This window comes from Rhizobium sp. BK289, assembly GCF_014193575.1.
Lineage (GTDB): Bacteria > Pseudomonadota > Alphaproteobacteria > Rhizobiales > Rhizobiaceae > Rhizobium > Rhizobium tropici_C.
In genome coordinates this window covers 57672-115342 of sequence record NZ_JACHZO010000004.1, presented here as the reverse complement: position 1 = coordinate 115342, position 57671 = coordinate 57672, and the positions used below count along the sequence as shown (strand labels likewise).

At 60.0% G+C, this 57671-nt stretch carries 50 protein-coding genes and 1 pseudogene (2 of these 51 cut by a window edge); 24 read left to right on the top strand and 27 right to left on the bottom strand.

The features are described from left to right. The 6 genes and pseudogenes from FHT84_RS09020 to FHT84_RS31365 all read left to right on the top strand — a co-directional run. Window positions 1-427 carry the 3' portion of an ATP-binding protein gene (locus FHT84_RS09020; RefSeq protein WP_113248810.1) on the top strand. It extends 1151 nt beyond the left edge of the window, so 427 of the gene's 1578 nt are visible here — the last part of the coding sequence; the start codon falls outside the window, past its left edge; its stop codon occupies window positions 425-427. Then, window positions 420-1076: a response regulator transcription factor gene (locus FHT84_RS09015; RefSeq protein WP_113248809.1), complete on the top strand. Its 657-nt coding sequence runs from the start codon at window positions 420-422 to the stop codon at window positions 1074-1076. Before FHT84_RS09020 ends, FHT84_RS09015 begins: the two co-directional genes overlap by 8 nt. Window positions 1077-1140: 64 nt before the next feature. Beyond that, complete coding sequence (locus FHT84_RS09010; RefSeq protein ID WP_112345816.1) at window positions 1141-1515, top strand: response regulator; 375 nt, start codon at window positions 1141-1143, stop codon at window positions 1513-1515. Window positions 1516-1823: 308 nt separating this feature from the next. After that, entirely contained in the window at window positions 1824-2291 is a 468-nt protein-coding gene (locus FHT84_RS09005) for a hypothetical protein (RefSeq protein WP_183761843.1), read from the top strand. Window position 2292: 1 nt separating this feature from the next. Next, window positions 2293-3540 carry an oxalate decarboxylase family bicupin gene (locus FHT84_RS09000; protein ID WP_183761840.1) on the top strand — a complete coding sequence of 416 codons (1248 nt, stop codon included), beginning with the start codon at window positions 2293-2295 and terminating at the stop codon, window positions 3538-3540. Between the two features lie 8 nt (window positions 3541-3548). Continuing rightward, window positions 3549-3761: pseudogene (locus tag FHT84_RS31365) on the top strand (hypothetical protein); the annotation flags it as partial. Window positions 3762-4473: 712 nt separating this feature from the next. Here FHT84_RS31365 and poxB read toward each other — a convergent pair. The 5 genes from poxB to FHT84_RS08975 all read right to left on the bottom strand — a co-directional run bounded on the left by poxB (window position 4474) and on the right by FHT84_RS08975 (window position 10463). Next, the gene (poxB, locus tag FHT84_RS08995; protein ID WP_183761837.1) at window positions 4474-6201 is read right to left on the bottom strand and encodes a ubiquinone-dependent pyruvate dehydrogenase; all 1728 of its coding nucleotides are present in this window, start codon (window positions 6199-6201) and stop codon (window positions 4474-4476) included. Window positions 6202-6312: 111 nt separating this feature from the next. Next, window positions 6313-6453, bottom strand: coding sequence for a DUF2474 domain-containing protein (locus FHT84_RS08990; RefSeq protein ID WP_113248805.1), 141 nt, complete (start codon window positions 6451-6453; stop codon window positions 6313-6315). Next, on the bottom strand, window positions 6453-7463 hold the full coding sequence (gene cydB / locus FHT84_RS08985; RefSeq protein ID WP_113248804.1) for a cytochrome d ubiquinol oxidase subunit II: 1011 nt from the start codon (window positions 7461-7463) through the stop codon (window positions 6453-6455). The genes FHT84_RS08990 and cydB overlap by 1 nt, the downstream gene beginning before the upstream one ends. Window position 7464: 1 nt before the next feature. After that, window positions 7465-8901: a cytochrome ubiquinol oxidase subunit I gene (locus FHT84_RS08980; RefSeq protein ID WP_113248803.1), complete on the bottom strand. Its 1437-nt coding sequence runs from the start codon at window positions 8899-8901 to the stop codon at window positions 7465-7467. Between the two features lie 620 nt (window positions 8902-9521). After that, window positions 9522-10463 carry a hypothetical protein gene (locus FHT84_RS08975; protein WP_162736917.1) on the bottom strand — a complete coding sequence of 314 codons (942 nt, stop codon included), beginning with the start codon at window positions 10461-10463 and terminating at the stop codon, window positions 9522-9524. A gap of 174 nt (window positions 10464-10637) precedes the next feature. Here FHT84_RS08975 and FHT84_RS08970 point away from each other — a divergent pair, with 174 nt between their 5' ends. The 6 genes from FHT84_RS08970 (at window position 10638) to FHT84_RS08945 (ending at window position 22920) form a co-directional block, all read left to right on the top strand. Next, a complete protein-coding gene (locus FHT84_RS08970; protein WP_162736916.1) occupies window positions 10638-13451 on the top strand; it encodes a winged helix-turn-helix domain-containing protein in 2814 nt (937 codons plus the stop codon). Window positions 13452-13466: 15 nt separating this feature from the next. Continuing rightward, window positions 13467-14705 carry an MFS transporter gene (locus tag FHT84_RS08965; RefSeq protein ID WP_113248800.1) on the top strand — a complete coding sequence of 413 codons (1239 nt, stop codon included), beginning with the start codon at window positions 13467-13469 and terminating at the stop codon, window positions 14703-14705. A 424-nt stretch (window positions 14706-15129) separates the two neighbouring features. Then, window positions 15130-16242 (top strand): HlyD family secretion protein, encoded by a 1113-nt coding sequence (locus tag FHT84_RS08960; RefSeq protein ID WP_113248799.1) that lies wholly within the window; start codon window positions 15130-15132, stop codon window positions 16240-16242. Further along, window positions 16239-17852 carry an MFS transporter gene (locus FHT84_RS08955; protein WP_113248798.1) on the top strand — a complete coding sequence of 538 codons (1614 nt, stop codon included), beginning with the start codon at window positions 16239-16241 and terminating at the stop codon, window positions 17850-17852. Before FHT84_RS08960 ends, FHT84_RS08955 begins: the two co-directional genes overlap by 4 nt. Window positions 17853-18075: 223 nt before the next feature. Next, a complete protein-coding gene (locus FHT84_RS08950) occupies window positions 18076-20367 on the top strand; it encodes an FdhF/YdeP family oxidoreductase (RefSeq protein WP_183761835.1) in 2292 nt (763 codons plus the stop codon). A gap of 777 nt (window positions 20368-21144) precedes the next feature. Then, window positions 21145-22920, top strand: a complete 1776-nt coding sequence (locus FHT84_RS08945) for a phospholipase D-like domain-containing protein (RefSeq protein ID WP_348647343.1) — start codon at window positions 21145-21147, stop codon at window positions 22918-22920. A 651-nt stretch (window positions 22921-23571) separates the two neighbouring features. Here the strand turns inward: FHT84_RS08945 and FHT84_RS08940 are convergent. From FHT84_RS08940 to FHT84_RS08875, 14 genes are all read right to left on the bottom strand, one after another. Beyond that, the gene (locus tag FHT84_RS08940) at window positions 23572-23910 is read right to left on the bottom strand and encodes a hypothetical protein (protein ID WP_112345830.1); all 339 of its coding nucleotides are present in this window, start codon (window positions 23908-23910) and stop codon (window positions 23572-23574) included. Window positions 23911-24181: 271 nt separating this feature from the next. Then, complete coding sequence (locus tag FHT84_RS08935; protein ID WP_112345831.1) at window positions 24182-24736, bottom strand: flavin reductase family protein; 555 nt, start codon at window positions 24734-24736, stop codon at window positions 24182-24184. A gap of 306 nt (window positions 24737-25042) precedes the next feature. Continuing rightward, window positions 25043-26428 (bottom strand): amidase, encoded by a 1386-nt coding sequence (locus FHT84_RS08930; RefSeq protein WP_113248795.1) that lies wholly within the window; start codon window positions 26426-26428, stop codon window positions 25043-25045. A 17-nt stretch (window positions 26429-26445) separates the two neighbouring features. Next, a complete protein-coding gene (locus FHT84_RS08925; protein WP_113248794.1) occupies window positions 26446-27663 on the bottom strand; it encodes an extracellular solute-binding protein in 1218 nt (405 codons plus the stop codon). Window positions 27664-27679: 16 nt separating this feature from the next. After that, complete coding sequence (locus tag FHT84_RS08920; RefSeq protein WP_113248793.1) at window positions 27680-28729, bottom strand: GTP-binding protein; 1050 nt, start codon at window positions 28727-28729, stop codon at window positions 27680-27682. Continuing rightward, window positions 28719-29051: a hypothetical protein gene (locus tag FHT84_RS08915; RefSeq protein WP_113248792.1), complete on the bottom strand. Its 333-nt coding sequence runs from the start codon at window positions 29049-29051 to the stop codon at window positions 28719-28721. The genes FHT84_RS08920 and FHT84_RS08915 overlap by 11 nt, the downstream gene beginning before the upstream one ends. A gap of 45 nt (window positions 29052-29096) precedes the next feature. After that, window positions 29097-29978: a polysaccharide deacetylase gene (locus FHT84_RS08910; RefSeq protein ID WP_113248791.1), complete on the bottom strand. Its 882-nt coding sequence runs from the start codon at window positions 29976-29978 to the stop codon at window positions 29097-29099. Between the two features lie 33 nt (window positions 29979-30011). Then, a complete protein-coding gene (locus FHT84_RS08905) occupies window positions 30012-31115 on the bottom strand; it encodes an ABC transporter ATP-binding protein (protein ID WP_113248790.1) in 1104 nt (367 codons plus the stop codon). Between the two features lie 78 nt (window positions 31116-31193). Next, a complete protein-coding gene (locus FHT84_RS08900; RefSeq protein WP_112345838.1) occupies window positions 31194-32426 on the bottom strand; it encodes an extracellular solute-binding protein in 1233 nt (410 codons plus the stop codon). A 97-nt stretch (window positions 32427-32523) separates the two neighbouring features. Continuing rightward, window positions 32524-33291 carry an SDR family NAD(P)-dependent oxidoreductase gene (locus FHT84_RS08895; protein WP_113248789.1) on the bottom strand — a complete coding sequence of 256 codons (768 nt, stop codon included), beginning with the start codon at window positions 33289-33291 and terminating at the stop codon, window positions 32524-32526. Between the two features lie 13 nt (window positions 33292-33304). Next, window positions 33305-34069: a glucose 1-dehydrogenase gene (locus FHT84_RS08890; protein WP_113248788.1), complete on the bottom strand. Its 765-nt coding sequence runs from the start codon at window positions 34067-34069 to the stop codon at window positions 33305-33307. Then, entirely contained in the window at window positions 34069-34914 is an 846-nt protein-coding gene (locus FHT84_RS08885) for an ABC transporter permease (RefSeq protein WP_113248787.1), read from the bottom strand. Before FHT84_RS08885 ends, FHT84_RS08890 begins: the two co-directional genes overlap by 1 nt. A 2-nt stretch (window positions 34915-34916) precedes the next feature. Next, the gene (locus FHT84_RS08880) at window positions 34917-35816 is read right to left on the bottom strand and encodes an ABC transporter permease (protein ID WP_113248786.1); all 900 of its coding nucleotides are present in this window, start codon (window positions 35814-35816) and stop codon (window positions 34917-34919) included. A 48-nt stretch (window positions 35817-35864) separates the two neighbouring features. Then, on the bottom strand, window positions 35865-36938 hold the full coding sequence (locus FHT84_RS08875; protein ID WP_113248785.1) for an ABC transporter ATP-binding protein: 1074 nt from the start codon (window positions 36936-36938) through the stop codon (window positions 35865-35867). 553 nt (window positions 36939-37491) lie between these two features. Between FHT84_RS08875 and FHT84_RS08870 the strand changes: the two genes are divergently transcribed. Then, the gene (locus tag FHT84_RS08870; RefSeq protein WP_113248784.1) at window positions 37492-38502 is read left to right on the top strand and encodes a GntR family transcriptional regulator; all 1011 of its coding nucleotides are present in this window, start codon (window positions 37492-37494) and stop codon (window positions 38500-38502) included. A 75-nt stretch (window positions 38503-38577) separates the two neighbouring features. On the opposite strand, the gene FHT84_RS08865 is transcribed toward FHT84_RS08870, so the two are convergent. Genes FHT84_RS08865 through FHT84_RS08845 form a run of 5 tightly spaced genes read right to left on the bottom strand, consistent with a single transcriptional unit; the run spans window position 38578 to window position 42831 of the window. Beyond that, window positions 38578-39549, bottom strand: a complete 972-nt coding sequence (locus FHT84_RS08865) for a biotin-dependent carboxyltransferase family protein (protein WP_113248783.1) — start codon at window positions 39547-39549, stop codon at window positions 38578-38580. Further along, window positions 39539-40414: a carboxyltransferase domain-containing protein gene (locus FHT84_RS08860; protein ID WP_113248782.1), complete on the bottom strand. Its 876-nt coding sequence runs from the start codon at window positions 40412-40414 to the stop codon at window positions 39539-39541. Before FHT84_RS08860 ends, FHT84_RS08865 begins: the two co-directional genes overlap by 11 nt. Then, window positions 40414-41799, bottom strand: coding sequence for an acetyl-CoA carboxylase biotin carboxylase subunit (locus FHT84_RS08855; RefSeq protein ID WP_183761832.1), 1386 nt, complete (start codon window positions 41797-41799; stop codon window positions 40414-40416). The genes FHT84_RS08860 and FHT84_RS08855 overlap by 1 nt, the downstream gene beginning before the upstream one ends. Next, a complete protein-coding gene (locus FHT84_RS08850; protein ID WP_113248780.1) occupies window positions 41796-42038 on the bottom strand; it encodes an acetyl-CoA carboxylase in 243 nt (80 codons plus the stop codon). The genes FHT84_RS08855 and FHT84_RS08850 overlap by 4 nt, the downstream gene beginning before the upstream one ends. Continuing rightward, entirely contained in the window at window positions 42025-42831 is an 807-nt protein-coding gene (locus FHT84_RS08845) for a 5-oxoprolinase subunit PxpA (protein ID WP_113248779.1), read from the bottom strand. Before FHT84_RS08845 ends, FHT84_RS08850 begins: the two co-directional genes overlap by 14 nt. A gap of 259 nt (window positions 42832-43090) precedes the next feature. Between FHT84_RS08845 and FHT84_RS08840 the strand changes: the two genes are divergently transcribed. Further along, window positions 43091-43999, top strand: coding sequence for a LysR family transcriptional regulator (locus FHT84_RS08840; RefSeq protein WP_113248778.1), 909 nt, complete (start codon window positions 43091-43093; stop codon window positions 43997-43999). 109 nt (window positions 44000-44108) lie between these two features. Here the strand turns inward: FHT84_RS08840 and FHT84_RS08835 are convergent, their stop codons facing one another. Beyond that, entirely contained in the window at window positions 44109-45008 is a 900-nt protein-coding gene (locus FHT84_RS08835) for a GNAT family N-acetyltransferase (protein WP_183761830.1), read from the bottom strand. 236 nt (window positions 45009-45244) lie between these two features. Between FHT84_RS08835 and argE the strand changes: the two genes are divergently transcribed. From argE to FHT84_RS08805, 6 genes are all read left to right on the top strand, one after another. Beyond that, window positions 45245-46369 (top strand): acetylornithine deacetylase, encoded by a 1125-nt coding sequence (gene argE / locus FHT84_RS08830; RefSeq protein WP_183761828.1) that lies wholly within the window; start codon window positions 45245-45247, stop codon window positions 46367-46369. 27 nt (window positions 46370-46396) lie between these two features. Beyond that, window positions 46397-47320 carry a glyoxylate/hydroxypyruvate reductase A gene (locus tag FHT84_RS08825; RefSeq protein ID WP_113248776.1) on the top strand — a complete coding sequence of 308 codons (924 nt, stop codon included), beginning with the start codon at window positions 46397-46399 and terminating at the stop codon, window positions 47318-47320. A gap of 22 nt (window positions 47321-47342) precedes the next feature. Continuing rightward, complete coding sequence (locus FHT84_RS08820) at window positions 47343-47699, top strand: cupin domain-containing protein (RefSeq protein WP_069613469.1); 357 nt, start codon at window positions 47343-47345, stop codon at window positions 47697-47699. A 165-nt stretch (window positions 47700-47864) separates the two neighbouring features. Beyond that, complete coding sequence (locus tag FHT84_RS08815; RefSeq protein ID WP_113248774.1) at window positions 47865-49328, top strand: aldehyde dehydrogenase family protein; 1464 nt, start codon at window positions 47865-47867, stop codon at window positions 49326-49328. A gap of 12 nt (window positions 49329-49340) precedes the next feature. Then, on the top strand, window positions 49341-50381 hold the full coding sequence (locus FHT84_RS08810) for a tartrate dehydrogenase (protein ID WP_113248773.1): 1041 nt from the start codon (window positions 49341-49343) through the stop codon (window positions 50379-50381). Window positions 50382-50402: 21 nt separating this feature from the next. After that, window positions 50403-51860, top strand: coding sequence for an NAD-dependent succinate-semialdehyde dehydrogenase (locus FHT84_RS08805; protein WP_113248772.1), 1458 nt, complete (start codon window positions 50403-50405; stop codon window positions 51858-51860). 89 nt (window positions 51861-51949) lie between these two features. On the opposite strand, the gene FHT84_RS08800 is transcribed toward FHT84_RS08805, so the two are convergent. Both FHT84_RS08800 and FHT84_RS08795 read right to left on the bottom strand, forming a co-directional pair. Beyond that, window positions 51950-53224, bottom strand: coding sequence for an FAD-binding oxidoreductase (locus FHT84_RS08800; RefSeq protein ID WP_113248771.1), 1275 nt, complete (start codon window positions 53222-53224; stop codon window positions 51950-51952). Between the two features lie 14 nt (window positions 53225-53238). Beyond that, window positions 53239-53907 carry a haloacid dehalogenase type II gene (locus tag FHT84_RS08795; RefSeq protein WP_113248770.1) on the bottom strand — a complete coding sequence of 223 codons (669 nt, stop codon included), beginning with the start codon at window positions 53905-53907 and terminating at the stop codon, window positions 53239-53241. Window positions 53908-54231: 324 nt separating this feature from the next. On the opposite strand from FHT84_RS08795, the gene FHT84_RS08790 reads away from it, so the two are divergent. The 4 genes from FHT84_RS08790 to FHT84_RS08775 form a co-directional block, all read left to right on the top strand. Next, on the top strand, window positions 54232-55071 hold the full coding sequence (locus tag FHT84_RS08790) for a GNAT family N-acetyltransferase (protein WP_113248769.1): 840 nt from the start codon (window positions 54232-54234) through the stop codon (window positions 55069-55071). A 13-nt stretch (window positions 55072-55084) separates the two neighbouring features. Beyond that, complete coding sequence (locus FHT84_RS08785; RefSeq protein WP_113248768.1) at window positions 55085-56461, top strand: aspartate aminotransferase family protein; 1377 nt, start codon at window positions 55085-55087, stop codon at window positions 56459-56461. A gap of 229 nt (window positions 56462-56690) precedes the next feature. Continuing rightward, window positions 56691-57407, top strand: coding sequence for an HAD-IA family hydrolase (locus FHT84_RS08780; protein ID WP_113248767.1), 717 nt, complete (start codon window positions 56691-56693; stop codon window positions 57405-57407). A gap of 65 nt (window positions 57408-57472) precedes the next feature. Then, a protein-coding gene (locus FHT84_RS08775; RefSeq protein ID WP_113248766.1) for an ABC transporter substrate-binding protein crosses the window boundary here: on the top strand, window positions 57473-57671 show its 5' end (the start). The gene runs 1412 nt beyond the window's last position; 199 of the gene's 1611 nt are visible here — the first part of the coding sequence; it begins with the start codon at window positions 57473-57475; its stop codon lies off the right edge, out of view.

The window sequence follows — 57671 nt, the reverse complement described above, 5'->3', positions numbered from 1 at the left end:
CCTTCTCGAACATGAGCTGGAGCGCAGCGGCGTTACAGTTCATGTGGAAAAAGAGGCCACGCCGCCGATAACGGCCGTCAGGATCGAATTGCAGCAGGTCCTCATCAACCTCCTTACCAATGCCATTCAGGCCATGGACGAGGCGGGTACCGGAAATCGCACCATCACGGTGCGGAAGGAACGCGAAGACAGGGAAAATATCTATATCACCGTTCAGGACAGTGGACCTGGTTTCCCCGTGCAGATGAAGGAAAAGCTGTTTTCGCCGTTCTTCACGACCAAGGCGACGGGAATGGGCATGGGGCTTTCCATCTGCCGCACGACATTGGAAACACGCGGCGGCAGGCTAACCGGTGACAATCATCCTCTCGGCGGGGCGGTCTTCACCATTTCAATGCCGATCAGCCAGGAGATGGAACATGCCTGAGCCACGCAAGACAACAAAGGAGCCGCCGTCGCCCATCGTGTTCATCGTCGACGACGATGTGTCGATGCGGGAGGCACTCACCGATCTTTTCCGCTCCATGAAATTCGATGCCGAAGCTTTCGACAGTGCCGCGGCCTTTCTCGAAAAAGCCAATCTGAACCGGCACGGCTGCCTTCTGCTCGATGTGCGGCTTCCAGGCGTAAGCGGCCTTGATTTTCAGACGCAGCTGGAACGCGTCGGCAACAGGATGCCGATCATTTTCATGACCGGCTTCGGTGATATTCCGATGAGCGTTCGGGCGATGAAAGCGGGCGCGGTGGATTTTCTGACCAAACCCTTCAAGGAACAGGACATTCTCGATGCCGTCGCGGCTGCGATGGAGCGGGATGCATCACGACGACGCGAAAACGCGCAGAACGAGGCCGTCGCCTCCCTTGCCGGGCAGCTGACGCCACGCGAGCGCGAGGTCATGGGCGCCGTTGTCCGCGGCCTGATGAACAAGCAGATCGCCTACGAGCTTGGCATCAGCGAAGTCACCGTGAAATTGCACCGGGGCAATGTCATGCGCAAAATGGAGGCGAGATCGGTCGCCGACCTCGTGCGGAAAGCGGAACTGATCGACGATAAGCTCCGGCCACCTGTATCTTAGTATGGTATCTTTCAAGCGGGCATGAGCGCATAGAGACATAAGAACAACAGAAAAGGTCACTTGATTGTCCTCCGTTCCCATCATTGCCGTCGTTGACGACGACCAGGCCATCCGTGAAGCCATGGATGACTTCATCATGTCCTTCGGTTACGAAAGCCGCCTGTTTGCTTCTGCGGAAGAGTTTCTGGACTCCCATACGCAGGCGCAGATCGACTGCATCGTCGTGGATGTGAAGATGCCCGGACTATCCGGTATCGAGCTGCAGAGCGAGCTCAATCGGCGCGGTCGACATCCTCCGATGATCTTCGTGACGTCCTATGCGGACGATCGTACCCGCAATGCCGCCCTGAGCGGCGGCGCCTTCGCCTTTCTCCGCAAGCCGGTCAATGTCGGCAATCTCATGGAATGCCTGGAATCCGCTCTCGCCGGGCAGACCTAACGCCGACAGCATTACCGTCGGAAGTGCTGTCAGCATCTTGCGACCATCTGCCGTTCGCATCGCGTCTCGGCGCCCCTCCTGTAACGTTTGCGCCATTCCCGATCTCTCAACACTCCCACCTTCCGGCGGGTGCCGATATCGGGCCGCCTGCTGCCGGCCTTAGTGGCTGCTAACACCTTCTGCAGAGACAAACTAGACCTCTGTATAGATGCCGAAACCTCCATCTCGCCATAGCCTTTTCCCCAGATCAGCCTCTCCCTGCAAGGGAGGTGCGCTGAAGACACCATCACCAGTTCACGAGGCACGGCATGACCTCCATCAGCAAAAATGTGCATCCGCGCAAACCGCGCAAGCTTAGAATCGCCGTCGTTTTGTCGTTGGGCGCGCTCGCCCTTGTCGGTGGCAGTGCCATTCTGATCCGGGCCACCGAGCCGGCGCTTGCCGCTCCTGAGCAAGTGGCCGCAGCCGATGCGTTTCGAATTCTGACGCCGAAGGCGGTCGACCAATCGAGCAATGTCGCCCTTCCCTTGCCTGCCGGCAGCGACGACACAGCCGCCACGGCACTTCCTCCCGCTTTTGACAAGGCCTCCTGCATCGCCACCCGCGCCAGCAGGAAAACGGATCGGCACGATCCATTCCAGCCCCAAGCCTTCTGCCAGCTTCAGCGCCGGCTTCTCTATGCTGAACTGATCTACCGCATGGAGGTGCTGCGGCTCGGTTCCCAAACCCGCTTTATCCACCCCTCATCCCAACTCGCCATGAACAAGGAGTTCTGAAATGGAAACGTTCACCAGACGCGCAGTCCTCGCAATCGGCGCGGTCGGCGGCACCGCCCTTGCCGCCAGCGCAGCAGGAGCAGCATCTTTCGGCAATCCCGACCAGCCTGCCGAAGGAGCAATCAATGCCAATGCCGCGGGACTGAGCGATCCCGGCCCGAAGAACCCGGCGATCAACGAGCAGTTTCCCTCTTTCCAGAGCCCGCCGGCGACCGACGTGGGCGACATGCAGCTCTTCTGGGGCTCGTTCAACAACGCCCCCAAACGTATCCAGAACGGCGGATGGGCACGTCAGGTGACCAAGTCGGACTTCGCGATTTCGGATGCCGTGTCCGGCGTCAACATGCGGCTGGGACCGGGCGGCATTCGTGAGATGCACTGGCACCGTGCCGCGGAATGGGCGATCATGACCAATGGCCGTTGCCGCATCACCGTGCTCGATACACAGGGTCGCGCCTATGTGCAGGACGTCGAGGCCGGTGATCTCTGGTATTTTCCGGCCGGCTACCCCCATTCGCTGCAGGGGCTTGGTCCCGACGGATGCGAGTTCGTCATCGTTTTCGACGAAGGCGACCAGTCCGAATATGGCACGTTGCTTTTGACGGACTGGCTGGCCCACACCTCACCCGAACTGCTCGCCAAGAATTTCGGCGTGCCACAAGATGTGTTTCGCAATATCCCCCTGCAGGATCTCTGGATTTTCCAGGGCAAGGAACCAGGCCCATTGTCGAAGGATCAGGAAGCCGTTGCCGGCGCCGGTCTTCCCCCTTTCCCCTTCACCTATAAACTTGCGGCATCAAAACCGCTGAAGGAAAATGCTGCTGGCGTTATTCGTCTTGCAGACAGTAGCGCCTTTACAGTGTCCAAAACCATCGCCGCTGCTATCGAAACCATCAAGCCGGGCGGCGTGCGCGAGATGCACTGGCACCCGAATGCGGACGAATGGCAATATTGGATCAAGGGTCAAGGCCGGATGACCGTGTTCGACGCGGGCCCACGCAGCCAGACCGGCGATTTCCGTGCAGGCGATATTGGTTACGTGAAAAGAAGCCAGGGCCACATCATCGAAAATACCGGTCATACCGATCTGCAATTCGTCGCGGTCTTCAAGACTGCCGAATACCAGGAGGTCAGCCTGTCTTCCTGGTTGACACACACGCCGCCGGCGCTGGTGGCCCAGCATCTCAACATCAGCATCGAGGACACGGCGAAATTCCCCGCAAACCAGCCAGGCATCATGCCGGGGTGAGCCTTCGCATGCCTTCATCATCGGCGTTGCCACAGTGTCCGACGCCAAACCTTTTCCATATTGCCGGCGGCTCGTTCGCCGGCCTTTTCACTGCTATCCTCTTGCAGGCAGACGGCCACGACGTGAGAACCTGCGAACGCTTGTCATCCGGACTGACCGGAAGGGGCGCTGGCCTCGTGCCACAGACCGAAGGGTTCCATGTTCCGCGCGAGATCGGCTGCTCGACGGTCCTGGCCGGTGAGGAAGTTCTAAGGGCGAGCTCAATACTCCGAGGCAAGAGCTGGACTGGATAGCGGACATACCGGTCTTCGCAACCGTCCTTGCCCAGCCGAGCACGCGCCATTATGGCGTTCATCCCCGTTTCTTTCCTTACCCAGAGCGCTCCGGCAAGTAACCGCCTTTGGCGCGGGCTCTGAGGATTGCCGATTATCGCGTCAGGGTGCGTGCCTTCACCACGCGCCCTTCGTCCATGACGATGACCTGATTTAGGTGCCGGTGGCGTGAGACCCACTTGGTGCATGACCACAACCATCCTCACGCCGCATCTCCGAGATCGACCATAAGATTGAGCACGCACTTGATCAGCGCGGGTTCAGCATATTCGTCACCTCGTTGAACAGGACAACCGCCGGCTCCACGGCGAGCGTGCGAGCGATAGCGACGCGGCCGTCCCTCGCACAGACGTTGTCGAACGTGGCTCGATCAGGTGGATGTCTGAATGAATATTCGTTCCAAATGCTTTGGACGATAAGAGGGGTGTTGCCAGCCAAATGCGAAAAGTGGCTGGCGCCTTTGGCTCAAGGAGTCTTCCCAACGCCGCTAGTTCCCATTGCCATTGTCCAAGGTCAGGCACCAGCAACGGAAAGACGCTCCGAGCGGAGCGTCCATCCTGTGATCGTGATCAGGTGCTCAAGCGCTCCTTCAAGGATCATGTCAACGCTTGAGAAAATTGGTGAGTGTGAGGTCGATCAGCTCATCGCCGCGGCCATTCATCACCGTCTTCAACGCCCAGAGGCTGAAGCCCTTGACCTGCTCCGCCTTGATCTGCGGCGGCATGGAAAGCTCGTGGGTGTTCGTCACGACATCAAGCAAGGCCGGCCCGTTATGGGCCAGCACATCCTTGATCGCGCCTTCCAGTTCCGACGGATCCTCAACCCGAAGCGCATGAACACCGACCGCCCGCGCGAGCTCGGCGAAGTTCGGGTTCTTCAGCGTCGTCCCTGTTTCAATGAAGCCTGACGCCTTCATTTCCATGGCGACGAAACCAAGCGTGGAGTTGTTGAAGATGACGACCTTCACGGGCAGGTCCTGCTGCACGAGTGTCAGGAAATCGCCCATCAGCATCGCGAAGCCGCCATCGCCCGAAAGGCTGATGACTTGCCGGCCGGGATAAGCCGACTGCGCACCGATCGCCTGCGGCATGGCATTGGCCATCGACCCGTGGGCGAGAGACCCGATCATCCGGCGCTTGCCATTCATCTTTAGATAACGCGCGGCCCAGATCGTGGGCGTCCCGACATCGAAGGTGAAGACGGCGTCTTCAGAGGCGTGATCGCTGACAAGCTTTGCCAGATATTGCGGGTGGATCGTTCGGCCGGCCTTGCCGGTCGCCAGATCATCCAGCCCGGCCCGCGCCTTGACGTACCGCTCCTTGCAATAGTCGAGATAGGCCTTGTTCGAGTTTGGCTCGACCAGCGGGAGGACCGCCTCGATCGTCGATTTGACGTCGCCAACAAGGGCAAGGTCGAGCGGCACGCGCCGCCCGAGATTTTCCGGACGTATATCGACCTGCACGACCTTGGCCTGCGAGGGGAAGAACTGGCGATAGGGGAAGTCGGTGCCCAGCATGACGAGCGTATCGCAATCTTCCATGGCGGCGTAGCCGGAAGAAAAGCCGATCAGGCCGGTCATGCCGACATCATAGGGGTTGTCCCATTCGACATGTTCCTTGCCGCCAAGCGCGTGGACGATCGGTGCATTGAGACGTTCGGCGAGCTTCAGCAGCTCGGCATGGGCTCCTTGGCAGCCACGGCCACAGAACAAGGTCGTCTTCGAGCTGCCATTGAGGATGTCGGCGAAACGGCTAATTTCGCTCGGCGGCGGTGTAACGGACGGCTGTGGCAGCGCGAATGCCGCCGGCTGGGAGATCTTGCCCGTGAATTCCGAAAGCGCGACGTCGCCCGGGATGACGATAACGGCTACGCCACGCTTGCCGACCGCCGCACGTATCGCCGATTCCAGCACACCGGGGAGCTGGTCCGGGTGGCTTACCATTTCACAGAAATGGCTGCATTCCCGGAAAAGCTGGTCCGGATGGGTTTCCTGAAAATAGCCGCGTCCGATTTCCGCCGAGGGTATCTGGGCGGCAATCGCAAGAACCGGAACGCGCGAGCGATGGCAATCGAAGAGGCCGTTGATCAGATGAAGATTGCCCGGCCCGCAACTGCCGGCGCAGACCGCAAGCTGACCGGTCAGATGAGCCTCGGCACCGGCGGCGAAGGCCGCTGTCTCTTCGTGCCGGGTATGAACCCATTCGATGTCCTTGCGAACCCGCAAAGATTCCGTCAGCCCGTTCAAGCTGTCGCCGACAACGCCATAGATGCGGCGCACGCCAGCGCTATGGAGGACTTCGGTGATGACGTCTGCTGCCTTCTTGGCCATGATACACTCCTTGATGGTTAGTTTAAGATGTCGAGCGCCGTGAGTTCCGCGGGATGCTCGCGCCGGCGATCGGCGTGAAAGATCGTAGGGTCGAGGGACGTCGTGGCGGGATTATTCAGTCAGTCCCGCCAGGGACATGATGATGCGAAAGCCCATGGCGAAGATGCCGAGGGTGACAACCGACAGGGACCAAATGGCAACCATCCATCCGAGCCGCTTGACCGGTCCGTGAACGAGGCTCTGGAGCACCATCAATGATACCCCTCGCCAACAGTCTGCTTGCCGCGAAACACGTAATAGGACCAGGTCGTATAAACGAGGATGATCGGGATGATCAGGAGCGTACCGACGAGCGCAAAGCCCATGCTTTCCGGCGGGGCCGCTGCGGCCCAGATCGTGATCGATGGCGGGACCACGTATGGCCACATGCTGATTGCGAGTCCTGTATAGCCGAGGAAGATCATCAATAGTGCGAGTACGAATGGTGCTGCGTGAACTTTGCGGCTTCGCAGCACCCGCAGGTGAAGCCAGGTCACCCCCAGAACCAGTACGGGGACCGGGGCAAAGTAGAAGAGGTTCGGGAAACTCAGCCAGCGCGCTGCGACCTGCGGATGCATGAGGGGAGTCCAGACGCTGACGATGGCGATTACGACGAGGAGTGCGATGGCGATCCACTGTGCAAGATCGCGCATTCGCCGCTGCAGGTCGTCGGTCGTCTTCATAATGAGCCAGGTCGAACCAAGAAGCGCATAGGCAACCATAAGGGCGAAGCCGGTGAAGATGCTGAAGGGCGTGAAGCACTCGAGGGCTGTGCCGGCAAAACGCGTGCCGTCAAGTTCGAAGCCGTTGATGAACGCTCCGAGCGCCACGCCTTGCGAGAACGTCGCAATATAGGAGCCGCCTGCGAACGCCCTATCCCAGAAGGGCTTGCGGCTATCGGGTGCCTTGAAACGAAACTCGAAGGAAACGCCCCGCCAGATAAGACCAGCGAGCATGAACATCAGCGGCAGGTAGAGGGCGCTGAGCAGGAAGCCGTAGGCGAGCGGAAAGGCGGCGAACATAGCGGCACCGCCCAGCACGAGCCAGGTCTCGTTGCCGTCCCAGACCGGCGCCACGGTGTTGACCATGGCGTCGCGCTCCTGGCGGTCGGAGACGAAGGGAAACAGGATCCCGATTCCTAAATCAAAACCATCCATGATCACATACATCATGACGCCGAAGGCGATGATGACTGCCCAGATGAGCGGAAGATCGATACCCATCTCAAACCTCCGTGGTTTCGCGCAGCGGCGTGGGTGTGATGTTGTCGGGAACGGCCGAGAGCGGTCTGGCAGGGCGCTGGATCTTGCCACCATCCGGCGGGCTCGTGCTGCCGCGACCCTCATAGGGACCTTGCGCAACCATCTTCAGCATGAAGCCGATGCCAGTGCCGAAGATCAGGAAATACATGACGATGAACATGACGAGCGTGACACTCAGCGTCAGGACCGAATGGTTTGAGACCGCATCCTGGGTACGCAGGATTCCGTAGACCACCCACGGCTGGCGACCGACCTCCGTGGTGATCCAGCCCGCAAGAACCGCGACCAGCCCGGTCGGTCCCATACAGAGGGCAAATAGCAGGAAAAGCCTGGTCTGGTAGAGCGTGCCGCGCCAGCGCTGATATGCACCCCAGACCCCAAGCAGAAGCATGGCAAGGCCGAGGCCGACCATGATGCGGAAGGTGAAGAAAATGATCGTCGAGTTCGGTCGGTCCTGCGGCGCAAATTCCTTGAGCCCCGGGATCTTGCCGTGCAAGGTGTGGGTGAGGATCAGGCTGCCGAGATATGGGATCTCGATCGCATATTTCGTTTCCTCGGCCTTCATGTCGGGAATGCCGAAGGCGATAAGCGGCAGGCTTGTGGCGTTCGGATCGTTTTCCCAATGGCCCTCGATGGCGGCGATCTTCGCAGGCTGATGTTCGAGCGTGTTGAGACCGTGAGCGTCGCCCACGAACATCTGGATCGGTGCCACGAAAAGCAGCATCCACAGCGCCATCGAGAACATTTTGCGGATCGCTGGCGTCGAACGGCCATGCAGCAAATGCCAAGCCGCCGCCGCCGCGACGAACAGCGCTGTCGAAAGATAGGCGGCAAGCGTCATATGGGCCAATCGGAAGGGGAATGAGGGATTGAAGATGACCGCGAGCCAGTCGGTCGGCACGACCCTGCCATTGATGATCTCGAAGCCCTGCGGGGTCTGCATCCAGCTGTTGGATGCCAGAATCCAGGTGGTGGAGATCAGCGTGCCAAGCGCGACCATGGCCGTTGCGAACATGTGCAGCCCTGGACCAACCTTGTTCCAACCGAACAGCATGACGCCGAGAAAGCCTGCTTCCAGAAAGAAGGCGGTCAGGACTTCATAGGTTAAAAGTGGGCCGGTAACACCGCCGGCAAACTGCGAAAAGCCGCTCCAGTTCGTGCCAAACTCATAGGCCATGACCAGTCCTGAGACGACACCCATCCCGAAATTGACTGCGAAGATCTTCGACCAGAAGTGATAGAGCTCCACATAGACCGGATTGCGCCGGATCAGCCACAATGCTTCGAGTACCGCCAGATAGCTGGCAAGGCCGATGGTAATGGCCGGAAAAATGATATGAAAAGAAACAGTGAAGGCGAATTGTAGTCGCGCAAGTTCCAATGCGCTGAAACCCAGCATCGAGGTTCTCCTTCGCGTGAATGAGTGAAGGCGGATCAAAATGTCGATCGCTCATCGACGAGCGTCTGCATTACATTCACTGGAGGGCGTCCGAGCCGCAACTAAACGTAAGTATAGCTTAGCTATATCTTCTTATTAGCCCTCAACGCGGTTATACGGCCTGGCTCAATGTCTCCTCGGGACAAAATCGATCAGCCAGGCGCAGCTGTCTGCTCGCATAGCTTCGTCGTAGGCTGCACATGGCGCCTTCTCTGCCGCGAGGGCACAACTGAGAGGCGACGGCCCTGACATCGCGAGCGAACTGAACTTTGAGAGCGCGATATTGGCCGGTCGCGTCCCGGTACGAAGGTTTTTCGGGCGCACCTGCGCCGGACGAACCGGGATTGAATGGACGCGCCGTAACGTATCGCCCGCGGAGGGCCGGTCGTCTGCGATTGCTGAGGCAGTGTATTTTATCCCCGCCGAGATAGGAGCGGCAACTCTTGATGGGCCAACTGGATAACTGCCCTTAGAAGAAAATGAGTGCGTCGACCGGTACTGTATCTGGCGATTGCCGATTGCGGCAGATAAATATTCCGAAAGATGTCAGTTCGCGGGTGGCGCGGATAGGTCTATGAATATTATCGTTGCTTATACGGGGTGGTCGGTGCTTGTGACGCTCCCATTAGCAATTTCACAATGTTGCGTCGTCTAATATAGTCCTGTGATCTAAGCCAAAAATCATTCAGCTTAGGTATCATTTTGTCTATCACCGCTTGCGTTTCGCGAACTTTTTCCAGCTTTACATACCGCTTCGCTGTATGCGCATTAATACAAATCACGGTGAAGAGATCAGCCAGTTCGTCCGCGCCCCTTCCTTCTATATTATAAATCAATTGTTGTATCTCGTTTTGGCTCTGGATTAGCCAACAGCATACGACTTCTCCATCCCGCTCGAATGTCGCTCGTAACGCTGAAATCCTATCGTGTCCGTCGTAACCGAATTGCACCTGTACCCGCTGGCGTACGGCAGGAACATTCTTGGCCCGGACCATCTGCTCAACTTCGTAGTCTACGCCGAGAGACAGCGCCTCGATCAGGGCTTGATGGATAAGGTGATAACTTTGCGAATCGATGACCGCAGAACTCTCCACCTCATCTGACGGAGGCGGGTGAAATTTGTTGCAGTCGGTATCGCGCATGGGATTCTCCGTCGCGGATGGATGCAACAGGAATAGCCCATCTATCTCGGACGAAGGTGTAAAAAACTGCAAAATTTTTGATGTCGAGTGTAAAGGGGACGTCGCGCCAGCGGCCGAGTTTCTTCTCCATGCCGTTGGTGCAATGAACAGAAAGCCTTCGAGATCCGGCTTGACGTTATCGCCGAGAAGCATCGCATCCTCGATAATGTCGGCCTTCAAAAATACGAGCGAGCATAATAGTTGAACTGGGCGATGGTGCCCGCGCTCGTCTTCTTGCCGCCCGACTTGAAACTGCCGAATGACATCCCGGAAACGCCAGGTGCTCCTGTGAAAGCAAGTACGAAACAGTCGAGCGATTTCAGCGGCATCAATGAGATACAACGCTCGACGCCGCCTCTTGACCTCAACGGAGGGGTAGAGCAAAATTGCTGCAACGCAGAACAAGAAAGTCTCGGTTTCCGACGCGGAATATCCCTTTAGACTGGAGGGGTAGCCGCGTGATTCTGTGCAGATATTGAGAGCATTTTATAATGTGGCGACTTTAAGGGTCCACCCTTGTCAAATCATAACGTCGATCGCTCCGTGATTTCGTTCGGTCCTTTCTGCCTGTCGCCTGGAGCCAAGCAGCTCACGAAAGACGGCAAGGAAGTTGTGATGGGCGGACGCGCTCTCGACATCCTGATCGCCCTCGTCGAACAAGCCGGCCAAGTCGTGTCCAAACAAGATCTGATGGCAAGTGCCTGGCCGAAACTGTTTGTCGAAGAGGCCAACCTTCGCGTGCAGATTACGGCTCTCCGGCGCATATTGAGCGACGGTCAAGAGGGGCAGAGCTATATCGAAAACGTCGCGAGACAAGGATATGTCTTCTCGGGCCGGGTGACGGTCTCGACACCCGAAATTTTGCCGCTGGTGCAACCGAAGAGTTTGTTGACGTTTCACAATCTTCCCAGCCCGCTGCAAATCGTGATCGGTCGCGACGTGGTTGTCGCCGCATTAGCCGCTCACTTAGCCGAAAGGCGTCTGGTCACGATCGCGGGAAGCGGTGGCGTCGGAAAGACGACAACGGCAATCGAAGTAGGGCGCGGCTCTCTCCCTCTGCACGGCGCCGTGATTCTCGTTGATCTTGCCCGGATTTCGGACACTTTGCACGTCGAGAGCACGATAAAGGCGGCGATCGCTACGACGCTCAAAATCGCGCAGCAACCGTTGTCAGAGCCCCTGCCAGTCAAAGACCCATTAATCATCCTGGACAATTGCGAGCATCTTCTGGAGGCGACCGCGCAGGCGGCAGAGGAGTTATTGCGAAGTTCACCGCAAGCCAAGGTTCTGGCAACGAGCCGGGAGCCTTTACGGGCGGCCGGTGAATATGTCTTCCGCCTTTCCGGCCTCGAGGTACCCCCTGCTGACCACGATGCTTCTTCCATCGACTTTCTCAGCTTTGCGGCTGTCCGTCTTTTCGTGGAAAGGGCTGCGGCTGTGCTGGGCAGCTATGTCCCGCGCCCGGCGGACGTTCCTGTTATTGTCGAGCTCTGTCGACGCTTTGATGGAATGCCATTGGCGATCGAGCTGGCGGCGGGACGCGTTGATGCTTACGGCGTCCACGGTCTCGGGCAGCACCTCGACGATGCTTTCCAGTTGCTGACCTTCGGCCAACGCACCGCGCTACCGCGCCATCAGACATTACAGGCCGCCCTCAACTGGAGCTATGACCAGCTATCCGACAGTGAAAAGACTACTTTCTCCCGACTGGCGGTATTCCCGGGTCTTTTCTCTCTCGACGCCGGCGCGGAGGTCGCTTCCATCGCCGAGCCGATCTGGAGTACGACCGAAGACATTGCCAGTCTCGTTATGAAATCGCTTATCAGCGCCGATTTCACACAGGCGGTACCACGCTATAGGCTGCTTGAGACGACGCGGGTGTATGCCCGGGCCAAACTTCGCGAACGTGGAGAATTCGACCGTCTGAGTAAACGCCATGCGACCTACGTCAGGACGAAGTTGGAAAGTTTCGACCGGCATGATGCGCATGCGGAGAGCCCAGAACGGACAAGCAGTTTTGCGGGCCTGGTTGATGATCTTCGTGCCTGCTTGGCCTGGTGCTTCGGTCCGAATGGTGACGCCGAACTCGGGGTGGAACTCGCGACAGCATCATCCACTGTCTGGTTTGAGCTTTCGCTTGTCAGCGAAGCCCGTGTTTATTTCGAACGTGCAGCAGCAGCACTTGAGGAACGCGGTCAAGCCGACCCTGCCCGGCTGATATCGCTGCTGAGTTCATTGGGAACGGCCCTGGTCTATACGATTGGGCCTGGGCCCGAAATCGAGACGCTGTGGACCAGGGCGGCGCGGCTCGCCGAGGCTTCGGGTGATGCATCTCTGAAGCTCGACGCCTTGTATGGCAATTGGCTTTCCGAACTTGCTGCAGGCAAATATCGCCGCTCGCTGGCGACCGCCGAATCATTCCGGAAAGTGGCATATGTCGGGGCGGAGAAAGCCCCGGGAGCAAAGATCGGAGAGCGGCTGATCGGCATTTCGCAACTTTATCTGGGGCATATCACCCAGGCGTATGACAGCCTTGAGCGCTTTATCAGTAGCCAGCCACCAGCGTTGAGCACGATCGTACGGATGCAGTACGATCAAGGCGCGAGCGCGAGCGCCTATAAAGCTATGACGTTGTGGCTGCTGGGTAAGCCGGAGGAGGCTCTCGCATCTGCCGCGAACTGCGTCGATGATGCCCTGGCGCGTGGGCACACGTCCACCCTTTCGCTCGTGTTGGCCGAGGCAGGGTGCCCGGTGCCATTCTTTGCCGGCGCACTGGCGGTGATGGAAGAGCGAGTGGATCTGCTGCAATATACGTCTGGGCGGCAAGCGTTTGGACCGTGGCGAGCTTGGGGCCGTTGCTTTCGCGGCGCCCTTTCCCTTAGTCGCGGTACACATGGTGACGCAGTCGAGCAACTTTCGGGCGGACTTGACGAACTGGAGCGTACCCGATGGCCGGTTCGACGCTCGCTCTTTCTGTGCCTTCTCTCCCAGGCTCTGCTGGGCTGCGGTCGCGGAGACGAAGGATTGCTCCGAATCGACGACGCGCTGGCGATGTGCGCCGAAAGCGGTGAGGCATGGCATCTGCCCGAACTGCTGCGGGTTAAGGCGGAGCTGATGCACCCTGAACGGCCGCAGGATGCGTTTGCCTGTCTACGGCAAGCCCAGGCGATTGCAGAACGCAACAAGATGGTCGCTTGGCAAATTCGCTGCAGAGAAACGGCGTTGAGGCTCTCCCAAACAAGCGATACCACGGAGCCTGTCGCTCTCGAGCCGGACCGTAGGATCGAGCGTCGCCAGATCACAAAAGTCGTCCCGACGCAGGTGCAGTGAATAGGAGATGACCGCTTGACCGATAATGGCGCCACAACGATTGCCTTGACGACTGGAAAAGACGCGATACGTCGCAGCACGCTCCCGGTCGATATCATTCTTGCGTTGGTGGCGATGGCGGGGCCTCTCTACGTCGACATCATGCCTGCCGTGATCGCCACTCTTCGTACAGAGTACGGACTGCGCCCGGATCAGGCAGGACTGGTGGCCGGAGCCAACGGCTATGGCTCGATGGTTGGCGCACTCTTGGCGCTGTTTCTAGTCTCGCGAATCCCCTGGCGAGCCCTTCTGCTTGGCCTGCTCGCACTGCTGGTAGTTGCCGATCTCACAACAATGGCAGCGCGGGATTACACATGGCTGCTCGGCATTCGATTCATTCACGGGGTTGCGGGAGGCCTCGTGGTCGGCGTCACCTATGCCCTGATGTCGCAGACGCCTGACGCTCGGCGCAGCTTCGGTGTGTTGTTTGTCTTTCACTTCGGCCTCGGTGGACTAGGCATCGTCATGTCGTCGCTGCTCGCCGACATGCTGCACCGTGGTATCGTATTCGGCATACTGGCGGCGTTTGGCTTTATCGCCGCTGCCCTCGTGCCCTTTCTTCCCGACTTTCGGCAACCCGGTGGTGCTTCCTACTCTCGGTCCGGCCGAACATCGCGGTGGATGTCAAAGCCACTATTGCTGAAAGTTATCGGAATTTTCCTTTTTCAGGCCGCTAATCTGGGGCTTGGCGCCTTTCTCATCGGGATTGCCCTGAATCTCGGACAATCGCAGACATTTGCAGGCCTTGTCGTAGGGCTTGGGTTGGCTGCGGGTGTTCCAGGATCGCTGATCATGATCTGGTTGAGCCGCAGACTGGGCTGGCGGCCGGTGGTGCCGGCCTTGTTGATCGCGGGTCTGGTCAAGCTAGGGGTGTTGGTCGGGACGACGCCTGCCGGCTTCGCATTGGGTGTAACCGCGATCTACCTGACCATGGCCGTTGCTCTGCCCTATGTGCTGGCAGCATGCGCGACGAGCGGCGAAGATGGGTACGGCACCGTGCTTGGCGGCTTCGCCTCGAAATTGGGGCTCGCCTGCGGCCCCGTCGCTTCGGGATTTCTGTTTGCGCAAAGCCCAGGCATCCTCGTGATCGCCTCCACCGTTACTGTTGTGATCGCCGCTGCGGCCTTCGCAATGTCGTTCCGGCTGGAAAGCTTGCGCGGAGCAGAGGCGGGAACAGGGCCGTCTCCTTTAAAGAAATGGGCTGGCAGTCGATAGGCGCAAGACATAAGACGGCAGAGGGTGGCACCCCATGAACGCTGCTGATTTGTGAGCTGCGGCAGGGCACAGCTTCCGTTTCCCACGGGTGCGCAACAAGTACGCTCCGATTGGCCCGTGGCGGAATGACGGCGATAAAAGCTCCGGATGCGGAGAAGTCGGGCGAAAGAAGCCTTGCATTGGCCAATGAGTCCATCGGCTGCGACTCCGATTTTATCTCGTTCCCGGCGCAAATCCCCCGGCACGGACCTGCCGAGAGCCGGCTGAAGGCGTGCGTCCAGCCGGCACTGTGAAATCTTCGACCGAGTTGCAACCAACCCGGAAGATGTTCGACCTATTCATGCGTATAGTGTCGGGCCTCAAGCCGCCTTGCTACCCTTCGTGCAGAATCTTTTTGCATCGATCACGACGGGTTCCGATAACCATGACCGACCAGATTTCCACCGGGAACAACGCTTCGGCTGTGCCCACGCCGCCACCCTCCCCCGTCATGGCGACGATCCGGCGTGTGACCATCCCCTTCCTTGCGATTGTCATTGTCGGATCGGCGGTTGCTTCCGTCATCATCGACTGGGATAGCTGGATCGCTGGCGCGGCACATCAGTCGACCGACGATGCGATCGTCAACGCCGATATTTCAACGCTCAGCGCGCAGATCAGCGGGACCATTAAGAGCGTCCCGGTCGCTGATTATCAGAAGGTCACCAAGGGCACGCTGCTCGCCGAAATCGACCCTCGCACCTATCAAGCGGCGGTCGCGGTTGCATCGGCTAATCTTGCATCGGCAAACGCCACCCTCGCCAACCTTGCCAATCAGATCGATCTGCAGAAGGCCGTGATCGATGCCGCCGAGGCACAGCATGTCTCTGCTCTTGCGCAACAGACACAAGCGGATGAGGAATATCGCCGCCAGACGGATCTGGGCGGCGCAACGACCCAGCAAGCAGTCCAACAGGCCGAAGCTGCCGCCGTCCAAGCGGCAGCCTCCGTACGGTCCACCGCGGCTGCAACCTCACAGCAACAGGCACAGCTGAAAGTGCTTCAAGGCCAGCAACCGCTCTTGCGCGCTCAGGTGGAAGCGGCACAGGGCAACCTTGATACGGCGAAGATCAACGAGGGCTATACCCGGATCTACGCCCCCTTCGACGGAATGCTCGGCAAACGCCTCGTCCACGAGGGAGATTTCGTCACCGCCGGCACAGGCATTTTCTCCGAAGTCCCGCTCCCGAACGTCTATGTGACGGCGAATTTCAAGGAAACACAGCTGTCCCGGATGGCAGCTGGCGACAAGGCGGAAATCAGGGTCGACACCTTCCCCGGCCAGATCTTGCGCGGTACGGTGGTCGACCTGTCACCGGCAAGCGGCTCGATCTTCGCTCTCCTGCCTCCGGACAACGCGACCGGGAACTATACCAAGGTCGTTCAGCGCATACCCGTGAAAATCGCCATAGACGCGGACCAGCCATTGCTGACCGAACTTCGCCCGGGCATGTCGGCGATCGTCACCATCGACACACCGGGTGAAGCAGGCCGATGACGACCGCCATTCGCTCGTTCGGTCCGGTCACGCACGGCACGACGGCCAGCCGGCCACTGCTGATCGTCGCTGCTCTGCTCCTTGCCTCATTCGTGGTCGGCTTCGACACCCGCGTCTTTGCGGTCGGCCTGCCGGACCTTCGGGCCGCCTATTCGCTGAGCGTCGACGAAGCATCGTGGCTGAGCACGATCGCTAACGCGCCTCAGATCCTGATCGCGTCGGGTGTTGCCTGGCTCGCCACGGTTTTCGGCGTCCGGCTGATCATGATCCCGGCGGCTCTCGTCTATGCCATCGTTTCGCTTGAAATCCCGATGGTCAACGACGGCCCCCTGCTCTTCGTTCTGCATGCGATCAGAGGCCTCCTGTTGGGGGTTTTCATTCCCACGACGATTATGGTGATCTTCCGCAACCTCGACAAACGCTACTGGCTGGTCGGGATCGCCATCTACGCGTTGCGGGCTCCGTTGTCGCAGAATCTCGGTTTCGTCCTTGTCGGCGTTTACGGCGACTATCTCGGCTGGCAATGGATGTATTGGCAGGATGTGATCGTTGCACCATTGATCGCGCTCCTGCTCTTCATCGCCGCCCCGAAGGAAGAGATCAATTTCGGCCTTCTGAAGCAGGCGGATTGGGGTGGGATGATGTTGCTCGGCTCGTCGATGACAATGCTGTATATCGGGCTGGATCAGGGAAACCGACTCGATTGGTTTGCGTCGGGGACGATCATCGCGCTTTTGGCGGGTGGATTTATCCTCGCGGTGGGCTTCTTGATCAACGAAAGCATGGTCGACCATCCCTGGGCGCATTTCAGCGTGATCATGAGCCGGAACATCGGACTCGGCTATGCCATTATCGTCTGCTACGCGCTTTCAAGCGCAGGCGCCTCCATCGCTATTCCCGGCTTCCTGCAGAATGTAATCGGACTGCGGCCGATCTCGATCTCGACCCTATACCTCGTCGGGGCCGTGATCCCGGTATTTCTGTTTATCACCGTGGCGCTGCTGCTGTTGCGCCGTTTCGATGCGCGTTTGTGTATCGTCATCGGCCTGGCGCTGATGGCGCTCGGTTCACAGCTCGGATCGAAGCTGACGATCGCCTGGGCGCCATGGAATTTCTTTCCGACCATCATCTTCCAGACGGCGGGGCAATCCTTTGCTTTCTTTGCCACGGTTGTCTATCTGATCGGAAATTCGGACCCGTCTCGTTCCACTGCGGTGTCCGCTTATATTCAGGTCGTACGGCTTGGAAGCGTCGAACTTGCGACAAGCGCTCTCGCGACGCTGCAACGGCACCGCGAACAGTATCACTCAGACATTTTAAACGGGCCGGTAGCCGCGACATCACAACAGCTCCACGTTTTGCTGAGCAAGCTGCAGCACGTTTTCGGTACGGGCACGCGCGCTCACGTTGAAAGCCTCTCGACGGTCGCCGGCAAGATCCGGAGCCAGGCGATGGTCCTTGCCTATAGCGATCTGTTCGTTCTGTCCTGTTCGGCGGCAATATTCGGCCTGCTGATTGCGGCCTTCATGGTTTCCATGCCCTATGGGCCGCTTCACCCCGAATTCCAACATCAGGCGCAAGGGGACACGAAACCCGACGATCGGGTTTGAAGTGATCTCGGGGCACCTTTCCCATGACACGCCCTGCGTCGCCGCGTGCGACAGGCTTGAGCGCATTTCATCCGCAATTCCACAAGGAGGTTCAAAGTACGAAGAGGCGGGTCATCCAGTCCAGCGAGATGAAACCGGCGTATGCCGTACCTATGCTTGAGTATAGCTTCGGATACCTGCGCGCGCTGCTAGTCTTACAAGAGACCAATGGCGGAGACTCCCGATGACGAAGAAGCGCCCGGACGGCATCAAGGCATATAATGAACCGGCAGGTGGCTGGGGGGCCCTGAAGGCCGTCGCAGAAACGCTCGCCAGACAGCAGGTTATCGCTCAGGGCACGGCGACCCTGTTGAAGGCGAACCAGCCGGAAGGTTTCGATTGTCCCGGCTGCGCCTGGCCAGACCCAAAGCATACGTCATCCTTCGAGTTCTGTGAGAACGGCGCCAAGGCGATCACCTGGGAATCCACCGCCAAGCGCGTCAGCCCCGATTTCTTTGCGAACCATACGGTGGCAGAGCTCTGGAAATGGACCGATCACGAGCTGGAGAACGAGGGGCGCCTGACGCACCCGATGATCTATGATGCCAAGAGCGACCGCTACCAGCCGATCGAATGGGACGAAGCCTTTGCCCTTATCGGCAAGGAGCTGAACGCCCTCGAAAGCCCGCATCAGGCCGAATTCTACACGTCTGGCCGTGCCTCAAACGAGGCGGCTTTCGTGTATCAGGTCTTCGTGCGTGCCTTCGGCACCAACAATTTCCCGGACTGCTCCAACATGTGCCACGAGGCGACCAGTGTCGGGCTGCCGGAATCGATTGGTGTCGGCAAGGGAACGGTCACACTCGAGGACTTCGACCATTGCGACGCGATCTTCAGCTTCGGGCACAATCCGGGCACCAACCATCCGCGCATGATGACGACGCTGCACGAGGCCTCCCGCCGAGGCACGCCGATCGTCGTCTTCAATCCGTTCAAGGAACGGGCGCTCGAGAAATTCGCCGCCCCCCAGGATCCGATCGAAATGGCGACCTTCTCCTCGACCGAGATCGCATCCGCCTATCATCAGGTCCGCACCGGCGGCGACCTCGCCGCGCTCAAGGGCATGATGAAGCTGATATTCGAACGGGATGCCGCGGATCTCGCCAAGGGCGGAACCGGCGTCCTCGACCGCGCCTTCATCGCTGAACATACGCTCGGCATCGACGAGTTGCGCCGTGATGTCGAAGAGACAAGCTGGGACGATATTCTCCACTATTCCGGCCTGTCGCGTGCTTCGATTGAAAGCGCTGTCGACGTCTATTTGAAGGCCAAGAATGTCATCCTCTGCTACGGCATGGGGCTGACCCAGCATGCGAATGGCACGCATAACGTTCAGCAAGCCGCCAATCTCCTGATGCTGCGCGGCAATCTCGGACGCGAGGGCGCCGGTATCTCCCCGATTCGAGGCCATTCGAACGTCCAGGGCGACCGTACAGTCGGGATCACGGAAATCCCCAATGCCGCGCTTCTCGATGGCATGGAACGCGCTTTTGGCTTCCGTCCGACGGGCGAAAAGGGCCACAATGCAATCGAGGCGATCGAAGCGATCGCTGAAGGCCGCTCAAAGGCCCTGATCTGCCTCGGCGGCAATCTGGCGGTCGCGATGTCGGACCCGACGGTGACGTTCCCAGGCATGCGCAAGCTTGATCTCGCGGTTCACATTTCAACAAAGCTCAACCGGTCTCACTTGTTGACCGGAAAAACTTGCATCGTTCTACCGTGCCTCGGTCGAACCGATCTCGACACGCAGGCATCCGGTCCGCAATCGGTGACGGTCGAGGACTCCATGTCGATGGTCCATGCCTCGCGTGGCTTCCTCAATCCGCCGAGCCCTTTCCTCAAGTCCGAACCCGCCATCCTGGCCGGCATCGCCCAGGCAACACTCGGGGATCGGTATGGAATCGACTGGGCGGGCATGATCGAAAATTACGATCGGATCCGCGACAAGATCGAAATCGTCTTCCCCGACTTCAAGGACTTCAACAAGCGGGTGCGCGTACGCGGCGGCTTCCGGCTCAATGTTCCAGCCTCCCATCGTGAATGGCACACGGCCACGGGCAAAGCGAACTTTCTCATCTCCTGCGGCCTGGACGAGGATCCGAGGCTGAAGGACCCCGAGACGCTGGTCATGGCAACGATGCGCAGCCACGACCAGTACAATACGACGGTCTACGGCCTGGACGACCGGTATCGCGGCGTCTTCGGTCGGCGCGACATCATCTTCATCAGTGCTGCAGATCTCAAGGCGCGCGGCCTGGAGGATGGCGATCTCATCGATGTCCATGCAGTTACGACAGGCCCTGAACGCTCGGTCCGCGGATATACCGCAGTCGCCTACGATCTTCCCCAGGGTTCGGTCGGCGGATACTATCCGGAAATGAATGCCATCGTTGCGCTCAGTCACTACGATCACAGATCAGGGACGCCCGCCTACAAGGGCGTTCCAGTCAAGATCGTGCGTTCGCAGGTAGCGTGAGAAGGCGAAGCGGCCTTGACATGACATGAGGCGATGGAACGATTATCTGCATGTGCCGTCATCGGGGAGGAAAGGCCGCGTTCATGCGTAATATTGCAAGGACGCGCTCTTCGCGAGCAACACCGTTTCATACCATTGCCACACCTCAGAGGTATAATATTCACACTCGACTACGCCCGGAGCGTCGCTCTGGAATGTAGGTTCTTGCAACCCTAGCAGGGTAAGATAATATAGTATTACGCGAAGTTCTCGCGCACGCCTGTATCCTTCGGGTCCGCTTCCACGATCACCGTGTTGCGGCCTGGATCATTGCATAACCGATCACGCCAAGCAGATCTGTTTGCATCGACAGCCTGCCGCTGAATCCGGCGAGACACCCTATCTGAAATTTTCGAGGCCGATCTTCCCGATGGGAAGTTGGCTTCCATCAGACGAACAACGCATCGGCTCGCATCATTGGGGGGAACAATGGGCAAACTGACGAGAGCGCATGCATGGTGTAATGGCGAGGTTGCCTATGTCGCATGGGCGGCCGACGGTCCGATCGCCGGCTGCATCGGCTTCATGGTGACCAGGGTCCATGAGACCGGACAGGATGCCGGCACAAAACGAATTCTGCCAACCTGGATCGCTTTCACCGACCAATCCAATCCCGATTGGCTGGAGCAGGACAGTTCGGTCTGGCCAATTCAGCAATATCAGTGGCGAGACCTGACGCTGAGACGATCACGCAACACCGCCGAGGTCCGGCCGATAGACTTCAAGGTCCATTACGAGGTGGTCCCGGTCGGTTTGGCTGGTAAGGCAGAAGACAAGTTGCCGCCTTCGGCGACCGCACCTTACCTCGATGAACAGGGCAAGCCGCGTTACGTCGGACCACAAAAAGCGCTGTTCGCGCTGGGACCAGCGATTTCGACGCCGACAATCGATGTCACCCATGATTTTCCATCCGGAGGCTCGATCAAGGCGACCTTCACGAACGGAATTCTTTCAACCCAGAATCTTTTGCGCCAGCTCGAAGACATCCAGGGCAAGAAACCGCAGGCGGTAGCCGCCGGCCCGATCGACAATGGCAAGGCCAAGGGTATCTTGGCGACGCTCAAGAAACATATCCCGATCAAGAACGACAAGATCCGTCTCTTCCTGACCGCCGACGTTTTGAGTTTCCTTTTGCATCTGATCGACCGGACAGAGCAGTCCGCGACCGGCGAACTGTATCTGGCGCTCTATGAGCTTCATGACCCCGAGTTGATCGACCGCCTGGAAGCCCTCGTCAAGAAAGGCAAAGCTCGCGTCATCCTCTCCACGGCGAGCTCAGCTGATGTGAATCCGAAGGGCGCGCCGCCTCCGAAGCAGCCGATTGTGTGGGACGTGGAAAACTACCCTGCACGTCTGCGCCTGCATGCGGCCAACAGCTCGAACGTCCACGACCGTCTTTTCAATAATGACGATCATATCGGTCACAACAAGTTCGCAGTCTTCGTCGAAAACGGCAAACCTCAAACCGTTATGACAGGCAGCACCAACTGGACCGAAACCGGCCTCTGCACGCAGTCGAACAACGTGATCCTGCTTGATGACGAGGCGATTGCCCAGCGATATCTGGGTTTCTGGAACGACCTTCTGGCCGACCAACAGCCCGCAGGAGTGCCGCTGACCGCAAAGGCAGGCAGAAAAACCGCAACAGGATTTGCCGCAAACAAAGCGGTGCAGTCAGATACGCTTCGATCCGCCAACGCGAAACTCAAGCCGGAGATCGCCGTTGCCGGCGGGTCGAAAGTCGAGATCTTCTTCTCTCCGAACACCAAGGAACCAACCAAGGATAAAAATTCACCGACGCCAATTGATCTCGCCCGAGTGTATTCGCTCATGGAGCACGCAAGCAATGCAATCTTCTTCCTGACGTTTTATCCCGGTGTTCGAGGCGAGCAGAATATCGTCGGCACTGCGGCCGATCTGGCGGCGAAACGGCCCGAGCTCCTCGTGCAGGGGGCAATCAGCAATCCGAAAGCTCTGCCACCGGCCAAAACCGGCACGCCAACCACCTACAAGACACCCTCCGGGGAAGAGAAGAAACTTCCGCAACCATCCATCTGGTGGCCAGGGGGCGATGATAGCCGGGTTGCGATGATCCGTGCCTCCGCGGTGACAATCCGAACGGGAGACCTTCGTCCTGAGCTTCTCAGCGCAGGCCATGCAATCATCCACGACAAGATCATTGTCATCGATCCATTGCATCCGACCAATTGCACGGTGATCACCGGCAGCCACAATCTCGGATACAAAGCATCCTACCAGAATGACGAGAACTTACTCATCATCCGCGGCAACCAGGCGCTCGCGATCGCTTACGCCGTTCATGTCCTCGACACCTATGATCACTATGTCATGCGCGCGAGGTTGGAGGACGAAAGACGCAAGGCGCTGATTGCGACTGGAAAAGAACCGGTTTCCAACTCCGGGGGCTTCCTTCGCCTGAATGATCAGTGGCAGTCACGCTGGTTCGCTCCCGGCGGCCCGCCGTCCAGCCGCAACTACTTCCTTGGCATTTGACGAGGGGAGATCGGACGAGCTTGAAACTACTCCGCCCGCCGATGCCGTCGACGAGCCAGGTTCGATATTGCAGCCCCTTGCATCAGCAACATCGAGCGCCGGGGAATTGCCGGGAAAGAATCCGGGAGATTGTGTTCCGGCACGACAACGCGACGCGGCGTTACATCGACTTCCTCGCATTCAGGTTTAGATCCCGCTACACCTAAGTATAGTGGTTCTCAAAACGTTCCAGCGCTACTTTGAGCATTGCCTCCCCGTCCGAAGGCGAACGGCCCTCCCGGTCGTTCAGCTTCGATGTCCTCCCCTCCATCGAAGTCGGCGGACCCGGTCCGTCCAAGACCGTCCCCTTGTCCAAGGGGACGGTCTTTTCCACATTAAGGCACGGCGCAGTATATCGCCGGCCGGGCGTCAGCTCGGTCGATCGGATCGTTGGGGATACATTTCGCTTGAAATTACCGGACGTCAGCGGCCAGATTTCAACTGAAACGGGAGGGAACGCCGTCTCATTATTTTGACGATCAAGTGAGAATGTCACAGGCAGTGAGTGACAATTGGTCAATCTGAACTTCCTGTGCACGACTAAAGGCGGTACGAGGCATCGTCCGATCGAGATTTCAAAAGGCGTGATCTCTCACGCCTCTGGCGTCGCTATTACCGGTCGTCTTCGCCGGGTCCCAAAACGCATGTGGGCACGTAGCAGTTCTCGAGATTTGGAACCAGGCGGGACTGGAGCTCTTCGCCTGGATCGCATTTGCTGTCTGAACTTACATAGCGGATATAAAGGTCCAACTCCGGCTGCCGCCTATCGCTATAGTGATACAAATAGGCTCCGTCCGAGTTGATCGCCTGCTTTAGCCCGGCACACGTTTGGCCAGCGAACGCCGCCGGCGCCAACCCTACTGTTGCGATGATCACGATTGCAACACGCGATGCAGCCGAAATGGCCGTCATGGAAAGGCTTCGGTCATGACTGTGGTGATTGTAGGTCATCTCTCAATATCCTTCGTTGATTGACGAGATAACAGTAGGACAGATTGAGTAATCGCCACTATCGAACATTCGTTTATGCCACGCTAGACCATGGTATTATAGTATAGTTTCACTATATGACCGAGATGGTGTCGCCCCGGCGCAAGCCCGGCGACCTGCCGAGCTGCAAGCTCGCAGCGCAGCCAATACCCGGCGATTCCGCGCATAGTTGAATGAGAGCGGTTCGGAGATTCGGTGAAAAACTGAAGTGCTCTACCAGCCATCGCTCGATCTACAATTTGGGCGTCAGCATGTCGAAACGATCCCGGATCGTGGAACAGGTGTCGCCGCCCAATCGTGCTATAGCGTCGATCGTTCCGGGATCAACGTGCAGTCGGTTGTCGACCGCCCCCTCACGATAATGGGCATAGACGATCTCGCCCATGATGATCTGGCGCGACTTGCCGAGCTCCAGCGTCACATGTCGTTTGCATTCAAACGATGCCGGCGCTTCGGCGATCCAAGGTGATGCGACTTTCGTGCCGGGCATGGCCGTCAGTCCGGCCTGCTGCAACTCATCGACGCCACGCGGATATTTGGCCCCGCAAACATGCATGGCCTCGGCAATCGCGAAGGAGACGATGTTGACTGTGAAGACCTCGGTCATTCGGATATTGTGGCCCGTGTCCTTGAACGACATGTCCGGATTGTTCTCGACGCCAAGCGCAAGGATCGGCGGATCGGCGGACAGGCAATTGAAGAAACTGAACGGCGCGGCATTGATGCGACCATTTTCGTCCACCGTGGTCACAAGCGCGATCGGTCGCGGGATGATCGTGCCGATCATTAGCTTGTAACGATCATGGGCGCTCAACGTTGTGAAGTCGAACGAGACCACCCCGCCGTTTGCAGGTTTCTCAGCAGAAATTGCCGACATGTTCAGTGTCCTCTTATTCGGGCAGCATAGGGCGCGAGCAGATCGCAGATGTCCCGTTGCGGTTTCGCTAATCCTGACGGAAGCTGTGAAGGCGGATGTTGCTCAGAAGCAATGGTCGCGGCGATCGCGGCTTGTACCACCAAGACTGAACACATCACAGCTGGAGCGACGATCGCGACGTATCGCACCACGGTCGTCCCGGCGCCAGTTGTTTCATTAGTATATCTTTGAACGGTCTACAGTCGTTATTGCCTCTTCCAGCGCCAGAGCGGCCCCCAGCAATCGTTCATCGTGGTTCTTGGGAGCCGACAGCAGGAAGCCGACCGGCATGCCTGCTTCACCCGTGCCGCAAGGCAGGGAGACGCCGCACCAATCGAGGAAATTGCCGATTGCCGTGTTGCGCAGCGTTCTGCCATTGATCTTTACGAACAGCTCGTCATCGGCTTCCAGGGGGCCAAGCGCTGGCGCAACATGGGCAACCGTCGGATAGGCGACGAACTCGTTCGGCCCAAGCGTTGCGGCAACCTCCTTCACCAATTGCTCGCGCACCTTGAGCGTTTCCAGATAGCCGACCAGCGTCGTCTTCTCTCCAAGGCGTGTCCGCGCGACGACACGCCGATCCATGGAAGCGGCTTCCGGTCCTGCCAGACGGCGGTGATGCAGCACGAAGGCCTCGGCAGTAACCAGCGGCCCATACTCGGCCATCAGCTCAAAGAGCCTTTCGAAAGCTGGAAAGGCAACTCGCCGGATCTTAACACCAGCGGCACTCAATCTTGCCAGTGTCGCCTCGAAAGCTGCAAGAACACCATCCTGCGCATCATCCATGACGATATTTGTCGGGACCACGATGGAAAGCCCGGCGGCTTCGGCGTGCTCCACCTCGGGGACAAAGCGCCCACGCATTGCGGCATCGATCCAGATCGCATCCTGGACGCTGCGGCACAGCGGACCGAGCGAGTCGAGGCTCGTCGACAGCGGAAAGACCCCGCCCATGCTGTAGCGGCCATGGCTTGCCTTATAGCCGACAAGGCCGTTGAAAGCAGCCGGTATGCGCACCGAGCCGCCCGTGTCCGTGCCGATCGCGACCGGCACGAGACCTGCCGCAACCGCGACGGCAGACCCCGAGGACGAACCGCCCGGAATCCGCGCGGCGTCTGTTGCCAGCGGGTTTAGCGGCGTGCCGTAATGCGGATTGAGGCCGAGGCCGGAAAAGGCGAACTCGCTCATATTGACCCGGCCGACGGCGATCATGCCGGCAGCCTTCAACGCCTTGACGACCTCGGCATCGCCCTGAGCGGGCTCTGCATCCGCAAGCACGATCGACCCGGCCGTGGTCGGCAGGCCGGCGATTGCAAACAAATCCTTCCAGGCGACCGGAATACCATCCAGCAGCCCGCGCGAACGCCCCTCACGCAGCCGTCGGGACGAAGCCGCCGCCTCTTCCTTCGCGCGCGTTTCCAACAGTCGTGTGAAGATCGCCTGATCCTTGTAGGTCCGGATCGCGTCGAGGGTCTCCTCGGCCAGCGCGACCGGATCGAGACTGCCGGACTGGATCAGGACCGAGAGCTGCGCGATCGATTTGCCGAGATGTGTCTGCGTCATAGTCCCTGCTCTCCTTCTCAGCCGACTAGCTGCATCCAGCGGCGAACGAGATAATTGTGCTCATCCATTGTCGTATTCCAGACGGCAATGCAATTGGCACGCTGCCAATAGGATCCACCGCTGCGTACGGAATCTTTTTTGATCCGGATCTGACCGTCGGGACCGGGCAGGTCTTCCGTCGCTGCGGCACCTTCATACCAGTAGTCCCATTCAGCCTGCGTCATGAACTGGCGCGAGCGCTGCGGCGTCGAAATGTAATAGCCCTGCCGCGCCACGACGGCACCCGGCCAGCCCGATATCCACCAGTTCAGATAATCGTAGGCGACATCGAGAAGACGACCGCTCAAGTGTTTCGAAAGGCACAAGCCGCCATGCCAGGCGCGATAGCCTTCGGCGGGCACCGCCTGCTCGACCGGCACGCCCTTCGAGTTCAGGATACCGATGCCGGGCGACCACATGCTCTGGACGCTGGTCTCGCCAGCGATCATCAGCCGTGCCGCATCCTCGGCGGTCTTCCAGAAATCCCGGAAGAAGCCGGCCTTCTTGCGCTCCTCCAGGAGATCGATCAGCTGGTCGATCTCCTGAATGGACATATTGCCGATATCGTCGAAGGACATGAGGCCGGCCGCCTGCGCCGCCAGTGCCGCATCGAAGATGCCAATGGCAGGCTCGTCCACCAGCGCCACCCTGCCCGCCCAGCGCTCGTCGAAAAGCGCGCCCCAGGAATGCATCCCGATGCTATTGGGTGCCAGATCGGTCCGATAGGCGAAACTATCGAAATTATGCGTCGTCGGCAGCATCGAGATGAAGCGTGACGGCGTGTCGCCGAGAGCGAGGTTCGGCTGCACGAAGAGCTTTTTCGCCGGCACATCGCCAAGTCCCATTCGCGGATTGGGGCCGATATGGCCGGTCTTCGTGAGATCATTGACCTCATCCCAAAGCACGATGCGCTGGGTGTCCACAGGCTGGATTGCGCGCCAATGCCAGACGATATCGAGATTGTGGAAGCACTGGTCGTAGATATCGTAGGTTTCCGGCTCGCGGGCCGCCTTGTACTGCGTTGTCAGGAAGTCGTTATTGTCGAAGGTGACATCGATGCCGAGATCGTCCTGCGCGCGCAGGCGCAGTTCCTCGAGCAGCGAAATCGCGGTGCCGAGCACACGCAGGCGCGGCCGGCCCTTCAGATGCAGGGCGGGAGCGGACATGCTTTTAGCGACGGATTCATGCTTGTTCATAAAGACACCGATTGTCTCATCGCGCCGCAGCGATCGGGTAAGGCGCGGCAGGTACGTGCGCCAGTGTGAAGGCTTCGAAAGAGCGTTTCAAGAGAGTGCCGTCGAGCCCATCCAGGATGAAGACCAGCCGCGAAATGCGGTCTTCCGAGGGCCATCCATCCATATGCACCGGCGTGTGAACCAGATGCTGGACACCATGAACCGCAACCGGGCGCTCCTCGCCGCTGAGATTGAGGATGCCCTTTACCCGCAACACACGCTCCCCATGGCGATTGAGGAGCATGGTCAGCCAGAGCCCGAAAGCGGTCCAATCGACAGGCCTGTCTATGACGAGCGAAATCGAGGAAATGGCGGCCTGATGCGGAGTGCCGTCCGATGAGACGAGCTGCACCGGGTCCTCGCAGTAAAAACCGCTTTGCGATAGACTGCTTGTTGAGACGTTGCTCCGGGCCGCGACGAGCGAGGAGAGATCGAGATCCGGATCGGCCGCGATCAGGATCGGGGCATCGGGATTGAGCGTTCGAAGGCGAGCTTGGAGGTCGTCTTCGCTACGATCCACCTCAAGATCCGTCTTGGTGACGATCAACCGGTCCGCAATCGCCGCCTGCCTGTTGGATTCGATATAGGTGTCAAGCTGGTGCAGCCCATTCACCGCGTCGACGGTCGTAATGACGTTGCCGGCGCAGAAGTGATGACGAAGGACCGGATCGGCCTTTATCGTCGAGAGCACGGGGAAAGGATCGGCAAGGCCGGTGCTTTCGATGATGACGCGCTGGAATGGTGGCAGCAGCCCGCGCTCGCGGCGGGAGTAGAGTTCCTTGAGTGCTGTGGCAAGGTCGTCTCGCACCGTGCAGCAGACGCAGCCGGAGCGCAGCAGCACCATCTCGCCCTCGACGCTTTCGACGAGATCATGGTCCAGCCCGATCTCGCCAAATTCGTTGATGAGCACGGCGGTATCGGCGAAGGCCGCATCCGCCAGGATGCGCTTGAGCAGTGTCGTCTTGCCGGAACCGAGAAAGCCAGTCAAAAGATTGACCGGCAGAAAGCCACCCACCTCAATCGACATGCCGCGCCTCCATCCGGGCGATGAAGGTGACGTCGAGCGGATCGCAAGGCCGGCCGACGAGCCTTTCGGCCGCCGGCCAGAGATGACCGAGATCCTCGATGACCTCGCTCCTGCCCGTTCTGGTCGACAAGACGAAGGATGCGCCCTGCCAATCGGAGAGGACAAGGCCGAAGCCCGAGAGCATCTCATTGGCGGCGCGCACGCGCTCGGCACGCTCACGCCGCCGGTCAAAGCTGGCATGATTGCGCGTGAACACACCTGGCCGTGCCGCGGCATCCGTCCAATGCTCATTGCCGCCGAGCACGCCACACAGTGAACACATGGCAATCGCCTCCAACCTGATGCTTCGATACTTCAGCCTAGCCGGCTATTTCTTGCGCGGAAAGCGGACTGCGAAATCGTCGGCAATCTCATTCATCGTAACGAACTTGACGCCGGGATGCTTGACCATATGCGCATAGAGCCGCTCCAGCATCATCAGCACCTGCGGCCGGCCGGCGACGTCGGGATGGATGGTGATCGGGAAGACGGCATAATCCATCTCGCGATAGACCCAGTCGAACTGGTCACGCCACATCTGCTCGATGTGATGCGGATTGACGAAGCCATGACTGTTCGGTGATTTCTTGATGAACATCATCGGCGGCAGGTCGTCGAGGTACCACGAGGCCGGGATTTCGATCAGATCGGTCTCCTGGCCGCGTTTCAGCGGCACCATCCAGTCCGACGGCTTGCGGGAATAGTCGATCTTCGTCCAACTATCACCGACACGAACATAATAGGGCGTGAAGTCATTGTGCATCAGCGAGTGATCGTACTTGATGCCGCGCTCCAGAAGCAGCTCGTTCGTCACGTTGGAGAATTCCCACCACGGTGCGACGTAACCGGTCGGGCGCTTGCCGGACAGCTTGGTGACCAGCTCGATGCACTTGTCGAGGATTTCCGTCTCCTGCTCGCGCGTCATGGCGATCGGATTTTCATGGCTATAGCCGTGGATGCCGATTTCATGGCCGGCATCGGCCACAGCCTGCATCTGCTCGGGAAAGGTCTCGATGGAGTGGCCGGGAATGAACCAAGTCGTCTTGATGCCGAAGCGCTCGAAGAGCTTCACTAGCCGCGGGCTGCCGACTTCGCCGGCAAAAAGGCCGCGCGAGATATCATCGGGCGAATCCTCGCCGCCATAAGAGCCGAGCCAGCCGGCCACGGCATCAACGTCGACGCCAAAACTGCACAAGATTTCCTTCGCCATGGGATGACCTCCTTCAATTTGAGTTTTCTGTAATCAGTGAGCCGGGATGACGGTCGCGTCGGCCGGATCCCAGGTAAGCATGACCTCGGCGCCTAAGGGAAAGGCGCCGGACCGGTATTTATCGACATGGGCTTCCAGCGCCAGGCCTCGGCCGTCGGGCAGGCTGATGCCGATCTGCGAGATATGGCCGACCACGTCGAAGCGCTCGACACGTGCGCCGACCACATTGCCGCCGAAAGTTCGGGCGAGATTTTCGCGCGCCGAGCCGCCCGCCGCATGAACCTCGATCGCCTCCGAGGGGATGACGATGTTGACCTTGCTGGAGGGGCCGCCATTGGCACAGCCCGACAGCGTGCCGAAGGATGTCGAGACAAAAGTGTTGTCGGCCTGTGTGCCGGCAACTTCACCTTCGAAGATGGTGTTGCGGCCGATGAACTGCGCCACGAAAGGCGTATTCGGACGCGTATAAAGCTGAGCCGGCGGACTGATCTGCTCCACCCTGCCCTGGTTCATGACGACGATGCGGTCGGACAGCGCCAGCGCCTCCGACTGGGCATGCGTGACGAAGACGAAGGTCACGCCGAGCTTCTTCTGCAGCAGCTTCAACTCATTCTGGATCGCCTTGCGCAGATTGGCATCCAAAGCACCCAGCGGCTCGTCGAGAAGCAGCACATCCGGCTCGACCACGAGGCCGCGGGCAAGCGCGATGCGCTGGCGCTGGCCGCCGGAAAGCTTGTCCGGCTTGCGCTCGGCTATATCCTCCAGCCCGAGGGTCGCGAGAATACGATCGACCCGGGCATCCCGTTCGGCCTTCGCCATGCCCTTGACCTCAAGACCGTATCCAACATTGCGCCGCACGGTCATATGCGGGAACAAAGCATAGTTCTGGAAGATCATCGATGTCGGCCGCTTCTGCGGCCGGACATCGTTCATGCGCTCGCCCTTGATCATCATGTCGCCAGAGGAAATGCTTTCAAAGCCTGCGATCATACGGAGCGTCGTCGTCTTGCCGCAGCCCGACGGGCCGAGGAAGGCGATGAACTCGCCCTTTTTGATCGATAGGTTGAAGTCGATGACGGCGGGCGTGCCATTGTCATAGACCTTGCCGACATCGATGAGTTCCAAATCATATATCACGAGAGATCTCCGGGCGTGGAGGAGGAGGCGGACATCGCCTCCCCGCGCGGCATAGGATGGCTGGCAGCAGCCATCGGATCAGGCATTGAGGAATTCATCCCATTTCTGGACGAGATGGTCGTATTCGTCCGGCCACTGGTGCCAGTAGGCGACGTTCTTGGCACGCTCCACCAGCGAGCCGCCGTCGCGCAGGTCGCCTTCCTTGATGCCGCGCTCGGCGGCGCCGACCCACGGCTTGCCCTCGTACCAGAAGGCATATTTGTCCGGCGCCATGACCTTCTGAATATTGGTCGACGGCGAATAATAGCCCTGTTCGGAAACGGTGATGCCGGGCTCGCCCGAAAGCCAGTAATCGGCATAGGCGATCACGGCTTCCTTGTTCGGCGTGCCAGCGATCATCGACGGGCCGATCGCCCAGCCGCGATAGCCTTCCTTCGGGACGGCATATTTGCACGCCTTGCCCTGAGCCTTGACCGCCATGACGGCCGGCTGCCAGGCGTCGCAGACGACCATCTCGCCCGATGCCATCAGATTGACCAGCTCGCCGAAGTCACCCCACAGCGCGCGGAACTGCCCGTCTTTCTTCTTGGAAACGAGGAACTTCGCCGCTTCGTCGATTTCGGCCGTGCTCGGATTGCCGGGATTCTTGACGTTCAGAAGGCCAAGCGTGTTCATCGCCATGATCGCCTGACCGAAAGCGATCAGCGGATCGGTGTTGAGGCCGGACTTGCCCTTGAACTTCGGATCGAAGATCGCCGCCCAGGTATTGGCTTCCTCGGCGGAGAGAACGTCCGGATTGTAGCCGATGGAATCATAATTATAGACCGCCGGCACCATGTTCAGCGTGGTCTTGGCATCATCGGCCCAGATCTGGCCGACGATCTGCTGCTTCGGCTCCCACTTGTCGGAAGGCGTGGTGAAGGTGTCGCGGATATTGGCCCAGTTCTTCAAGGAAGCGGCCGGAACCGGCTCGACATTGTTGGTCATGACGATCGACGGCAGGCGCTCGCCGATGATCTCCCAGCAATCGTAATCCTTGGAGCCGGAAAGGATCTTGGTTTGTGCATCCGGGAAGGTCGCTGCCGTGCCGGAGGTCTGCCCGACGCCGCTTGCCTTGCGAAAATTGTCGAGAATACGCTCCTGAACGGTGACCGAAAGGCCGATGGTGCGCAGCTGCTCCTTGGCAAGGTTGGCGGCTTGCGCGTAGGCCGCCCGCGACGACAGGAACGGCGTGCCGCCACCGATCGCGAGCGCCATCACGCCGGCGGAATGCTTCAACAGAGAGCGTCTGTTCATTTCCATTTTGGACATTTCTGTTCTCCAGTGCTGATTGCTGTTCCCTTGGCCCTTGCTGGACCTCTTTATTGCCGTATCGCCCTTCACCCGGTCGTTGCCGGGACGATGACGATCAGTACCGCCCCACGAGGAGGCCACCGTCCACGACCAGAACCTGGCCGGTCATGTATCTCGCGTCCTTCGAGGCGAGGAATGCGATCACGTCGGCGATGTCTTCCGGCTCGCCGAGCCGGCCCATCGGGATGAACTCGGCCGCCTTCTCCGCGCCGGCGGGGCCGAGCGAATTTTCTTCCGAAAGAAGCTGGGCGGTGCGGATATAGCCCGGTGCAATGCCGTTGACCCTGATGCCGTCCTTCGCCAGCTCGACGGCGAGCCCGCGCACCAGTCCGACGACCCCGGATTTCGCCGCCGAATAATGGACATGCTCGTCCCAGCCATAGGCGACGCCCATGATCGAGGAGAGTGCGACGATGCTGCCCGATCCGCGGGCTCGCATGCCCGGTACGGCGGCACGCACCAGCTTGAAGATGCCCTTCAGGTCGACATCCATGGTCAGGTCCCACTTGTCATCGGTGAGCTTGTCGAGGGGCGTGCGATGGGCGATGCCGGCATTGGCGACGATGACGTCGATCTTGCCGAAGCGTGCCTCGACATTGGCGACAAGCCGGTTCGCGGTATCCGTCGAGCGGACGTCGTAGAGATGGAATTCGGCAGAGCCGCCAGCGGCGAGAATATCGCGAACGGTCTGCTCGCCTTCCTTCTCGAGGATGTCGGTGACGACGACATGGTCGCCGAGCGCTGCAAATGCCTTTGCTGTCGCCTGGCCGATACCGATGCCCGCCCCCGTGACGATGACGATCCGCTTTTCCACACTGTCCATCTGCTTGTCTCCCTCAGAGCATCACATCGCCGGAATTCGGCCCGAGCGTCTGGCCGACGAAAAGGCTCGCTGCCGGCGAGGCCAGAAACGCCACGGTCGCCGCCACCTCTTCCGGTTCGCCGAAGCGGCCGAGCGGCAATTCGCGCTTCTTGCGTTCGCGCCATTCTTCGGAAAGACCGCGCACCAGCGGCGTGTTGATTGGTCCCGGCGCTACGGCGTTGACCCGCACCCCGCGGCTGGAAACCTCACGGGCAAGTGCCTTGGTCATGCCGATAATCGCGGCCTTGGCGCCGGAATAATGAACCAGCTCGATGCCGCCGATCTGCCCCAGTTGGGAGGCGACGTTGACGATCACGCCCTCGCCGCGTGCCAGCATCGACGGCATGACGGCCTTGGTCATCAGGAAGGTGCCGCGCACATGCACCGCAAACATCCGGTCGAAATCCTCCAGATCGAGGTTCTCGAATGCCGCCTGATGCGCAATGCCGGCATTGTTGACGAGAAGGGCGACGTCGCCGTGCGAGCCCTTGGCAGCCGCATGGATCGCCGCCACATCCTCCGGCCGCGCCACATCACCGGCGACCGCCGCCGCCGCACCGCCCGCCTTGGTGATTTCCGAGGCGACAGCCTCGGCCCGCTCGCCCGAGAGATCGTTGACCAGAACCGCACAGCCGTCGGCGGCAAGGCGCAGCGCAATGGCGCGCCCGATCCCGGAGCCGGCACCGGTGACGATGGCAGAGAGGGGGGCGGAGATCAGGGCGGAAGCCTTCTCAGCCATCATGCATCCTCCTGAATGCGGACACGCTTGGCGCGCCTGACCGACAGACCCATCAGGATCGCGTAGGTGCCGAGGAGCGCGAAGGAAAACAGCGTCGTCAGCACCCCGAAGGCGAAGACGTTCGGATGTACCTCGACGGAGAAGGTGCCGTAGATCGCAAGCGGCAGCGTCAGCTCGCGGCCGGAGGCAAACAGGGTGCGCGAGAACTCGTCATAGGAGAGCGTGAAGGCGAAGAGCATGGCCGAAAGCACGCCCGGGAAGATCAGCGGAAACGTGATCTTGCGGAAGGTGCGCGCCGGCGTGACGCCGAGCGACCATGAGGCCTCCTCCATGCTCGGATCGAACCTATTGAAAATGGCGAGCATGACGAGGAAGGCGAAGGGGAAGGTGTAGACGACGTGCAGGACGAAGGCGGTGCTCCACCAGTGACGGTCGATGCCGAAGGCATTGGCGACAAGCGCCATGCCGAGGCCGACGAGCACGCCCGGGACCATCATGCCGAGAACGATCAGATAGAACGCGACGCCCGAACCGCGGAACTTACGGCGAAAGGCCTGGGCAGACATGACGCCGAGCACCGTCGAGACGATCATGGTCATCAGCGCTAGAAAAAGCGAGCGGATCAGCGCCTGGTCGATCGGCAGGGGCGCGATACGCGACGGCGGCGTCAGGCCGAAGAGATGCCGGTACCAGTAGGTGGACCATTCGATGATCGGAAATTGCGGACCGCCCTCCGGTCCGGTCTGGAACGACAGGATCGCCAGGACGACGAGCGGTCCGTAGAGGAAGATCAAGAATAGGGTCGTATAGACGCCCAGGCCAAGCTTGATGCCGCCGGCATTCATGATCAGAGCTCCTTTCTGAGGTCGACGACCTTGAGCAGGGCTGCGACAACAGCGCCCATGACGATCGTCAGGACAACGCCTGCGACCGCGGCAAAGGCCCATTTCAGCGAGCCGACCTGGGTGACGATGATGTTGCCGAGCAGATTGACCTTGCGGCCGGACAGGGCAGCGGACGTTGCGAACTCACCGAGAACCATGACGGAGACGAAGATCGCGCCGACGACCACGCCCGGCATGGACAACGGCAGTATGATGGTGCGGAAGATGCGCCAGAAGCCGGCACCGAGATCCTGCGCTGCCTCGATGACCGAGGCGTCGATGCGGCCCATCATGAAGGCGATCGGCCCGACCATGAAGACGCAGTAGATCTGCGTCATGCCGATGATGACGGACAGTTCCGAAAACAGCAGCACCTCTATCGGCTGCTGCACGATGCCGAGCTTCATCAGGATCATATTGATGGCGCCTTCGGTGCCGAGCATCGGCCGCCAGGCGAGCACACGGATCAGGAAGGAGGTCCAGAACGGGATGACGCAGAGCACGAGCAACACGGTCTGCAGCGTCTTGTTCTTGATGAGAAGCCCGACGAAGAGCGCCGCCGGATAGCCGACGACGAGCGTCGATACCAGCACCAGAAGCCAGATGCGGATCGTCGTCCAGAGCGCGCCGAGATAGGTGGGGCTCGTCAGGAAGCTGACCCAGCTCTGCAAGGTCAGCGTCGGCTCGATCTTGAAGGTCGTCTGCGTCCAGAAGGAAACATAGACCATCATCAGCATCGGCAGGACGAGGAAGGCAATCATCCAGATCATGCCCGGCGCCAGAAGCCAGAATGTCTTGCTCGATCTCCGGCGCACGGTTGCGCCTTGCTGCACGGCTTCCTCGCTTGTCGCAGCCATGGTCATGTCTCGCTCTCCTTGGAAGGGCCGGCGGAAGGGTTGGAAAAAGTCACATCAGCCGAAGACAAGGGCATCCTCCTTCTTCCAGACGAGCGCATAGCGATCCTTTTCGACAAAGGCCGGCGGGCGGGCATGGCTCAGATGGGATTCGACCTCGAAGACCTGCCCGTCATCGAGCGCGAAGAAGGAATTGACCGCCGCACCGGAATATTCGCTGGCGATGAAATCACCCTCGATGCGCACCTCGTCATTCGATAGCGCGGCATCGCGGGCGCGGATCGAAATACGGTCGTAGCGGATCGCATAGGCCGGTTGCAGGGCTTTCCTGCGCGATGCATTCAGTGGAAACCGGCCCGCCGGTGCGACGAAAGCATCGTTGGCGATATCGCCGGTAAAGAGGTTGTAGCAATTGAGAAAGCGGGCGACCGAGGCCGTTGCCGGGCTATTGTAGACCACATCCGAGGCGGCCGCCTGCGCGATGCGGCCGCGATCGAGCACGAGGACCAGATCCCCCATCGCCAAGGCTTCGCTCTCGCTGCCGGTGACATGCAGGAAGGTCACGCCGCAGCGTTCGCGGATGATCTTGAGTTCGCTGCGCATACGGCCGCGCAGATTGGCGTCGAGCGCGCCGAGCGGCTCGTCCAGCAGCACCATCTTCGGCTCCGTCACCAATGTGCGTGCCAGAGCGACGCGTTGGCGCTGTCCGCCCGAGATCTGCGTGACGGCGCGGTCGTCCAATCCCTTGAGGCCGACCAGCGACAGCATGTCCTGAACCCGCTTTGCCAGCACGCGCGCATCCGTCACCGGATCGACCTTGCGATTGCGCAGGCCGAAGGCAACGTTCTCGGCAACGGAAAGATGCGGAAACAGAGCGAAGTTCTGAAAAACGAAGCCGATGCCGCGATCATGCGGCTCGACGCCATCAAGCCGTTTGCCATGGAAGAGGATCGAGCCGGCATCCGGCTCCTCGAAGCCGGCGATGACGCGCAGCAGCGTCGTCTTGCCCGAGCCGCTCGGGCCTAGCAGCGAGATATAGGCATTGTCGGGCAGAGAGAAATCTATCCTGTCCAACGCGGGCGCCGCGCCATAGGACTTGGTGACTTGGCTGAGCTGAAGAACGGTCGACACCGAATTCCCACCAGTTTCAAGGCAAGGACCATCCTTCGGGCAGAGCTCCGCCTTCGCCTGGATCGCATCGATCCGGACGTTCAGACGTCGACCTGCGTTCGCGCATGATCACATGCGCGTCAAAGAGATGTTCCTTGGCGTTTCAAAGAGTTCCACCTGCGGCGCTTCTAACGAGCGCCTTGATGTTGGGAGCATTACATAAATGATTTTTGTATTCAATAGACTTTTTCTGAAAAATCCGAACCCGATGTCACAAATGATTGAGGGGCGACTGGCGGAGGCAGCGATATCGGCGAGCATCCTTGTCTTACGCGTAGAATTGGCGGCAAAACAGCTATCGCGGCCGCCACAGCGTAACGCGCCGCACCCGATATCATTCAGCAAATAGGCGCCAACCGGGGCGCTAGGCGTCAACAATCAGCGAAAAGAGATTCACTGCATTTGTGAGTCGAAAATATATTTTGTATTCAATAGTCATTTATTTTTGCGCTATGTTAGAGTTACAAAACGCGTAAGAGTGAGGCATCAGAACGACGTGAGTCCATTGCATCAGATGACCGAAAACCGTGCGCGCCCCAATGCACAAAAGCGCTACGAGATCGCCGAGGATGTTCTGCGTGGCAATATCGAGGACCACACGCTGCCGCAGGGCGTGGTGCTGCTCGAAGGACCAATCGCCGATATCCTGCAGATTTCGCGCGCGCCCGTGCAAAGGGCGCTGCAGACGCTGGAGAGCGAAGGACTGGTGCATCGCTTCAACGGACGCGGCTATCTCGTCGGTCCAGCCGGCCAGGGCATCGAGCCGAAGCGCACCGATATCAAGACCCTCGGCCTGACCATTCCGCGCCATGCGGACGAGGCTTTGCAGAGCCGCGCCTCCTGGGAGCGCATCTACAATACCGTCGAGGCCGACGTCGCCGGCTGCGTCGTCTTCGGCCAGTACCGCATCATCGAGATCGAGCTTGCCGATCACTTCAACGTCAGCCGCACCGTCGTCCGCGATGTGCTGACGCGGCTGCGCGAGCGTGGCCTCGTGCGCAAAAACCAATCGTCCCACTGGATCGCCGGCCCGCTGACGGCACAGATGATCAAGGATCATTACGGTCTGCGCGGCATGTTGGAGCCGCAGGCACTGGTCGCCGGAGCCAACCGTGTCGATCGGGAGCGACTGGGCGATCTGTTCCAGCGCCTCTCCGAGCTGGAGCGCCACGAACCGGCGGATCATCTTGCAACGATCGAAGCGATCCAGGCGGACTTCATCGAGATTTGCATCCTTGCGACGCCGAACGAGCGGCTGAAGGAATCCATCCGCAATAACCTGCTGCCTGTCACGGCAACGGAGCGATTGCTGCGGCGCCTCGGTCTGCCCGGCGACCCCGCCATCATTACGGAGCTCCGCCTGATCGCGGAACTGCTGCTGCGCGGCGCCGTCAAGGCGGCGGCGGCGATGATGGAGAACCATCTCGAAGCCTCGGTCGATCGCACGATCGCGCAAATGAAGATCGTCGCGATCATCCCCGGTCCCGGCGTGACGGCCGCCTACCTGACCCGCGTTCTCGAGTGAGATGCAGGCGACCCCTGACCTATTCCATCTGTGCCGGAAACGAGGCATCGAAGGGGCAGCCATCCGCTTGATCCCTTACGCCAGAGCAGCGCGAAGGCGCGCAAGCAATGCCTGCCGGTCCGCCCGCGCCGCCAGCGCCTGATCCATGGAGACCTGCACGAATTGCGTCGGCGTATGCGGCTGCAGTTGGGCGATCAGATCCATGTCGGCCGAGATCACCGTTCCCAGCATGAAATAACCGCCGCCGGAGACGGCATCGCGATGCAGGATGATCGGCTCGGTTCCGCCCGGCACTTGGATCGAGCCATAGGGATAGCAGCTGTCGACGATATTCGACGGATCCGAGCCTGCACCGAAGGGCTGCTTGCGCTCAACGAATTCGAGCTTGCGGCCGCCGCGGAAGCGATACCCCATGCGATCGGCCTCCGGCGCCACCTTCCATTGGTCGGCAAAGAAATTGCTCTTTGTCTGTTCGGTCAACCGGTCCCAATAGAGCCCGGGCAAAACCCGGAGCTCGGCCGGGGTATCCGGCTTGCGTCGTAGTTCCTCTGCAATGGATCTGCCCGCGCTATCCAGGGAGCCGAAACCAACGGGAAGCTCATCTCCGGCAGCGATCGGCCTGCCGTTGAAACCGCCGAGGGCGCCGATCACATAGGTCGATCGGCTACCCAGCGCTTCGGGAACATCGATGCCGCCCGATACCGCGATGCAGATCCGCGCACCGGACTTCAGAAAGTCGAAACTTACGGTCTGCCCTGCCCTGACCTTGAGCGCCGTCCATCCCGGCTGGAGCTCGCCGCCGATCCTGACGGGCATGTCGGCGCCGGTCACGGCAATCAGCGCATCGTCGAGAAATTCGAGCTTGGGACCCATAAAGACGGCCTCAAGCCCGGCCGCACCCTCATCATTGCCGACGAGAAGATTTGCCGCCCGCATGGCGTAACGATCCATAGCGCCGCCGATGGGAATGCCGAGATGGAAATAGCCGGGCCGTCCGAGATCCTGAACGGTTGTGGAAAGGCCGTGATGAAGAACCTTAATGGCCATGCAGCGCGCCCTCCAGCTTGGCGTTGTAGCCGTCGATATCGGCCTGGTATTGCCTGAGATCGAAACTGACCTCGCGGATCGGCGGAGCGAAGCGACCCTTGTCGACATCCTCGACCGCCTGGTCGTAGCCGTCGCGATCGATCGGCCGGAACTTCACGACGTCGCCCGGACGGAAGAACACCATGAAATCGCGGAGATAGCTCGTCGATTGCGCGGGATCGAAGATCGGCATCGGCGTGATGCCGAACATCTGGTAGCCGCCTGCCCCACGCACCGAATAGATGCAGCCGAAGCAGCCGCCGTGGCCCACAGTCAGCCGCGGGGTATCGGTTCGCGGGCGCAGATATTTCGGCACCTCGATCTGCCGCTGCCGCTCCACCATCTGATACATGAACGGCAGGCCGGCAACGAAGCCGACCATCGAGACGAACCAGGGCGAGCCGGCATGAGCCGAAATGAAGTCCTCGACCGTATCATAGCCATTGATCCTGGCAGCGTAGTCGAGATCGGTCCCCGTCGGCTCCTGATGCCGCTCGCGGAAGCGCATCAGCGTCTCATGTGTCCAGGGATCATTGTAGAAAACAGGGATTTCGACGATGCGGGTGGTAATGACGGGCTCGGCCTTTTCGGCGGCGCCCTCGATCGCCTTGACCTCGCGCAAGAGATCGTTCGGCTTGATTATGTCGGGATCGAACTTGATCTGAAAGGAGGCGTTGGCAGGGCAGATTTCGGTCACGCCCTTAATCGCGCTCTCGCGTATCCCCTTGGTCATCGACAGGCTCTTGAAGAAGGCTTCGAGGGACATCTCGTCGCTGCATTCGACGAAGAGATGCTCGTCACCTCCGAACGTAAAGCGACCAGGCATCAGGCAACCTCCGCCGATACGCCGTTAACCGCTGAAAAATCGGTCTCCAGCCAGGTTTCGAGAAAACGCGTGTGGAATGCGCCCTTGCGCACCGACGGGTCGCGGGCGAGCGCAAGATGCAGAGGGATCGTCGTCGGCAAGCCTTCGATCGTCAGACTTGAAAGGGCGGCGACCAGCCTGTCGAGGCAAGCATCGCGATCGTCTGCCCAAACGATCAGCTTGCCGAGCAGAGAGTCGTAGAAAGGTGGCACGGTATAGCCGGCATAGAGCATCGTATCGAAACGGATGCCCTCGCCTTCCGGAATGGAAAGCCGCGTCACGGTTCCCGGCGCCGGCAGAAAGCCCTTGGTCGGGTCCTCGGCATTGATCCGGCATTCGATGGCGTGACCGCGTGCCCGAATATCGGACTGCGCCAGCGACAAGGGAGCGCCACTCGCCACCTTGAACATTTCCTGCACCAGATCGATGCCGGTAATCATTTCGGTTACCGGATGCTCGACCTGGATGCGGGTATTCACCTCGATGAAATAGAACTGCCTGCGATCCTCATCGTAGAGATATTCGACCGTGCCCGCGCCGCGATAACCGACTTCGGTGGCAAGGGCCACGGCGCTGGCGCAAAGGCGTTGCCTGATGTCATCAGGAAGAAGAAAAGCCTGCGCTTCCTCCCACACCTTCTGACGCCGCCGCTGCAGCGAGCACTCACGTTCGAAACAATGGACGAAATTCCGTCCGTCGCCGAAAATCTGCACCTCGATATGGCGGGCGCGGGTGATGACCTTCTCCATGTAGAGGCCGCCATCGCCGAAAGCGGCCGCCGCCTCTGCAGAGGCAAGCGGAAACTGCTCCCTGAGCTCGGCGAGCGACTGCACGATACGTATGCCACGTCCACCGCCGCCGGCTGCCGCCTTGATCATGACGGGAAAGCCGATGCGTTCGGCAATCGCCTCGGCAGCCGCAATGTCGGCCACGCGGCCGTCGCTTCCCGGCACCGTCGGGACGCCGGCCCGTTTCGCAATCTCGCGGGCTGCCACCTTGTCGCCGAGCAGCCGGATGGCCTCGCCGCTCGGCCCGATGAAGATCATGCCCGCCGCCTCGACGGCATCGGCGAAATCTCCGTTTTCGGACAGGAACCCATAGCCCGGATGAACGGCATCCACGCCCGCCGACCGCGCCGCCGAGACGATGGCTTCGATGTTCAAATAGGATTTCTTAGGGGCCGGCGAGCCGATGTTGATCGCCTCGTCCGCCAGTTTGACCGCCAACATGTCGGCATCAGCGGCACTATGAACCTGCACGGTGCGGATGCCGAGCGCTTTAGCGGCCTTTATGATCCTGACGGCGATCTCGCCGCGATTGGCGACCAGCACAGAGCGGATCGTCATGGGTCCACCTCCGCGATGACCTGGCCGGCCATGACGGGCTCTTCATTGTCGACGAGGAAGGTGATGTTCTTGCCGTCGAGCCCGGCCGAGATCTGCTGAAAGGTTTTCATGACTTCGATAAGCCCGATCGTATCGCTCGCAGCAACGGCATCGCCCTCGGCTTTGAAGGGCGGTGTATCCGGAGAAGAGGCTCTGTAGAAAGTTCCCGGAAGGGGTGATCTGATCTCAAGCTTGTTCATGGGACCTCCGCGCTGCGTCGCTGTTCAAAATCTGCGAAACGGGTGCAATCCTGATACCCTCGGCAATGAGCGCTTCGCGCATGTGGCGCACGATATCGAGCGCACCCAAAGTATCGGAATGGAAACAGATGGAATCGAAGGCGATCGGAATATCAACACCGTTGACGGTGCGCACGACGCCTTCGGTGCAAGCTCTCACGACCTTGCGGGCAATTGCCTTGGGATCGGGGCGACCCGCATCCCTGGTAAAGACGATCCAGCCCGCGTCGCCGTAGTCGCGATCGGCGTAGAACTCGCGGACAACAGGCTGGCCGGCCTCTTCAGCGGCGAGGCAGGTCGCCGAACCGTCCATGCAGAAGACGAACATGTTTGGCGCTGCCGTGCGCATATATTGTATGAATATCTGCGAGAGATCCGTGTTCGCCGCCAGTTCCATATAAAGGGCGCCATGCGGCTTCACGTGCTGGACGGGCACGCCATGGCGTCTGGCGAACTCCCGCAGCGCACCGACCTGATAGATCAGATCGTTGACGATCTCGCGGCTGGTGCCGTTGATCTTGCGTCGTCCGAAGCCCTGGAGATCGTTGTAGCCTGGATGAGCCCCGACGCCGACACCGTGGGCGGCGGCGATCCGCACGGTCTCATCCATCAGATTGGGATCGCCGGCATGAAAGCCGGTCGCGATATTGGCCGAACTGATGAGCGAGATAAGCTCCTCGTCATGCGCGTCGCCGATCCGCCAGCGGCCAAAGGCCTCCCCCATGTCGCAATTAATATCGACAGCTTCCTTCATGCATTTCCTCAGATATATGCGGTCCGATCAGGAGCGGTATGAGGACGCTAGAGAGAAAGGCGCCTCTTGAAAAATACAATTTTCAAAGCATCATTATCTGATAAATTGATATCAGAGCTTAAAATGGCGCCAGAAATTATATAAATTTATCAATATGATATAGATCGTGCGCAAATTTAAATCGAAAAGCCGCACGTTTTAAGTCTCGTAAATCTGATTCAGTACAGCAATTTGCAGATAAATCGATGGGGGAGACATCATGGGCCTGAGCCTACGGCAGCTTCGCTACTTCGTCGCAACGGCCGAATATGGGCAGATCTCGCATGCGGCCGTCAACCTGTCGATCTCACAATCTGCCGTCACCGCTGCGATCAAGGATCTCGAATTGACGGTGGGCGTGTCGCTGTTCAACCGCACGCCGCAAGGCATGGAACTGACGACGGCCGGACGACAATTCCTGTCCCACGCCTATGAAATTCTGGCCAAGGTCGATGAGGCGACCCATCTCAATCTCGTCAGCAGCGATATCGAGGGAGAGCTTGTCGTTGCCGCCACCTATACCGTCATCGGCTATTTCCTGCCGCTTCACATCGAGCGCATCCGCCGTCTCTATCCGAAACTGAAAATCCAGCTCTACGAGGTCAATCGCGAATCGATCGAGGAGGGTCTGCTCAGCAATCGTTACGACATTTCGGTGCTGCTGACGTCGAACATCCTCAATCCGATGCTGGCGACCGAAACGCTTCTAAGCTCGGTGAGACGCCTCTGGCTTCCGGCGGGTCACGACCTGCAGCGCCGCGCCGGCATCGGCCTGCGCGAGATCGCCGAAGAGCCCTACATCATGCTGACGGTCGATGAAGCGGCCCATTCCTCCCTACGATACTGGAGCCAAAGCTCCTATCAGCCCAAGGTGCTTCTGCGCACCAGTTCGATCGAGGCTGTCAGGTCGATGGTGGCAAATGGGCTCGGCGTCGCCATCCTCTCGGATATGGTGCATCGTCCCTGGTCGCTCGAGGGGCGCCGCATCGAGACCGTGAACATCCAGGATCCGGTTCCGCCGATGGATGTCGGTCTGGCCTGGCGGGCCAACGTCGAATTCAGCCCGCCAATGCTTGCCTTCCGCCGTTATTTCCAACAGGCCTACAGCCTACCCGGAACGAACGCATAAATACATGAGGTCGATGGACTTCATAAGTTCGATCCCGGCGTTATATGCCTGAGGTCGGCGAGCATCGTCCACCGGCAGGGCTATTGATAACTAAGGGGATCCTTTGCGGTTAGCCGAAAGACTGCGACGCAAGGGCAAATACGATCGGAGAACCTGTGTTCGGGCTCCCATAAGCGGCCCTCTCAGACGAAACCATTGTTGTCACCGTATCGAAGACGGACATGCCGCTTTGCTGAACGAAACCGGCGAATGGGCCGGTACCGAAATGGGTATCGAGCCGGAGAAAACTGCCGACATGCGCGACGACATGCGGATGAACGACGGAAATCGCATCTTCCTCGCAATAAGCAACGACGGGACCAACCACATGACCGCGGCCGAAGCGGCGGCGCATGGAATAAGCCATCAATTTTTCGCCGTCATAAAGGCCATAGCAGATGGAGCTTTCAAACAATCGTTGAAGGTGCTGGTGGCGCGGAGCGCCGAAAGCGGGCTCGTCCAGGGCCGCAACCACATCCAGATCGCCGCGCTCGAGCCGCCGCAGCTGAAGCCCCGCCTTGATACTGTCGATCTTGGGCACGGATAGAACCTCACCCTGACACTGGAAGACCGTCTGTTGCGGCATGAACCCGAGTGTTGCGCACATCCGGCGTGCCGCTCTTGTCGCGTTGAGCCTTAATCGTTCCTGATGACATTCGGCCAGCATCCGGGTGACAAGCCACTCGGCCGTGCCATTCGTCTGCAGACGCGGCGCGGTGATCAGCATGCCGAACGTGGCGAAATTCTCTCCGTGTGGAAACCACATGGTCGAGCCCGAAACCCTGCCGATTTCGTCAAGCGCCACGAAGCCGCGGCCGACATCCCGTAGATGCTGCCAGTCCTGCGATCGATGCGGCCATCCGACCGACATCGAGAGAGCTTGAAGTTGAGACAGAGAGACTTCTGAGATGTCGGCAAAGCGCAGTTCGAATGCATCGACATGCAGTTTTTCGGGTACTTTTGTATCCATTCGTAATCCAGCCGCCATTCGATCTTCCTGCTGCTTATTCGCGCAAGCCGGCATCATGTTTGGCGAGCTTAGCCGAGACCGCGCGAAACATTTCACTGCGTATGCAAACACCGGCGCAAGAATTGACCGTATGCGCCGCGCTTTCGGCAGGTATTCCTCTGGCGGAGGCTTACCCTTCCTTTGATCGAAACCTCCCTTGCACGGGCGAGGACGGCAATCGGAGATTGGCAACAGCAATGCAGGCAGCGGACATTCTGGCAAGACTGGTAGGCTTCGATTCCATCGTCGGGACGCCGAATGCTGAAATCGTGCAGTGGATCAGCACCTACCTGAAGTCCTTCGGCGCCACGGTTGATATTCTCGCTGGCCCCGAGGGTGACCGGTCGAACCTTTTTGCCACCATCGGTCCCCGCGGCGAACCGGGTTATGTCCTCTCCGGTCACATGGATGTGGTGCCGGCCAACGAGGCGGGATGGGAGAGCAACCCCTTCGTGCTGCGGCCCGATGGAGAGAGACTGTATGGCCGCGGCACCAGCGACATGAAAGGCTTTCTGGCCGCATCTCTGGCGGCTGTGCCGATGCTCGCGGCAAGCACTCTCCTCCGGCCGATACATCTAGCCTTTTCCTATGACGAAGAAGCAGGTTGCCGCGGCGTACCGCATCTCATTGCGCGCCTGCCGGAGCTTTGCGAGACGCCGCTCGGCGTCATCGTCGGAGAACCCAGCAACATGCGGGCCATCCTCGCACACAAGGGGAAATCAGCCGCCCGCATCATCCTGAAAGGACGCTCCGGTCACTCCTCGCGGCCCGACCTCGGTCTCAACGCAATCCATGCCGCCGCAGACGTTTTGCAGGCCGCCGTTTCGGCCGCGCATTCTCTTGCCCGGGGGCCATTCGAAGCGGAGTTCGAGCCGCCTTATTCATCGATCTCGGTCGGCACCATTCACGGCGGGCAAGCCCTCAATATCATTCCGGATCTCTGCACGCTCGAAGTCGAAGCGCGGGCAATTTCCGGTGCAGACCCGGCAGCACTGCTCCTGCCGGTGCACGAGGCCGCTGCCGCACTTGAGCGTCGAGGTTTTCAGATCCAATGGGAGGAGTTGAGTTCCTATCCTGCCCTTTCCCTTCCGCAGACAGCTCCCCTTGCCGGTCTGCTGACGGAGCTGATAGGCACAGAGCCGCTGGCAGCTGTTAGTTATGGCACCGAAGCCGGACTTTACCAGCGCGCCGGCCTTGAGGCGATCATTTGCGGTCCTGGCGACATCGCTCGCGCGCACAAACCGAACGAATTCATCCTCACGCACGAACTCACCGCCTGCCAGGCCATGATCGAGGCTCTCGGCCGTCGTTGCATGGTGTGATGGGACAAAGCCGAAGGATAGAAGCCCATGACGTTCCTCTTCAATTCGGATGCCCGTCGAGGTCATATCTTCCAGGAAGCTTTCGCCCGCGAGCTGCCGGATCTCGCCTTCTCCATGGATCCGACGTCCGTCGACCCTGACGCCGTGCGCTATTTGATCACCTGGACGGTTCCGGACGACTTGCCGCGCTACCGCAATCTCGAAGTTCTGTTTTCAATCGGCGCCGGTATCGACCAGTTCGATACGGCCCATGTCCCCGATCACGTAAAAGTCGTGCGGATGGTCGAAGACGGCATTACCCGCATGATGCAGGAATATGTGACGCTTGGCGTCCTCGCGCTCCACCGCAATCTGCCCTCCTATCTCAGCCAGCAGCGCCGTCAGGTCTGGAATGCCTTGCCACAGGTTCAGGCGGCCGAACGCCGCATCGGTGTGCTGGGGCTCGGGAGCCTTGGCCAGGCCGTGCTCCAAAGATTGAAGCCGTTCGGCTTTGTGCTTTCCGGCTGGAGCCGCAGCCAACACGAACTGGAAGGCGTTGCCTGCTTTGCCGGCGAAGCAGGACTCCAGGCCATGCTCTCCACGACCGATATCCTGATCTGCCTTCTGCCGCTGACCGACGAAACCCGTGGCTTTCTCAATGCCGATCTCTTCGAGAAACTGCCGCGGGGCGCAGGTCTCGTGCATGTCGGCCGTGGACCGCAGCTCATTTCGGAAGACCTTCTGGATGCGCTCAACAGCGGTCGGCTTGCCGGCGCCGTGATCGATGTCACCGATCCCGAACCGCTGCCGGCCGGACATCCATTCTGGAGCCACGACCGCATACTTCTGACGCCGCATGTTGCAAGCGTCACTCAGCCCCATAGCGCAGCACGCGCCGTCATCGACAATATCAAACGAATCCGCGCGGGCTTGGACCCGTTTGGCCTCGTCGACCGACGCCGCGGCTACTGATCGCCAACCCGAAAGGAACCCAATGTCCCTCCTCAAGACAATTGATCCCAACCCCTCCTTTGCGCCGCGTGAAAACACTGTCGCTGCCGAGCGGCTGATTTCGGGCGATCCGAAACTCAAGACCTGGGCGCAGGACGTTGCCCGCAACGAGACGGTGCACACCGGCGTATGGGAGGCCACACCCGGTGTCAGCCGTTCGATCAAGGGTGAAACCTTCGAATTCTGCCATATTCTCTCCGGCGTCGTCGAATTGACGCCGGAAGGCGGCGCGCCCGTCGTCTATAGAGCCGGCGACAGCTTCGTCATGAAACCGGGCTTCGTCGGAATCTGGAAGACGATCGAAACGGTCCGGAAGATCTACGTGACCGTCACCCCTTGATATCCCCAGCACGGCGCGGTTTCCGAGCGCGCTGTGCAGCCTTGCCAAAGAATACGCTGCCCGATCATCTCAAAACGGCGTTTTCCGCCGTGGCAGCCGACGCGATCGGATCAAGGTACTTCGCCGATCCTATAGCATCTCGGTAAATTGACCGGAGGTATCATTATGGACCTGAGCTTCGATCCCGACAGTCTTTCGCTTCCTGTCGGCCATTTCATCGGCGGGAACTTCAGGGCTGCGAGTGGTGTCATTCCGATGCATCGCCCCTCCGATGGGAAGGCCTTTGCGGAGTGCCCAATCGCGGACGCTTCCGTTGTCGACCAGGCAGTTCAGGCGGCCAAGACCGCGCTGAAGCAAAGCAATTGGGGCGGCGTCCGCCCGCGCGAGCGCCTGAACGTCCTGCACCGGTGGGCCGATCTCATCGAAGAGGAAGCCGAAACGCTGGCGAGGCTGGAGGCTGTCGCGTCGACGCGACCCGTCGGCCAGCTTGTCGAGGGCGATATCGCGATTTCGGCGGAGCAGATCCGCTTCTTCGCCGAATTCGCCGACAAGGAAGGCGGCGACCTCGTGCCGACCGACGACGGCAATATCGGCATGATCATGACGGAGCCCTATGGGGTGGTGGGTGCCATCACGCCCTGGAATTTTCCGATCAACATGGCTGCATGGAAACTTGGCCCGGCGCTGGCTGCCGGAAATGCCGTCGTCCTGAAGCCGTCGGAAATGACGCCGTTTTCATCGATCTATCTGGCAGAGCTCGCCGTGCGCGCCGGCCTTCCCGCCGGGCTGATCAATGTGGTGCTGGGTGACGGCGTGACGACCGGCAACGCGATCACCGGCCATCCCGAAATCGCCAAGATCAGCTTTACCGGTTCGACCCGGGCCGGATCGGCCATCATGGAGAACATTGCCCGGACGGGCATAAAGCCGATGACGCTGGAGCTCGGCGGCAAGAGCCCGCAGATCGTCTTTGCCGATGCGGACCTCGACAAGGCGGCCGCGGCCATCACGGCCAGTATTGTCGGCAATGCCGGCCAGGCCTGCGTCGCCGGATCGCGTCTCATCGTCGAGAAAAATATAGCGGCCGCACTGATCGACGCCATCCGGAAGCGGATGAAGGGCGTTGCTCCCGGTCCCACCTGGGATGCAGCGAGCCGCTACTCCCCCATCATCTCGGAGAAGCAGAGACAGCGTATCGATGCGATCGTCTCCGCCACCATCGAAGCCGGCGCAGAATGCCTTGCCGGTGGCACGCGCATGGACGCACCGGGCTATTTCTACAGCCCGACGCTGATGGCCGGAGTCGATCAGAATTCTCCAGCAATCGTCGAGGAGATCTTCGGTCCGGTGCTGACGCTCCAGACATTCGAGCACGAAGAGGAAGCCCTGCAGCTTGCCGACCATCCGAGCTACGGGCTCGCCGCAGGCCTCTTTACCCGCGACCTCTCACGGGCCATCCGGTTGACCCGCCGCCTGCAAGCCGGAACCATTTGGGTCAACCGCTATAGTCGCTCACGTGACCACATCCTGCCGACCGGCGGTTACAAGCAGTCGGGTATCGGCAAGGATCTCGGCCGCGAGGCATTCCAGGCCAATCGCAAGAGCAAGAGCGTTTTGATCAGTCTTTGAGGGACGAGGAACATGAAAACCTACAAGATCGCATTGATCCCGGGTGATGGCATCGGTCGCGACATGACCGCCGCTGCCTGGTCGGTTCTGCAAAAGGCAGCCGGCAACAGCGGCTTTCTGCTCGACGACACTGAATTTCCTTGGTCCTGTGCCTTCTACAAGGAAACCGGCGTGATGATGCCCGCAGATGGCATCGCAACGCTGCGCGGTTTCGATGCCATCCTGCTTGGAGCCGTCGGCTGGCCGGCCGAAGTGCCGGATGCGGTATCCCTGCACGGGCTGCTGCTGCCGATCCGCAAGAACTTCGTGCAATATGCTAATATCCGCCCGCACAGGCTGCTGCCGGGTGTCCAGGGACCGCTCAAGGCATCGGCTTTCGACATTCTCTGCATCCGCGAAAACACCGAGGGCGAATATTCCGGCGCGGGCGGCCGCATCCATCAAGGTACATCAGACGAAGTCGCGGTCGAGACTTCGATCTTCACCCGCAAGGGCGTCGAGCGCATTCTGCGCTTCGCCTTCGAACAGGCGAGAGCCAGGCGCGGTAAGCTCGCTTCGGTGACGAAATCCAATGCCCAGAAGCATTCGATGGTCTTCTGGGACGAAGTCACGCGGCAGCTCGCGCAAGATTATCCGGACGTCGAGGTCACGAGCTATCACATCGACGCCATGGCCGCCCGCATGGTGATGGCGCCGGAAACCCTCGACGTCGTCGTCGCATCCAATCTCTTCGGCGATATCCTCACGGATCTCGGCGCAGCAATCCAGGGCGGCCTCGGTTTCGCGGCGTCGGCCAATATCAACCCGGAGCGGAACGCTCCGTCGATGTTCGAACCCGTGCATGGGTCCGCGCCTGACATCGCCCATCTCGGCATCGCCAACCCGATCGCAACGGTATGGTCCGGTGCCATGATGCTCGAACATCTGGGCGAGCAGGATGCGGCAAATGCCGTCATGGCGGCGATCGAAGCGACAACTGCAAGCGGCATCGGCACGGTTCCGGGCAAAGATCGGACCGATGCCATCACGACCGCGCTGCTCGCCGCAATCTGAAGTCCCACCGAGGATATGAACATGCAAAATTTGAAAATGCCATCCCTGTTCCGCCAGCAGGCGCTGATCGGTGGCGATTGGCTTTCCGCCCCTTCGGGCAAGACCGTTGCCGTGATCGATCCGGCGACACAGGCCACCATCGGAACGGTGCCGGATATCGGCAGCGATGAAACCCGGGCGGCAATCGAGGCGGCCGAGGCGGCCTATGGTCCCTGGAAGAAGCGCACGCACGCCGAGCGCGCGGCGCGGCTGGAGGCCTGGCATGATCTGATGCTCGAGCATATCGATGATCTCGCGCTGATCCTGACGACCGAACAGGGCAAACCGCTCGACGAAGCCCGTGGCGAAATCCGTTACGGCGCGTCCTTCGTCAAATGGTTTGCCGAGGAAGCCCGCCGCATCGGCGGCCAAACCATCCCCTCGCCGACCCCTGACCGCCGCATTCTCGTGTTGAAAGAGCCCGTCGGCGTTTGCGGCATCATTACCCCCTGGAATTTCCCGAATGCGATGATTACGCGTAAGCTCGCGCCGGCGCTTGCGGCCGGCTGCACGGTCGTGGTGAAGCCTTCCGAATTCACCCCCTACTCGGCGCTGGCGCTCGGCGTGCTTGCAGAAATGGCTGGGATTCCGGCTGGAGTCATCAATATCGTTACCGGCATGCCCTCCGAGATCGGGGCCGAGATTCTTGCCAATGCGACGGTACGCAAGATTTCCTTCACCGGCTCCACCCCCGTCGGTTCGCTGCTGATGCGCGGCGCCGCGCCCAGTATCAAGCGGCTTTCCCTCGAGCTCGGCGGCAACGCTCCCTTCATCGTCTTCGACGACGCCGATCTCGACCTTGCCGTCGAGGGTGCGATCGTCTCCAAGTTCCGCAATGGCGGCCAGACCTGCGTCTGCGCCAACCGCATCCTGGTCCAGGCAGGCGTCTACGATGCTTTCGCCAAGAAGCTCGCCGCCCGCGTCGATGCCATGAAGGTCGGGCCGGGCACCGAAGCCGGCGTTGCGATCGGTCCGATGATCAACGAGGCGGCTATCGCCAAGATCAACCGCCATGTCGAAGACGCGCTTTCGAAGGGCGCAACGATCGTGACGACCAAGCGGGATCTGCCGGCCGGCCCGCAATATACCGCGCCGATCGTCCTGACCGGGGCTACCACCGCCATGCAGCTCGCCGCCGAGGAGACCTTCGGACCGGTTGCGCCGCTCTTCCGCTTCGAGACGGAGGAAGAGGCGATCACTGTTGCCAACGGCACGCCCTACGGGCTTGCGGCCTATTTCTACACCGAAAGCCTGAAGCGCGCATGGCGGGTGGGCGAAGCGCTCGAATTCGGCATGGTCGGCCTCAATACCGGTCTAATCTCCACGGAGGTCGCACCGTTCGGCGGCGTCAAGCAATCGGGCCTCGGGCGCGAAGGCTCGCAGCTCGGCATTGAGGAATATCTGGAAACAAAGGCCTTCCACATCGGTGGCCTTAACTGAGGTGTGGCGTCTCAGATCGGAAAAGGGGTCGCAAGCGCGGCCCCTCTTTTTATGCTGCCGATTTCGTTGAGGCCCGCCGCCTGCTTATATCACTGAAATCTGTCGAGCGTTTTGTAATACAGACCGACCAAGGGCAGAAACCAGGGCTTGCCGAAATGGCCGGGAACGGCCGGCCAATCGAGTCCCTTGAGCGGATTGCGGTCGGGTCTTCCGAGAATCGCATCCGCAATGGTCATCCCAAGATGCGTGGAAAGCTGCGCGCCGTGGCCTGAATAGCCCATGGCGTACCAGATACCGTCATGATAGCCGGCACGCGGATAGCGATCCTTGGTGATATCGACGAGACCGCCCCAGCAATAGTCGATCTCGACCTCGGCGAGTTGGGGAAATATGCGGGCGAGGCTTTCACGAAGGATCGCGCCGCTCCTGGCGTCGGAACGCTGGTCCGATGTTGCGGAGAAGCGAGCCCGCCCTCCGAAGATCAGCCGGTTATCCGGTGACAGGCGCCAGTAGTTGCCGATATTCATCGTGTTCACGCAAGTGCGATTGCCGGGCATTGCCGAGGTAACTTCCGCGTCCGTCAAGGGCCGGGTCGCGACGATGAAACTGCCGACCGCCATGATGCGACGGCGGAAGTAACCGAAATTGGCTGTCGTATAGGCGCCGGTCGCAATCATGACCTGGTCTGCCGTCACGGTGCCTTTGCCGGTCTTCAGCACGTGCCTGCCACCAGAATGGCTACGCTCCGTCACGGCAGCGCCTTCCACGATGACCGCTCCGCGTCGCTTGGCAGCCTCTGCCAATCCGACAACATAGCGACCCATATGCATCATGGCGCTCTTCTTCGACAGCATCGCGCCATGAAACGGCGAACCGATCTCATTCTTGAGATCGGCGGCGGACAGCAGCGCGGTATCGGGATCGACCTCGGCATGCACCGCTTCGAAATTCCTGGCGAGCCCTTCGAAATGCTGTGGCTTGGAGGCAAGCTTCAGCTTGCCCGCGCGGCGGAAATTGCAGTCGATCCCTTCTTCCGCGATAATCGCTTCGAGCGTGTCGATCGAAGCATCCAGTGCGCGATAGAGGGCGATCGCCCGCTCCTTGCCCAACTCCGCCTTTGCCGCGATGTAACTATGCGCCAGGCCATTGTTCAGATGACCGCCATTGCGACCGGAAGCGCCGAAGCCGACGATCTCAGCCTCCAGAACAAGGACCTTCGCACCCGCCATGGCAAGCTGCCGGGCGGCGCCAAGCCCGGTGAAGCCGCCGCCCACCACGACGACGTCGTAGTGCCCTTCGACAGGGCCGACCGCCGCACCCGCAAAGCGGGGCGCCGTGTCGTGCCAATAAGAGGAATATTTCATCTGGCTGCCCTTTCTCAGAGCCCCACGACGCCCGGCAGACCGGAAATGTCGGCGATTTCGACATAGCCGTAATAGGGATTGGCCGGCTCGTGACCGCGGTTGACCCAGACCTTGTTCTTGATGCCGAGATCATGAGCCGACATGAGGTCGTAGCGGAAGGAGGACGAGCAGTGCAGAATGTCTTCCGGGCTGCAGCTCAGCATGTCGAACATGTATTCGAAGGCCTGGAAGCGCGGCTTATAGGCATTGGCCTGCTCGGCCGTATAGACGGCGTGGAAGGGCGCGCCGAGCTTTGCGACATTCGACATGATCTGACTGTTCATCGCATTCGACAGGATGACGAGCGGAATTTCCTTCGCCACTTTGGCAAGGCCTGCCGGAACGTCCGCATGCGGTCCCCAGGTGGGAACGCGCTCATAAACCATCCTGGCGTCTTCCTCCCTGAAGGCAACGCCGTTGCGCTTGCACGTCCGCTCGAGCGAATTGTGCACGACATCCGCATAAGGCTTCCAGTCACCCATGATCTCGTCGAGCCGGTAGGCAGCGAAATTCTTGATGAACTGCAACATGGCCGGCTCATCGAGACGATCGCCATAGAGGTCCCGGGCAGCTTCCGCCATCTGGAAATTGGTCAGCGTGCCATAGCAATCGAAGGTGATATATTTCGGCCGGAAGGTGGTCATGCGCTTCGTCCTTACGTGCTGCCCCTCGAGGCGATTGGTGGAGAACACGATAATAGGATTGCTTTCGGCACTGGAGCCTACTGATTTTGCGAGGTTCGGAGCAGAAAGTTTCGTATAGGGGCGCCCGTTTGGCATTTGCTTGCAAGAACCGCCAATGAGAACGCCTTCCGCCTACACTTTCGCGACCGCCGTTAGCGAGGTGACGGCATAAGATGCGGCAAGGGCGAGCCGCAACGGCGAAAGATACCGTCAAGGACATCGCCTTCAGATAATCTTCCGGCCCCGACGCTCCGACACTTGGACAAAAGAAATTCGAGGAGCGCCATGCGGGAGCGACAGATAGAAATCAGACCTTTCCGTTCCGAACATTTGGATGCAGCTGTCCGCCTGTCGCAGGAGGCCGGCTGGCCTCATCGCCTGGAGGACTGGAAAGTCGCCCTCGACCTGAGCAAAGGTGTCGTTGCGATCGCCGCTGATGACGAGGTCGTCGGCACCACGCTCCTGACACCTTACGAAACGGACTGCGCGACGATCAACATGGTGATTGTCTCTGCAAGCATGCGCGGACGCGGTCTGGGACGCCGTCTCATGGAGGCCGCTTTGGCTCTGGCGGATGGCCGCCCCTTACGCCTCACCGCGACCTCCGATGGCCTACCCCTCTATGAAAAGCTGGGGTTTCGCCAGACCGGCGCCGTCGTTCAGCACCAAGGCCTCGTCGCGGCGGTCGCGAAACCGGCAAACACCGAAGTGGCGACCAAGGCCGATATCCCGGCAATCACAGCGCTCGACCGCGAGGCTTTCGGCGCCGATCGCTCCGCGCTGATTGCGCGATTAGCGGATCTGGGCGAATTCGCGATTATCCGCCGTGACGGCAAAGTCGCAGCCTACGCCTGTCTTCGTTCCTTCGGCCGGGGCGAGGTCGTGGGACCTGTCGTCGCACCGGATATCGAAGACGCGAAATCGCTCCTGTCCCACTTCATGAGCCGGAAAACCGGCGCATTCCTGCGCGTCGACACCGGCGCGGAAACTGGTCTCGGACCGTGGCTCGCCAGCCATTCGCTTGTCCATGTCGGAGGCGGCATCGCCATGGCGAGCCCCATTATCAACCGCAGCAATCCCTCGACAGTCACCATTTTCGCCCTCGCCAACCAGGCGTTCGGCTGATCCGGAGAAGACCATGTACAGCAATTCCCTCATCGAGCTCGATCGCGCCCATCTGGTGCATCCGGTCGCCTCCTATCGCGGCCATGAGCAGCAAGGCGTGCGGGTGCTTTCATCCGCCAAGGGAGCGACGATCACCGATGCTCAAGGCCGTCAGCTGATAGATGGCTTCGCGGGTCTTTGGTGCGTCAACGCCGGCTACGGTCATGAAACGATCGTGGAGGCTGCGGCTCGCCAGATGCGCGAGCTTCCCTATGCGACAGCCTATTTCGGCCTTGGCAGCGAATCGGCCATCCGCCTTGCCGCCGAGCTAGCCGAACGAGCCCCCGGCGACCTCAACCATATCTATTTCACGCTGGGCGGTTCTGACGCCATCGACAGTACCGTCCGCTTCATCCGGTACTACTGGTTTGCGCGCGGCCAACCGCAACGCGATCAGTTCATCTCGATCGAGCAGGGCTATCACGGCTCTTCGACGGTCGGCGCCGGGCTGACCGCCCTTCCCAACTTCCATGCCGGCTTCGGCGTTCCGCTCGACTGGCAGCACAAAATTCCGTCGCCCTATCCTTATCGCAATCCCGTCGGGCAGGATGCGAACGCCATCATCCAAGCGTCTCTCGCGGCACTCAGGGCGAAGGTCGACGCGATTGGAGCAAACCGTATCGCCGCCTTCTATGCCGAACCGATCCAGGGTTCGGGCGGGGTGATCGTCCCGCCGAAAGGATGGATGAAGGCCATGCGAGACCTCTGCAAGGAACTCGACATTCTTTTCGTCGCAGACGAAGTGATCACCGGCTTCGGCCGGACGGGACCGCTTTTTGCCTGTTCCGAAGACGAGATCGTTCCAGATTTCATAACAACGGCGAAGGGGCTCACCTCCGGCTATGTTCCGATGGGCGCAGTCTTCATGGCGGATCACGTCTATCAGGTCATTGCCGATGGGGCGGGAGCTTCCGCCGTGGGGCACGGTTACACCTATTCCGCCCATCCCGTCAGCGCGGCCGTCGGGCTGGAAGTCTTGAAACTCTATGAAGGCGGGCTGCTCGAAAACGGCATAAAGGCCGGCGCGAGGCTGATGGCGGGCCTCGAGAGCCTGAGAGATCATCCCCTGGTGGGCGATGTCCGCGGGCGCGGCATGCTGGCTGCGATCGAGCTGGTGGTGGACAAGGCGGCAAAAACGCCGCTGCCGGCGGAGGCACAGCCTTCACGCCGGATTTTCGACCGGGCTTGGGAAAACGGCCTGGTGGTCCGCGCCTTCGCCAATGGAGTGCTGGGGTATGCTCCGCCGCTTTGCTGCACGGACGCCGACATCGACGCGATCATCGAACGAACGGAAAGGACGCTTGATCAGACGCTCGAAGATCCCGACGTCCGTCGGGCGCTCAAGGATTGAGCCCGCCAAGGCAAGGATCGATATACCGCGCGCAGGCGTTTTTCAGAATTTTGTGCCGCATCACTGGTCCGATTCGGCGCAATCGGCGCGGTCGAAGTGCCAAACTTATTCTTAATGAAGGTCCATCCCGGCAAATTCGGGCGCGTCAGAAAACAAGTGGACCTCGGAACAGCATAATCTTCCGCAAGGCAGGCGCCCGGCGCCTCCGACAAGCAGACTGGGGTAAGACATGACCAAGTCATTGGCAGAATTCAAATATATGAGCTTCGATGTTGTCGGAACGCTGATCGACTTCGAAGGCGGACTGAAAACCTGCCTCAGCGAAATTGCAGCTGAAGCGAAGGTGACGATCGACGGCGAGGAGGCGCTGGCGCTCTATCGCGCCGCGCGCTACGCCGACGATGCCGATTTGTTTCCCGACGATCTCGTGCGTGTCTATCTCGCCATCGCCCCAAAACTCGGTTTGCCGGCCGAAGAGGCCTATGGTCGGCGCCTGCGCGATTCCGCCAGGCAGTGGAAAGCCTTTCCCGACAGCGCGGAAGCCTTGGCGCAGCTGGCCAGCAAATATCGGCTGATCGCCATGACGAACGCCCGCCGCTGGGCCTTCGAACATTTTTCGGCAGAACTGGGGCATCCGTTCCACGCTGCCTTCACCGCCGACGACACAGGCACCGAAAAGCCCGATCCGGCCTTCTTTCACAAGGTCTTCGACTTCGTGGGCGGCGAGAATGCCAGCAAGCACGATATTCTTCACGTGGCGCAGAGCCAGTACCACGATATCGGCGTATCCCGGCAATTGGGGATAACGAATTGCTGGATCCAGCGCCGTCACGCGCAGGCCGGATATGGCGGCACGATCGAACCGGCCGAATTCACCACGCCGGATTTCCACTTCAAATCCATGGCCGAGCTTGCCCAAGCGGTGAAAGCGCTGGAGGCGGCATGATCAGCCGTCATCCTCGTCGCATCCAATAAGAAAAACAGACTGCCAACCAGAAAAAGGGGAATGACATGAACGACAAGATCATGAACTGGACTGCCTCGGATGACGCAATGGTCGAGAACGCCATTCGTCGAGGCGCCACCCGCCGCGAACTTCTCACCATGCTTCTGGCAGGCGGCGTCGCCATGTCGGCGGGCGGTCTGGTGCTCGGCCGGGCATCGAATGCCGTCGCGGCAACACCCAAATCCGGAGGCAATCTGAAAGCAG

What these genes read in the sequence shown, in the direction of transcription:
- FHT84_RS09015 (WP_113248809.1), top strand. Translation starts at nt 420, where the DNA reads ATGCCTGAGCCACGCAAGACAACAAAGGAGCCGCCGTCGCCCATCGTG.
- FHT84_RS09005 (WP_183761843.1), top strand. Translation starts at nt 1,824, where the DNA reads ATGACCTCCATCAGCAAAAATGTGCATCCGCGCAAACCGCGCAAGCTT.
- FHT84_RS09000 (WP_183761840.1), top strand. Translation starts at nt 2,293, where the DNA reads ATGGAAACGTTCACCAGACGCGCAGTCCTCGCAATCGGCGCGGTCGGC.
- poxB (WP_183761837.1), bottom strand. Translation starts at nt 6,201, where the DNA reads ATGGCCAAGAAGGCAGCAGACGTCATCACCGAAGTCCTCCATAGCGCT.
- FHT84_RS08990 (WP_113248805.1), bottom strand. Translation starts at nt 6,453, where the DNA reads ATGGTGCTCCAGAGCCTCGTTCACGGACCGGTCAAGCGGCTCGGATGG.
- cydB (WP_113248804.1), bottom strand. Translation starts at nt 7,463, where the DNA reads ATGGGTATCGATCTTCCGCTCATCTGGGCAGTCATCATCGCCTTCGGC.
- FHT84_RS08980 (WP_113248803.1), bottom strand. Translation starts at nt 8,901, where the DNA reads ATGCTGGGTTTCAGCGCATTGGAACTTGCGCGACTACAATTCGCCTTC.
- FHT84_RS08960 (WP_113248799.1), top strand. Translation starts at nt 15,130, where the DNA reads ATGACCGACCAGATTTCCACCGGGAACAACGCTTCGGCTGTGCCCACG.
- FHT84_RS08955 (WP_113248798.1), top strand. Translation starts at nt 16,239, where the DNA reads ATGACGACCGCCATTCGCTCGTTCGGTCCGGTCACGCACGGCACGACG.
- FHT84_RS08950 (WP_183761835.1), top strand. Translation starts at nt 18,076, where the DNA reads ATGACGAAGAAGCGCCCGGACGGCATCAAGGCATATAATGAACCGGCA.
- FHT84_RS08940 (WP_112345830.1), bottom strand. Translation starts at nt 23,910, where the DNA reads ATGACCTACAATCACCACAGTCATGACCGAAGCCTTTCCATGACGGCC.
- FHT84_RS08935 (WP_112345831.1), bottom strand. Translation starts at nt 24,736, where the DNA reads ATGATCGGCACGATCATCCCGCGACCGATCGCGCTTGTGACCACGGTG.
- FHT84_RS08930 (WP_113248795.1), bottom strand. Translation starts at nt 26,428, where the DNA reads ATGACGCAGACACATCTCGGCAAATCGATCGCGCAGCTCTCGGTCCTG.
- FHT84_RS08925 (WP_113248794.1), bottom strand. Translation starts at nt 27,663, where the DNA reads ATGAACAAGCATGAATCCGTCGCTAAAAGCATGTCCGCTCCCGCCCTG.
- FHT84_RS08920 (WP_113248793.1), bottom strand. Translation starts at nt 28,729, where the DNA reads ATGTCGATTGAGGTGGGTGGCTTTCTGCCGGTCAATCTTTTGACTGGC.
- FHT84_RS08915 (WP_113248792.1), bottom strand. Translation starts at nt 29,051, where the DNA reads ATGTGTTCACTGTGTGGCGTGCTCGGCGGCAATGAGCATTGGACGGAT.
- FHT84_RS08910 (WP_113248791.1), bottom strand. Translation starts at nt 29,978, where the DNA reads ATGGCGAAGGAAATCTTGTGCAGTTTTGGCGTCGACGTTGATGCCGTG.
- FHT84_RS08900 (WP_112345838.1), bottom strand. Translation starts at nt 32,426, where the DNA reads ATGTCCAAAATGGAAATGAACAGACGCTCTCTGTTGAAGCATTCCGCC.
- FHT84_RS08895 (WP_113248789.1), bottom strand. Translation starts at nt 33,291, where the DNA reads ATGGACAGTGTGGAAAAGCGGATCGTCATCGTCACGGGGGCGGGCATC.
- FHT84_RS08890 (WP_113248788.1), bottom strand. Translation starts at nt 34,069, where the DNA reads ATGGCTGAGAAGGCTTCCGCCCTGATCTCCGCCCCCCTCTCTGCCATC.
- FHT84_RS08885 (WP_113248787.1), bottom strand. Translation starts at nt 34,914, where the DNA reads ATGAATGCCGGCGGCATCAAGCTTGGCCTGGGCGTCTATACGACCCTA.
- FHT84_RS08880 (WP_113248786.1), bottom strand. Translation starts at nt 35,816, where the DNA reads ATGACCATGGCTGCGACAAGCGAGGAAGCCGTGCAGCAAGGCGCAACC.
- FHT84_RS08870 (WP_113248784.1), top strand. Translation starts at nt 37,492, where the DNA reads ATGACCGAAAACCGTGCGCGCCCCAATGCACAAAAGCGCTACGAGATC.
- FHT84_RS08865 (WP_113248783.1), bottom strand. Translation starts at nt 39,549, where the DNA reads ATGGCCATTAAGGTTCTTCATCACGGCCTTTCCACAACCGTTCAGGAT.
- FHT84_RS08860 (WP_113248782.1), bottom strand. Translation starts at nt 40,414, where the DNA reads ATGCCTGGTCGCTTTACGTTCGGAGGTGACGAGCATCTCTTCGTCGAA.
- FHT84_RS08855 (WP_183761832.1), bottom strand. Translation starts at nt 41,799, where the DNA reads ATGACGATCCGCTCTGTGCTGGTCGCCAATCGCGGCGAGATCGCCGTC.
- FHT84_RS08850 (WP_113248780.1), bottom strand. Translation starts at nt 42,038, where the DNA reads ATGAACAAGCTTGAGATCAGATCACCCCTTCCGGGAACTTTCTACAGA.
- FHT84_RS08845 (WP_113248779.1), bottom strand. Translation starts at nt 42,831, where the DNA reads ATGAAGGAAGCTGTCGATATTAATTGCGACATGGGGGAGGCCTTTGGC.
- FHT84_RS08840 (WP_113248778.1), top strand. Translation starts at nt 43,091, where the DNA reads ATGGGCCTGAGCCTACGGCAGCTTCGCTACTTCGTCGCAACGGCCGAA.
- FHT84_RS08835 (WP_183761830.1), bottom strand. Translation starts at nt 45,008, where the DNA reads ATGGATACAAAAGTACCCGAAAAACTGCATGTCGATGCATTCGAACTG.
- argE (WP_183761828.1), top strand. Translation starts at nt 45,245, where the DNA reads ATGCAGGCAGCGGACATTCTGGCAAGACTGGTAGGCTTCGATTCCATC.
- FHT84_RS08825 (WP_113248776.1), top strand. Translation starts at nt 46,397, where the DNA reads ATGACGTTCCTCTTCAATTCGGATGCCCGTCGAGGTCATATCTTCCAG.
- FHT84_RS08820 (WP_069613469.1), top strand. Translation starts at nt 47,343, where the DNA reads ATGTCCCTCCTCAAGACAATTGATCCCAACCCCTCCTTTGCGCCGCGT.
- FHT84_RS08815 (WP_113248774.1), top strand. Translation starts at nt 47,865, where the DNA reads ATGGACCTGAGCTTCGATCCCGACAGTCTTTCGCTTCCTGTCGGCCAT.
- FHT84_RS08810 (WP_113248773.1), top strand. Translation starts at nt 49,341, where the DNA reads ATGAAAACCTACAAGATCGCATTGATCCCGGGTGATGGCATCGGTCGC.
- FHT84_RS08805 (WP_113248772.1), top strand. Translation starts at nt 50,403, where the DNA reads ATGCAAAATTTGAAAATGCCATCCCTGTTCCGCCAGCAGGCGCTGATC.
- FHT84_RS08800 (WP_113248771.1), bottom strand. Translation starts at nt 53,224, where the DNA reads ATGAAATATTCCTCTTATTGGCACGACACGGCGCCCCGCTTTGCGGGT.
- FHT84_RS08795 (WP_113248770.1), bottom strand. Translation starts at nt 53,907, where the DNA reads ATGACCACCTTCCGGCCGAAATATATCACCTTCGATTGCTATGGCACG.
- FHT84_RS08790 (WP_113248769.1), top strand. Translation starts at nt 54,232, where the DNA reads ATGCGGGAGCGACAGATAGAAATCAGACCTTTCCGTTCCGAACATTTG.
- FHT84_RS08785 (WP_113248768.1), top strand. Translation starts at nt 55,085, where the DNA reads ATGTACAGCAATTCCCTCATCGAGCTCGATCGCGCCCATCTGGTGCAT.
- FHT84_RS08780 (WP_113248767.1), top strand. Translation starts at nt 56,691, where the DNA reads ATGACCAAGTCATTGGCAGAATTCAAATATATGAGCTTCGATGTTGTC.